This window comes from Actinomadura terrae (assembly GCF_022751215.1).
GTDB lineage: Bacteria > Actinomycetota > Actinomycetes > Streptosporangiales > Streptosporangiaceae > Spirillospora > Spirillospora terrae.
In genome coordinates, this window is the sequence record NZ_JAICDG010000004.1 from 799,908 (window position 1) to 857,578 (window position 57,671).

35 protein-coding genes (1 of these 35 only partly in view) are annotated in these 57,671 nt (G+C 70.3%); 20 read left to right on the top strand and 15 right to left on the bottom strand.

Annotation, left to right across the window (positions count from 1 at the left end):
• Positions 1 to 4,157 precede the first annotated feature (4,157 nt).
• Positions 4,158 to 4,421: a cell division protein SepF gene (gene sepF / locus K2F47_RS28310; protein WP_242908625.1), complete on the bottom strand. Its 264-nt coding sequence runs from the start codon at positions 4,419 to 4,421 to the stop codon at positions 4,158 to 4,160.
• A gap of 593 nt (positions 4,422 to 5,014) precedes the next feature.
• Here sepF and K2F47_RS28315 point away from each other — a divergent pair.
• Positions 5,015 to 6,790 carry an ABC transporter substrate-binding protein gene (locus tag K2F47_RS28315; RefSeq protein ID WP_242908626.1) on the top strand — a complete coding sequence of 592 codons (1,776 nt, stop codon included), beginning with the start codon at positions 5,015 to 5,017 and terminating at the stop codon, positions 6,788 to 6,790.
• A gap of 57 nt (positions 6,791 to 6,847) precedes the next feature.
• On the opposite strand, the gene K2F47_RS28320 is transcribed toward K2F47_RS28315, so the two are convergent.
• Positions 6,848 to 7,246: a hypothetical protein gene (locus tag K2F47_RS28320; RefSeq protein WP_242908627.1), complete on the bottom strand. Its 399-nt coding sequence runs from the start codon at positions 7,244 to 7,246 to the stop codon at positions 6,848 to 6,850.
• Between the two features lie 103 nt (positions 7,247 to 7,349).
• Here K2F47_RS28320 and K2F47_RS28325 point away from each other — a divergent pair, with 103 nt between their 5' ends.
• Positions 7,350 to 8,654, top strand: coding sequence for an MFS transporter (locus K2F47_RS28325; protein ID WP_242908628.1), 1,305 nt, complete (start codon positions 7,350 to 7,352; stop codon positions 8,652 to 8,654).
• A 4-nt stretch (positions 8,655 to 8,658) separates the two neighbouring features.
• Here K2F47_RS28325 and bioA read toward each other — a convergent pair whose 3' ends face one another.
• The gene (bioA, locus tag K2F47_RS28330; protein WP_242908629.1) at positions 8,659 to 9,972 is read right to left on the bottom strand and encodes an adenosylmethionine--8-amino-7-oxononanoate transaminase; all 1,314 of its coding nucleotides are present in this window, start codon (positions 9,970 to 9,972) and stop codon (positions 8,659 to 8,661) included.
• A complete protein-coding gene (locus tag K2F47_RS28335) occupies positions 9,969 to 11,435 on the bottom strand; it encodes a CCA tRNA nucleotidyltransferase (protein WP_242908630.1) in 1,467 nt (488 codons plus the stop codon). Before K2F47_RS28335 ends, bioA begins: the two co-directional genes overlap by 4 nt.
• A 417-nt stretch (positions 11,436 to 11,852) precedes the next feature.
• Here K2F47_RS28335 and K2F47_RS28340 point away from each other — a divergent pair, with 417 nt between their 5' ends.
• The 7 genes from K2F47_RS28340 to K2F47_RS28370 all read left to right on the top strand — a co-directional run bounded on the left by K2F47_RS28340 (position 11,853) and on the right by K2F47_RS28370 (position 22,994).
• Entirely contained in the window at positions 11,853 to 12,710 is an 858-nt protein-coding gene (locus K2F47_RS28340; RefSeq protein WP_242908631.1) for an aminoacyl-tRNA deacylase, read from the top strand.
• Positions 12,711 to 12,809: 99 nt separating this feature from the next.
• A complete protein-coding gene (locus K2F47_RS28345; protein WP_242908632.1) occupies positions 12,810 to 16,067 on the top strand; it encodes a DUF6049 family protein in 3,258 nt (1,085 codons plus the stop codon).
• A gap of 7 nt (positions 16,068 to 16,074) precedes the next feature.
• Positions 16,075 to 17,763 (top strand): murein biosynthesis integral membrane protein MurJ, encoded by a 1,689-nt coding sequence (gene murJ, locus K2F47_RS28350; protein ID WP_242908633.1) that lies wholly within the window; start codon positions 16,075 to 16,077, stop codon positions 17,761 to 17,763.
• 1,132 nt (positions 17,764 to 18,895) lie between these two features.
• The gene (locus tag K2F47_RS28355) at positions 18,896 to 19,045 is read left to right on the top strand and encodes a hypothetical protein (protein ID WP_242908634.1); all 150 of its coding nucleotides are present in this window, start codon (positions 18,896 to 18,898) and stop codon (positions 19,043 to 19,045) included.
• A gap of 451 nt (positions 19,046 to 19,496) precedes the next feature.
• Positions 19,497 to 21,095 carry a protein kinase family protein gene (locus K2F47_RS28360; RefSeq protein ID WP_242908635.1) on the top strand — a complete coding sequence of 533 codons (1,599 nt, stop codon included), beginning with the start codon at positions 19,497 to 19,499 and terminating at the stop codon, positions 21,093 to 21,095.
• 508 nt (positions 21,096 to 21,603) lie between these two features.
• Positions 21,604 to 22,212 (top strand): RNA polymerase sigma factor SigM, encoded by a 609-nt coding sequence (sigM, locus tag K2F47_RS28365; RefSeq protein ID WP_242883905.1) that lies wholly within the window; start codon positions 21,604 to 21,606, stop codon positions 22,210 to 22,212.
• Complete coding sequence (locus tag K2F47_RS28370) at positions 22,209 to 22,994, top strand: anti-sigma factor family protein (protein ID WP_242908636.1); 786 nt, start codon at positions 22,209 to 22,211, stop codon at positions 22,992 to 22,994. Before sigM ends, K2F47_RS28370 begins: the two co-directional genes overlap by 4 nt.
• Before the next feature lie 248 nt (positions 22,995 to 23,242).
• Here K2F47_RS28370 and K2F47_RS28375 read toward each other — a convergent pair whose 3' ends face one another.
• Positions 23,243 to 23,815: a dienelactone hydrolase family protein gene (locus tag K2F47_RS28375; RefSeq protein ID WP_242908637.1), complete on the bottom strand. Its 573-nt coding sequence runs from the start codon at positions 23,813 to 23,815 to the stop codon at positions 23,243 to 23,245.
• Positions 23,816 to 24,185: 370 nt separating this feature from the next.
• Between K2F47_RS28375 and trxB the strand changes: the two genes are divergently transcribed.
• The gene (gene trxB, locus K2F47_RS28380) at positions 24,186 to 25,139 is read left to right on the top strand and encodes a thioredoxin-disulfide reductase (protein WP_242908638.1); all 954 of its coding nucleotides are present in this window, start codon (positions 24,186 to 24,188) and stop codon (positions 25,137 to 25,139) included.
• 1,636 nt (positions 25,140 to 26,775) lie between these two features.
• On the opposite strand, the gene pafA is transcribed toward trxB, so the two are convergent.
• Together pafA and K2F47_RS28390 are read right to left on the bottom strand one after the other, a co-directional pair.
• Positions 26,776 to 28,134, bottom strand: a complete 1,359-nt coding sequence (gene pafA, locus K2F47_RS28385) for a Pup--protein ligase (protein ID WP_242908639.1) — start codon at positions 28,132 to 28,134, stop codon at positions 26,776 to 26,778.
• Positions 28,135 to 28,850: 716 nt separating this feature from the next.
• Positions 28,851 to 29,393: a GNAT family N-acetyltransferase gene (locus K2F47_RS28390; protein WP_242908640.1), complete on the bottom strand. Its 543-nt coding sequence runs from the start codon at positions 29,391 to 29,393 to the stop codon at positions 28,851 to 28,853.
• A gap of 586 nt (positions 29,394 to 29,979) precedes the next feature.
• Between K2F47_RS28390 and K2F47_RS28395 the strand changes: the two genes are divergently transcribed.
• Together K2F47_RS28395 and K2F47_RS28400 are read left to right on the top strand one after the other, a co-directional pair.
• Entirely contained in the window at positions 29,980 to 31,212 is a 1,233-nt protein-coding gene (locus K2F47_RS28395; protein ID WP_242908820.1) for an aminotransferase-like domain-containing protein, read from the top strand.
• Positions 31,213 to 31,282: 70 nt separating this feature from the next.
• Positions 31,283 to 32,221 carry a D-alanine--D-alanine ligase family protein gene (locus tag K2F47_RS28400; RefSeq protein ID WP_242908641.1) on the top strand — a complete coding sequence of 313 codons (939 nt, stop codon included), beginning with the start codon at positions 31,283 to 31,285 and terminating at the stop codon, positions 32,219 to 32,221.
• Positions 32,222 to 34,521: 2,300 nt separating this feature from the next.
• Here K2F47_RS28400 and K2F47_RS28405 read toward each other — a convergent pair.
• The 3 genes from K2F47_RS28405 to rsmG form a co-directional block, all read right to left on the bottom strand.
• Positions 34,522 to 35,526, bottom strand: coding sequence for a ParB/RepB/Spo0J family partition protein (locus K2F47_RS28405; RefSeq protein ID WP_242908642.1), 1,005 nt, complete (start codon positions 35,524 to 35,526; stop codon positions 34,522 to 34,524).
• Positions 35,523 to 36,338 (bottom strand): ParA family protein, encoded by an 816-nt coding sequence (locus tag K2F47_RS28410; protein WP_242908643.1) that lies wholly within the window; start codon positions 36,336 to 36,338, stop codon positions 35,523 to 35,525. The genes K2F47_RS28405 and K2F47_RS28410 overlap by 4 nt, the downstream gene beginning before the upstream one ends.
• A 503-nt stretch (positions 36,339 to 36,841) precedes the next feature.
• Positions 36,842 to 37,534 carry a 16S rRNA (guanine(527)-N(7))-methyltransferase RsmG gene (gene rsmG, locus K2F47_RS28415; protein ID WP_242908644.1) on the bottom strand — a complete coding sequence of 231 codons (693 nt, stop codon included), beginning with the start codon at positions 37,532 to 37,534 and terminating at the stop codon, positions 36,842 to 36,844.
• Positions 37,535 to 37,704: 170 nt separating this feature from the next.
• Here rsmG and K2F47_RS28420 point away from each other — a divergent pair, with 170 nt between their 5' ends.
• Positions 37,705 to 38,163, top strand: coding sequence for a DUF6458 family protein (locus K2F47_RS28420; RefSeq protein WP_242908645.1), 459 nt, complete (start codon positions 37,705 to 37,707; stop codon positions 38,161 to 38,163).
• A 1,927-nt stretch (positions 38,164 to 40,090) separates the two neighbouring features.
• Here the strand turns inward: K2F47_RS28420 and K2F47_RS28425 are convergent.
• Genes K2F47_RS28425 through rpmH form a run of 5 tightly spaced genes read right to left on the bottom strand, consistent with a single transcriptional unit; the run spans position 40,091 to position 42,551 of the window.
• The gene (locus tag K2F47_RS28425; RefSeq protein ID WP_242908646.1) at positions 40,091 to 40,576 is read right to left on the bottom strand and encodes a Jag family protein; all 486 of its coding nucleotides are present in this window, start codon (positions 40,574 to 40,576) and stop codon (positions 40,091 to 40,093) included.
• Between the two features lie 37 nt (positions 40,577 to 40,613).
• Positions 40,614 to 41,636, bottom strand: a complete 1,023-nt coding sequence (gene yidC, locus K2F47_RS28430) for a membrane protein insertase YidC (protein WP_242908647.1) — start codon at positions 41,634 to 41,636, stop codon at positions 40,614 to 40,616.
• Entirely contained in the window at positions 41,629 to 42,039 is a 411-nt protein-coding gene (gene yidD, locus K2F47_RS28435; RefSeq protein ID WP_242908648.1) for a membrane protein insertion efficiency factor YidD, read from the bottom strand. The genes yidC and yidD overlap by 8 nt, the downstream gene beginning before the upstream one ends.
• Positions 42,036 to 42,401, bottom strand: a complete 366-nt coding sequence (gene rnpA, locus K2F47_RS28440; protein WP_242908649.1) for a ribonuclease P protein component — start codon at positions 42,399 to 42,401, stop codon at positions 42,036 to 42,038. Before rnpA ends, yidD begins: the two co-directional genes overlap by 4 nt.
• Before the next feature lie 12 nt (positions 42,402 to 42,413).
• Complete coding sequence (rpmH, locus tag K2F47_RS28445; RefSeq protein WP_067450744.1) at positions 42,414 to 42,551, bottom strand: 50S ribosomal protein L34; 138 nt, start codon at positions 42,549 to 42,551, stop codon at positions 42,414 to 42,416.
• 2,920 nt (positions 42,552 to 45,471) lie between these two features.
• Here rpmH and dnaA point away from each other — a divergent pair.
• From dnaA to gyrA, 7 genes are all read left to right on the top strand, one after another.
• Entirely contained in the window at positions 45,472 to 47,685 is a 2,214-nt protein-coding gene (gene dnaA / locus K2F47_RS28450; protein WP_242908650.1) for a chromosomal replication initiator protein DnaA, read from the top strand.
• 743 nt (positions 47,686 to 48,428) lie between these two features.
• Entirely contained in the window at positions 48,429 to 49,571 is a 1,143-nt protein-coding gene (dnaN, locus tag K2F47_RS28455; RefSeq protein ID WP_242908651.1) for a DNA polymerase III subunit beta, read from the top strand.
• Between the two features lie 17 nt (positions 49,572 to 49,588).
• Entirely contained in the window at positions 49,589 to 50,587 is a 999-nt protein-coding gene (gene gnd / locus K2F47_RS28460; RefSeq protein WP_372490936.1) for a phosphogluconate dehydrogenase (NAD(+)-dependent, decarboxylating), read from the top strand.
• Positions 50,588 to 51,116: 529 nt separating this feature from the next.
• Positions 51,117 to 52,241 (top strand): DNA replication/repair protein RecF, encoded by a 1,125-nt coding sequence (gene recF, locus K2F47_RS28465; RefSeq protein ID WP_242908653.1) that lies wholly within the window; start codon positions 51,117 to 51,119, stop codon positions 52,239 to 52,241.
• Between the two features lie 307 nt (positions 52,242 to 52,548).
• On the top strand, positions 52,549 to 53,055 hold the full coding sequence (locus tag K2F47_RS28470; RefSeq protein ID WP_242908654.1) for a DciA family protein: 507 nt from the start codon (positions 52,549 to 52,551) through the stop codon (positions 53,053 to 53,055).
• Positions 53,056 to 54,079: 1,024 nt separating this feature from the next.
• Positions 54,080 to 56,029 carry a DNA topoisomerase (ATP-hydrolyzing) subunit B gene (gene gyrB, locus K2F47_RS28475; protein WP_242908655.1) on the top strand — a complete coding sequence of 650 codons (1,950 nt, stop codon included), beginning with the start codon at positions 54,080 to 54,082 and terminating at the stop codon, positions 56,027 to 56,029.
• Between the two features lie 333 nt (positions 56,030 to 56,362).
• Positions 56,363 to 57,671 carry the 5' portion of a DNA gyrase subunit A gene (gyrA, locus tag K2F47_RS28480; RefSeq protein ID WP_308198472.1) on the top strand. The gene runs 1,202 nt beyond the window's last position, so only the first 1,309 of its 2,511 coding nucleotides appear in the window; its start codon is at positions 56,363 to 56,365; the stop codon falls past the right edge of the window.

Genomic DNA, 57,671 nt, shown 5'->3' on the forward strand with positions numbered 1-57,671 from the left:
CACCAGGGCGCACCGGGGGGCGGTCCAAGCCCCCGCTCGGGGACGCCCCAGGCCTCGGCATCGGGCGCGTCCAGTGCTCGACCCTGGGGCGTTCGGGTCCCTCGCCTAGGGGCGCCCCAGCCCTCGGCACCCGAGAGCACTTAGGCCTCTCCCTCGGCGGGGCCCCCAGGCCTTGGCACCCGAGAGCGCCCATGCTCCGCAGCCCCGGGACGTCCAGAGCCTGCAACCGGTGACATCCACGCCTCGCCCGCAGGAACGTCCAGCCCTCTCACTCGGGGACGCTCCAGGGCCTCGGCACCCGGGCACCTCCACGCCCCGCACCCCGGCGCGTCCAGACCCCGCACCCGGGGAGCGTCCACGCCTTGCACCCTGGGGCGTTCAGACCCCTCACTCAGGGGCACCCCAGCCCTCGGCGCCCAAGGGCGTCCAGGCCCCTCGCTCGGGGATGCCCAGGCCTCGGCACCCGGGCACGTCCAAGGGTCGCACTGCGGGGACGTCTACGGCCCCGCACCCCGAGGCATCCAGGGATCGCGCTCGGAAACACCCACGCCTCGCACCTCGGGGGCGTCCAAGCCTCTCTCTTGGCGGAGCTCCAAGCCGCGGCACCCGAGGGCCTCCAAGCCCCCGCACCCCGAGGCGTGCAGGCCCCTCCCACGGGTACATCCACGCTGGACCTCGGAGACGTCCAGCCCTCCCCTGGGCGGAGCCCCAGCCCCCCGAAGGCCTCCACGTCTCTCACCCGAGGACGCTCCAGGCCTCGGCACTCGAGCACGTCCAGGGCTCACTCCGGGGCCTCCAGGCCCCTCACTCAGGAGCGTCCACGCCTGGTCGCCCGGAGGCGTCCAGGCCCTCGCTCCCAGACGCCCGTGCCTCGGCACCCGGGCGCGCGTCCAGGGCTTTCCCTCGGCGGAGCCCCAGGCCTCGCCACCCGAAGGCGCTCCGAGCCTCGGCACCCGAGGACGGACACGCCCCGCCTTCCGAGGCGTCCAGAGATCGCAGCCGGAGGTGCCCACGCCTCTCACTCCGGCGCGTCCAGACCTCGCACTCGGCGGAGCCTCGCACCCCGGCACCCTGGGCACGTCCACGTTTCGCACCCCGGCGCCCAGGCCCCACACCCGGGGGGCGCCTCAGGCTCTCGCTCGGGGACGCCCGGGCCACGGCACCAGGCGCGTCCAGGCCCTCACTCGGGAAATTTACGCCTCGCATCTCGGGGACGTTCACCCGTTTCCCTCGGCTTCCCCTCGGCGGAGCCCCAGGCCTTGGCACCCGAAGGCCTCCACGGCCCAGACCCCGGCGCGTCCGCGCCCACACCTCGGGGGTCCAGGCCCCTCACTCGAGGCGTCCAGGCCTCTCCCTCGGCGGAGCCCACTTGACACCAAGGGCTCGACGCCCCGCGCCCTGGGGCATCCGCGCCCCGCGCCTCAGGACGTCCAGGCCCCTCGCTCGGGGACGCCCCAGGCCTTCGGCACCTGGGCACCTTTAAGGCTCGACCCCGGGGACATCCACGGCCCCCCACCTCGGGGACGTGCAGCCCTCTCACTCGGCGGCCCCACACCCCGGCACCCGGGTACGTCCACACCCTGCACCCCGGCGCGTCCAGGTCCGCACTCGGCGGCGTCCAAGCCCGCGCTCGGGGGCGTCCCGAGCCCCGGCACCGGGGCGCGTCCAGGGCTCGCACCCCGGGGCGTTCAGGCCTCTCACCCAGGGGCGCCGCAGCCCTCGGCCGCCAAGGGCGCTTAGGCCTCTCCCTCGGCGGAACTCCAGGGCTTGGCACCCAAGGGCCTCCCGTTCCGCCACCCCGGCACGTCCAGGCCCCGCACCGAGGGTCCACGCGTCTCAATCAGGTACACCCAGGGCCTTGGCACCCGAGGGCGCCCATGCCCGGCCCCGGGGCATCCGCGCCCCGCGCCTCAGGGCGTCCAGGCCCCTCGCTCGGGGACGCCCCAGGCCGCGGCACCCGGGCACGTCCACGCCCCGCAACCCGGCGCGTCCAGGTCCCGCAACCGGGGACGTCCCAAGCCCCGGCACCGGGGCGCGTCCAGGGCTCACACCCCGGACATTCAGGCCTCTCACCCAGGGGCGCCCCAGCCTTCGGCACCCGAGGGCGTCCCAGGCCTTGCCACCCGAAAGCCTCCATGCCCTGCCGCCCCGGCGCGTCCAAACCCCGGACCGGCGGTCCACGCCTCTCACTCGGGACGCCCCAGGGCCTTGGCACCCAAGGGCGCCCATGCCCCGCGCCCGAGGCGTCCATAGACCGCACCCGGAGACATCCACGCCTCGCTCGCGGGGACGTCCAGCCCTCCCCCTCGGCAGAGCCCCAGGCCTTGACACCCGAAGGGCCTCCACCCCCCGCACCCCGACGCGCCCACACTCCACACCTCGGGGGCGTCCAGGCCCCTACTCGGGGACGCCCCGAGCCTCGGCACCCGGGCACGTCCAGGGCTCTCCCTCGGCAGAGCCCCTAGCCGCGGCACCCGAAGGCCTTCACTCCCCGTACCCCTGGGACGTCCAGACCCTGCACCACGGGGCGGCCAGGCCTCTCCCCGAAGATGCCCCGAGCCTCGGCCCCCCGAGGACGCCCACGCCTCGCAACCCCGGCGCATCCAGGTCCCCGTTCCCCGGAGGCGCCCAGGCCCTCGCTCGGGGACGCCCCAGGCCTCGGCAGCGGGCGGGTCCAGGGCTCGCACCCCGAGGCGTCCAGTCCCCTCACTCGGGAACATCGACGCCTCGCACCTCGGGGACGTCCAGCCCTCCCCCTCGGCAGAGCCCCAAGCCGCGGCACCCGAAGGCCTCCACGCCCCGCGCCCCGGCGCGTCCGCGCCCCAACCTCAAGGGCGTCCATGCCCCTCACTCGAGGACACCCCCAGGCCTGACACCCGGGCGTGCCCAGGCTCGCACCGCGGGGACGGCCACGGGCCCGCATCCCGAGGCGTCCAGAGATCGCACCCGGGGATATCCACGCCTCGCACCTCGGGGACGTCCAGGCCTCTCACTTGGCGGAGCCCCAAGCCGCGGCACCCGAGGGCCTCCACTCCGCGCACTCCGGAGGCGTCCACGCCCCTCACTCGGCGGACCTCAGGCCTCGGGCGACCTGGGCGCCTCCACGCCCCGCGCCCCGGGGCGTCCCAGGGATCGCACCGGAGGACATCCACGCCTCGCGCCCGGGGGGCGGCCAGCCCTCTCACTCGGCAACGCCCCAGGCCTCGGCACCCGAGCGCCTCCACGCCCCGCGCCGCGAGGCATGCAGGGAACGCACCCGGGGACGCCCCAGGCCTCGCACCCCGGGGGACGTCCAGGCCTCTGATCGGTGGAGCCCCAAGGCTCGGCGCCCGGGCCGTCCGGGGTTCGCACCCCGGGCCCGGCAGGGACCGCGCTCGGGCGTCCAAACACGCCGGTCATCGGGTTGAAGCAGCAGACTCCCGAAAGACTGCTGCGCCTGACGGCCTGCGGTCAGGCGAGCAAGGGGGCGTCACCGCCACAAGAGAATGCGGACGGTCATCAACCGGCGCAAATATAAGTGGCGCCTTCATCGACTCCACCCGCGCCTGGGGCATGTCCCGGAGACATGGCGCGGAGCGTCTCCGAGGAACCTCTTGCTTCTCACCTGACTGATTCGGGCACGTTCCTCGTCTTTGTGGCTTACACAGCGCCACTCGACGAGGTCGTTCCCTTGCGTTCAGCCCATGGCGCTTGGCTGAAGAACCTCATTTCGCGGCGGGTATAGCTCGTGGCGGGACGCCAGGTCCCGCTGATCGGCGGCGTCTGTCTCGCCGACGACATGGCGGTCGAGAGCTCGACCGCGTCTTGGCCGCAGATCCATGCGTCCTCAACGGGGTCGCCGGCCACAGCGTTACGGAGTTCGCGCCTTTGCTGGTCGCAAGCGGTCTGAAAGCCTCTAGGGCGAGGCCGTGTCGTAGATCCGGCTCCTGATCTCGGGTGGCGGAGTCGTCACGTGCTCTGAACGAGGAGTTGCTGAGGCGGCACGATCTGACCTATGCGGAGTGGGCACAGCCACGGTTGTGCTCGGCCGTACTGCGGCGGGGCGGGGCGGTCGATCGGTGATCACCAGGGTCTTCTTCCGGATGCGCACCATCGCGCCGTCGCGTGATCTGCCTCGGTGTGGTCGTTGGGCGGACTGCGGGCGGGCCTGGTTCGTGTCAACCGGCCAGGTGGGCCAGGTCAGGGATGTGCGCGGCGGCGATCCGGGGCTTGGCCGGGGGCTGGAGGAGGAAGAGCTGCTTGTCCAGTCGCTCCATCTCGCCGCCTCGGCCGCAGATCAGCCCGGCGCAGAAGTCCACCACCTGCCTGGCGACGTCGTCGCTCAACTGGGTGAGGTCCATGATCACGGGGTCACCCTTGCGGAAGAAGTGCCCGATGTGGAGCACCTCGTTGTAGTCCTTGGGACTGAGCGTTCTGATCACGGGTCAAGTCTGCCCACGCCGCCGTGGAGTGCAAGGCCCCATCCGTGGCGGGCGGCCGGCCTCAGGACGATGTGGTGTAGCCGCGAGCTTTCGCCTATCCCCGTGCTGCCGTAGCGGCGCGGCGCGGGCTTCGTTCGCTGCCCGCTACTGGGGGTGTGAAGAGGGCACCTGGCGTGGGACGTGGCGGTGGAGTGGCTTGCGGACGCCTTTGCCGGATGCGGGGTTCGCAGGGCTTGAGCTGGGTGGTGTGTTTGGGGGCGGACGGCGCTCAAGGGTGGTCCTGGGCATTTCGGGGCGCGTGTCTCGATCGGTGGCGGACGTTTCCTTCCGGGCGGGACGAATCACAGGCGTTTTCGGGGGCCGGGTCGGCGCTGCCGCAGGTCAGCGTGCCTGAGTGGGGGCGTTCCTTCGGGTCTGATCACAATGTGTCAAAAGGGCGTGCTGGCAGTGGACATCACCCTGTCAGGACGTCCTTACTTCTGTAGAGCTCGTAGAGGAAAACGGCGATGTAGCGGCTCTTTGTCACGCTCTGGCCCTACTGTGACACCGCCGGTGATTGCGCGCCCGCTTCCGAGGACCGAGTGGAGGACGTTATGGCACGCGAGGTGATCAAGGTGACGGCCGGGCTCGCCGGGCTCGCGGTCGGGTTAACGGCCTGTGGCGGAGGGGAGAGCGCTTCGGGGGCGGACGGGCCGCCCCGGCAGGGCGGGACGTTGCGCGTCGTCGGGTCGTCCGACGTCGAGCATCTCGACACGGCGTCGGTGGCCAGCGTGGGCGCGTACGGGCTCGCGCGGATCTACGCGCGGACGCTGTTCGGGAGCCGCGCGTCCAACGACTTCGCCGAGACCGTGCCCGTGCGGCCCGATGTCGCGGCGCGTGTTCCGACGCGGGAGAACGGCGACGTCAGCGAGGACGGACGTACCTACACGGTGCGGCTGCGCGGCGACGTCCTGTGGAACACGCGTCCGGCGCGGGCCGTGACGGCGGGGGACTTCGTGCGCGGGTTCAAGCGGCTGTGCAACCCCGCGTCGCCTTCCGTCGGCAAGAGCTACTACATCTCGACGATCAAGGGCATGGACGGCTTCTGCCGGGGGTTCGGGGGCGTCGACGGCAGGGACGCCAGAGCCATCGCCGCATATCAGAACCAGCACGACATCGAGGGCGTACAGCCCAAGGACGACCGGACGCTGGTGTTCGAGCTGAAGAGCCCGGCCAGCGACTTCCTGAACCTGCTCGGCCTGCCGTTCACCGCGGCCGCGCCACGGGAGTACGACGGGTACCTACCGGACGGGCAGGAGCTCCGGCAGCACACGATCTCCGACGGGCCCTACCAGATCACCGAGTACCGACCGGGCGCGTCGTACCTGCTCAGCCGGAACCCGGTGTGGCGGCAGAACACCGATCCGCTGCGCGAGCGGCATGTGGACAAGATCCAGATCACGCTCGGGCAGGACTCCCCCGAGACCGTCCAGCAGCAGATCGAGCAGGGGGCGGCCGACCTCGCGTGGGACCAGCCCGTCCCGACGCAGGCGATCCCGCGGCTGCGCGACGATCCGAGGTTCGCGGTTCGGGACACGCCGAACAACAGCCCCTACCTGGTGTTCAACACGCGCAGCCCGAACAACGGCGGCGCGCTCGGCAACCGGGAGGTCAGGCGCGCGCTGGAGTACGCCGTCGACCGCAGCGCGCTCATCAAGATCGTTGGCGGGCCGTCGATCGCGCAGCCGCTGCACACCGTGATCCCGCCGGGGAACGCCGGGTACGCCCCGTCCGACCCCTATCCGACGCCGGGCGGATCGGGTGATCCGGCACGATGTCGCGACTTGATCGGAAAGGCCGGACATTCGGGGCTCACCCTGAAGTTTCCGTATCGCACCAACAGCGTCCACAAGCTGATCGCGCAGTCGCTCCAGCAGAACCTCGCGGCCTGCGGCGTCCGGGCCGACCTCGTCGCCGACACCGGCGGATCGTTCTACTCCAGCACGATCGCCACGCCCGCGAAGGCCCGCGAAGGGCAGTGGGACATCGCCGCTCCCGGCTGGACGCCCGACTGGTACGGCAACAACGGCCGCTCGATCATCCAGCCGCTGTTTGACGGCCGCACCTACGGCCCGAACTCCACCAACTACGGCGGCTACGACAATCCACAGGTCAGCAAGTTGATCGACGCGGCGCTCACCGCGCCCGACCCGGCCCGCGCGGACGGGTTCTGGCGGCTCGCCGACCAGCAGATCATGGCGGACGCCGCGATCGTCCCGCTGCTCAACCGGGCGCACACGATCTTCCGTTCGGCGCGTGTCCGCGGTGCGAGGTTCCTCCCGACGGCCGCCGGTTACGACTACACCCGGCTCTGGCTCGCCGAGGATTGATCGACGGCGGGCACCGTCTGCGGCGGAGGACGGTCGCACGTCCGTGGCGAAGAGTGGTCAGTCGTCTGCGCTGGAGAAGCGCTTGGCGAGTTCGCGGTGTTTGTCCGCGGCCAGTTTCGCCTGTTCCGAGGTGATGGTCGAGCCCGGCATGCGGCCCAGGTGTTCGACCTCGTCCGCGAAACGCAGGTGCTCGGCCTGGGCGTGCTCGCGGCAGGCGAGGCAGGTGACGCTGTCGGGACGCGGGGAGGTCATCGCATACGGCACCCGCAGGCCGCAGCCGGTTCTGACCAAACTCGGCAGGTCTGCGGCCAGGCCGAACGCGGAGGCCATCAGGTCGCGGACGGCGGCGCTGCGGCGGACCACCGCGGACTCCACATGGATGTGCGGATCGTCCCCGGCCATCTGCCCTCCCTCGCCCCGGCGCGGGGCGTAGGACGAGTCTGCCACGTGCGCCATGCGGCTCACAGAGCTTGAACTCCTCGCGGAACGGTCCGAAACGTCCAGCGTGGTAGGTCGCGCAGGCGGGGGGCACGGGCCCGAGGACGAATAGGGTGATCGCGTGAGGGCTGGGGAGTTGCGGCGGATCCTGCGGGGTCGGAACTTCCGGCGCCTGTACGCGACGCGGCTGACCTCGCAGCTCACCGACGGGTTGTTCCAGGTCGCGCTGGCCGGTTACGTGTTCTTCTCGCCGGAGCGGCAGGCCACGGCGGGGGAGGCCGCGGCGGCGTTCGCGGTGACGCTGCTGCCGTACTCGGCGCTCGGCCCGTTCGCGGGGGTGTTCATCGACCGGTGGCAGCGGCGGCAGATCCTGCTGTGGACGCCGATCCTGCGCGCCGTCCTGGTGCTGCTGGTCGGGGGGCTGGTCGCGGCGGGCCAGGACGGTCTGGTGTTCTTCCTCGTGGTGCTCGTCGTGCTCGGCGTCAACCGGTTCTTCCTCGCGGCGCTGTCGGCGGCGCTCCCGCACGTGGTGCGGCGCGACCAACTGGTCACGGCGAATGCCTTCGCGGTCACGTCCGGGACGGTGATCGCGTTCACCGGCGCCGGCCTCGGCTACCTGCTCCGGCGCGTGCTCGGCGGCGGGACGCAGGGGACGGCGCTGATCCTCGCGTGCGCCGCCGTGCTGTTCCTCGCCGCCGGGGCGACCGCGACGACGCTGCCCCGGCTGCTGCTCGGCCCGCACCCGTCCGACGAGGCCGTTCCCGGGAAGGCGACGGTGCGGGTCGGGGAGGCGCTGGGCGGGGTGATCGGCGGCCTGGCGGACGGCGCGCGGCACATCGCGGGGCGGCGGCAGGCGGCGCTCGCGCTCGCGGCGATCTCGTTCCACCGGCTGCTCTACGGCGTCATCCTGATCATGACGTTGCTGCTGTGCCGCAACCACTTCACCGAGAGCGCGGACGCGGGGCTCACGTCGTTCGCGGTCATGCTCGGGGTCTCGGGCGCCGGATACTTCGCCGCAGCCGTGATCACACCGGCGGTGGTGCGGCGGATCAGCAAACCGGCGTGGGTCACGTTGCTGCTGGTGGCGGCGGGGGCGAGCCTGCTGGCCTTCGGGCCGGCGTTCGCGGAACCGGCGTGGGCGGCCGGCTCGTTCGCGCTCGGGGTCGTGTCGCAGGGGGTCAAGCTGTGCGTCGACACGACGCTCCAGGAGTCCATCGACGACGCGTACCGCGGCCGGGTCTTCGCCGTCTACGACATGCTCTTCAACGCGACGTTCGCCGCGTCGGCGGCGGCGGCCGCGTCCTGGCTGCCCTCCGACGGCCGCGCCCGGCTCACGCTCATCATCGTGATCATCGCGTACGCGGCCGGGGCGGGCGCCTACTGGGCGGGCGCCTCCCGCGTCCGCGGCCCCGTCACCGTCCCGTAAGGGGTCAGAGGGACTCGGCGATCGCGGTCATCGCCGCTGCGATGTGGGTCGTCTCGTCCTCGGTGCAGACGTAGGGGGGCATGGCGTAGATCAGCTTGCCGAAGGGGCGGAGCCAGACGCCGTGGTCCATCGCGACGTCCTGGACGGCCTGGACGTCGACCGGTTCGCGTGCCTCGATGACGCCGATCGCGCCGAGCACGCGGACGTCCGCGACGCCCGGCAGGTCGGCCGCGGGGGAGAGTTCGCTGGTGAGGATCGCCTCGATCGTGTCGACCTCGTCCCGCCAGTCGCGGGAGAGCAGGAGCTCGATCGACGCCGACGCCACGGCCGCGGCCAGCGGGTTCGCCATGTACGTCGGCCCGTGCATGAGGACGCCCGCCTCACCGGAGGTGATGACGTGGGCGACGCGGTCGGTGCACAGGGTCGCGGCCATCGTCATGTATCCGCCGGTCAGGGCCTTGCCGAGGCACATGATGTCGGGCGCGACCTCGGCGTGGTCGCAGCCCCACAGCTCCCCCGTCCGGCCGAAACCGGTGGCGATCTCGTCCAGGACGAGGAGCAGGCCGTGCTCGTCGGCGATCTCGCGCAGCGCCCGCAGGTACTCGGGGGCGTAGAAGCGCATGCCGCCCGCGCCCTGCACGATCGGCTCGACGATGATCCCGGCGAGTTCGTGCGCGTGCGCGGCGGCGAGGGCGGACAGTTCGTCCAGGTACGCCTGGTCGGGGGCGGCGGAGTAGCCGAGCGGGGGCGACGGCGCGAAGACGTGCCGGGCGAGGACGTCGTTGAAGATGTGGTGCATGCCGTTGACCGGGTCGCAGACGGCCATGTCGCCGAACGTGTCGCCGTGGTAGCCGCCCCTGATCGTGAGCAGCCGGTGCCGTTCGGGGCGTCCCTGCGAGCGCCAGTACTGCAACGTCATCTTGATCGCGACCTCGACCGCGACCGAGCCGGAGTCGGCGAAGAAGATCTTGGTGAGCGGCTCGGGGGTGAGCCCGACCAGCGTCTCGGCGAGCCGGACGGCGGCCGGGTGCGTGATCCCGCCGAACATGACGTGGGCCATCTTGCCGAGCTGCGCGGTGACGGCGGCGTTCAGGCGCGGGTGGTTGTAGCCGTGGACGGCGGCCCACCAGGACGACATGCCGTCGATCAACTCGGTGCCGTCGGCGAGCGTCAGCCGCACGCCGTCCGCCGACACGACCGGGTAGACGGGGACGGTCGCCGGGATCGGCGCGTAGGGGTGCCAGATGTGCTCGCGGTCGAACGCCAGCATCCGTTCGGTCTCCGTCGGGCTCATCCGCCCGAGCTGCAACGGGATCACGCCTCACCCTCCCCGAGCACGCCCTCGGCGGCGGCCCATCGGCGCAGTTCGGCGGCGGCGGCGTCCTTGCCGATCATGCCCTGGTCGAGGCGCAGCTCCAGCAGGAACTTGTAGGCGCGGCCGACCAGGGGCCCCGGGGCGATGCCGAGGATCTCCTGGATCTCGTTGCCGTCGATCTCCGGACGTATCGCCGCCAGCTCCTCCTCCTGCGCGAGCCGGTCGATCCGGACCTCAAGATCATCATAGGTGCGGCGGAGCCGGTCGGCCTTGCGCTTGTTGCGCGTGGTGCAGTCGGCGCGGGTGAGCTTGTGCAGGCGGGCGAGCAGCGGACCGGCGTCGCGCACGTACCGGCGGACGGCGGAGTCCGTCCACTCGCCGGTGCCGTAGCCGTGGAACCGCAGATGCAGCTCCACCAGGCGCGACACGTCCGAGATGGTGTCCTTGGGGTAGCGCAGCGCGGTCAGCCGCTTGCGGGTCATCTTCGCGCCGACGACCTCGTGGTGGTGGAAGGAGACGCGACCGCCCGGCTCGAAGCGGCGCGTGCGCGGCTTGCCGACGTCGTGCAGCAGCGCCGCGAGCCGCAGGACGAGGTCGGGGCCGTCCTCCTCCTGCGCGATCGCCTGCTCCAGGACGATCAGCGAGTGCTCGTAGACGTCCTTGTGCCGGTGGTGCTCGTCGATCTCCAGCCGGAGTTTCGGCAGCTCGGGCAGGACGTGCTCGGCGAGCCCGGTGTCGACGAGCAGCGCCAGGCCCTGCCTCGGGTGGAGGCCGCAGAGCAGCTTGGACAGCTCGTCCCTGACCCGCTCGGCGGAGACGATCTCGATGCGTCCCGACATGTCGGTCATCGCCGCGATGACGTCGGGCGCGACCGTGAAGCCGAGCTGGGACGCGAACCGGGCCGCGCGCATCATCCGCAGCGGATCGTCGCTGAAGGAGTCCTCGGGGCGGCCGGGCGTCCGCAGCACCTTGCGCTGGAGATCGGTCAGGCCGCCGAAGGGGTCGACGAACTCGTAGCCGGGGAGCCGCGCGGCCATGGCGTTCACGGCGAAGTCGCGCCGGCGCAGGTCCTCGACGAGGGACGTGCCGTAGGAGACGCTCGGCTTGCGCGACTTCGGGTCGTAGGACTCGCTGCGGTAGGTCGTGATCTCCAGCTCGACGCCGTCCTTGCGGAGGCCGACGGTGCCGAACTCGATGCCGATCGTCCAGACCGCGTCCGCCCAGCCGTCGATGATCTCCAGAATCCGCTCGGGCGGCGCGTCGGTGGTGAGGTCGACGTCCTTGGTCGGACGGCGCAGCAGCGCGTCCCGGACGGGCCCGCCGACCAGTGCCAGCTCGTACCCGGCCGCCGCGAACCGGCCGCCGAGCTCGTCGGCGACGGGCGCGATCTTGCGGAGCAGCTCGGCGATCGCGGCGCGGCGCGGCGGCGAGGGCTCGGGGGAGACGTTCTGGTTGGGCACGGCCATCGAGCGTATTTCCTTGGTAAGCGAGCTGACAAAGGACTTTCGGGCGGTTCCAGGGGTGCGCGCCGGAGCCCTTCCGGTGGCCCCGGCCAGGGCGCCGCACGGCTCGTGCGGGTCGTCGCCCGGTCGTCGCCCCGGTGATCGCGCGGTCCGGAGACCGTCCGAAGGAGGACGCGGGCTCTTCACATGGCGCGAACCCCGAGTTACGTTCTGGACACCCCGATGACGCCGGCGCGATCGCCGTGAGCCTCCCCCACGACAACGGTAGCGGGATCCGGTGGTCCACGGTCCGCCGCGGGTGCGGCACAGAGCATTCCAGGGGTCAGCGGGTCGTTCTATGACAGGTGGGGCGATTTCCCCATCATCGGAAAGGTCAGGTCGGGGGGTCGGCGGGGGAGTCCCCGCGGTACGGAGCCGGTCATGAAGGACGCCCTCGCCATCCACCGCGCGCTGCTCGAACGGGAGATCGCGCACGAGATCGTGCGCCTGCCCGTCGCGATCGCGCGCGCGGACGAGCTGCCCGGGGCGCTCGGCCTCCCGGCGGACCGGTGCCTGGCGACCCGCGTCTACGCCTGCGTCCACTCCTCTGACGGCGCCTTCCGGGGGCGCCGCTTCCTGACCGGGGTGATCGTCGCGGCGGGCCGCCGTCCGGCCGCCGAGGCGGTGCGGGTCGCCGCGGGTGCCCGGCTGATCCGGCCGGCCCGCGCCGACCTGATCAACTCCGTCACCGAGTACGCGGCGGGGCTCGTCTGCCCGCTGCTCCTACCGGGCTCGATGCCGCTGCTGATCGACCGGCGCCTGGTGGACGATCTTCCCGGCGACGAGGTCGTGTACACGGCGACCGGCGAACCGTCCACCGCGCTCGGGATTCGGGGACGGTCGCTCTACAGGCTCTGCCAAGCCAAACCAGTCGACCTCTTCCCCTCCGCGCGGGACGGCTCGGAACCCGGTTCCGCTACGTCGGATGCGCCGGAGGCCTCACCACGAGACGGCCCGGGCTTCTCGACGCGGGACGAGCGAGGCTTCTCGACGTCGAAGGACGGAGCCGAGCCGGGCTGGGCGCGGGCCGTCCGGTCGGCTGTTTTGTGGGGACGTGGGGGTGTCAGAGTGGATTGTCCGAAACACCCATTGGCGGGTCGTCCGCCGAGCCGTCGGACGCGGTCGGCGACGGGTATCGCCAGGTTTCCCTCATCCCGGGAGCCACTTCTGGAAATCTGGCGTGGCGGTTTGGCATCCGGACGACCAGAATCCTTGCCACAGGTGGGCGGGAAGGTCTGATGGGCCCTATGTCGGGACTACCATCGGGGCCGTGGTGCGGGAAAACGACCCCCGCCGTCCCGAGGCGGCCCCGGCGGGCGGCCCTTGGGCGGACGTGGCGTGAGAACGGTCAAACGCGCGGTCGCGCTGGCCGCTCTCCTGCCCTGCATCATGACGGCGCCGACGATCACGGCCCCCGCCGGAGCGTCCCACCTCCAGGCGCCCCAGACCACGACGTCCCAACCGGAGGCCTCCCAGCCGGAGGCGCTCGCGCAGCCGGATCACCAACTCCCCCCGGACCAGGGACGGGCGCGCGCGCAGGTCGGCCTGGGGTTGACGAAGGTGAGCCCGAAGACCGTCCGGGAGAACTCGCGGATCGAACTCGCCGGCGTGGCCCAGAACCGTTCGGGGCACGAACTCTCGGGGCTGACGATCCGGATGCGGTACCGGCAGCAGCCGATCACGAGCCGCGGCGAGCTGGACCAGATCGCGGCCGGGCAGCCGTCGGCCCTGCCCGGGTACGGCCGCGCGGTCCCGCTTCCCCAGGCCGCCGCGTCCGGGGGCAGGCAGAACTGGGCGTTTCGGACCACGACGAAGTCCCTCGGGCTGCGGGCCCCGGGCGGCGCGCCGGGCGTCTACCCGGTGGGCGTCGAGGTGCTGAACTCCGCCCAGCAGGTCGTGGGCGGCATGACGACATTCCTGACCTTCGCCCCGAAGACCGCGAACTACAAGAAGGTCGCGGTCGGCTGGGTCTGGCCGCTGATCGATCGGCAGCACCGCGCGAACGACCGGACGTTCCTGGACGACCAGCTCCGCAAGGACGTCGCGGCCGGCGGCCGGCTGAACGGGCTCGTCAGCGCCGCCGCGACGACCGACACCCCGATCACCTGGGGAATCGACCCCGCGCTGCTGGACGACGTCCGGCAGATGTCCGAGCACGACTACGCGGTGAAGGCGCCGGGGGCGAAGCCGGGCGGCGACAAGCGCAAGAGCGCCGAGGCGGCCGCCTGGCTGAGCACGCTGAAGCAGGCGACGAAGGGCGACCCCTACTTCACCGTCCCGTATGCGGACCCGGACGTCCTGGCGCTGGTCCGGCACAAGATGACGCGCGACGTCCAGATCGGCTACGACCCGAGGAACACCGGTCTCGTGTCGCGGGAGCTCGGACGTCCGGCCGACGCCCACATCGCGTGGCCCGCGCTGGGCCTCGCCGGTCCGGACACCCTCGACCTGCTCGCGAAGCTCGCCCTGAAACAGGGCGGGTCCTTCCTGATGAGCAGCCAGCACTTCCAGCCGCCGCCGACGGGCGGGCCGTCGAACGCGGTCACGACGATCCCGACGTCCACCCAGGGCACCAAGAAGGCCCTGCTCTACGACGACAAGCTCAACGAGATCGTCAGCAGCCCGTCGCGGTCGTCCTACAGCGCGCTGCTGACCGAGCAGCGCTTCCTCGCCGAGACCGCGATGATCGCCGGGGAGACGCCGAACGTCCAGCGCGCCGTGATCGTCGCTCCGGACCGGAACTGGAACCCCGCCCCCGGACTCGCCCGGAACCTGCTGTACCTCAGCGGCCACTCGCCGTGGCTGAGCCCGACGGCGCTCGGCAAGTTCGAAACGGCGCAACCGCAGACCCGGACGTTCAACGGCGTCGGACAGAAGTACGAGCGGTACGAGCTCGGCCTCCCCTACCTCAGCCAGGTCCGGAACATCGCCCGGCGCGCCGCGTCCTTCCAGGCCGTGCTGGTCCCCCCGGTCACCATCTCCTACGAGCGCGCCCTGCTCCGCGCGGAGTCGACGTCCTGGCGCTCCCACGGCGAACGCGCGAAACGCGCCAGAGACGAGCTTTCGGACGAACTCGCCCGGGAGATGGACAAGGTCCGGATCGTCACCACCAAGAACAGACGCGCGAACATGGCGGGCAGCTCCGGACGGCTGCCCGTGACCGTCGAGAACAAGCTGCGCGGGCAGCGGGTCAAGGTGCGGCTCAGCGCCACCTCGGCCAACAGCGCCAAGCTCCGGCTCGGACGGCTCGGCCCGGACGAGGAGATCATCGAACTCCGGCCGGGCGAGGTCGTCCAGCGCTGGATCCCGGCCCAGGCGGCAGGAAACGGCAACTTCCCCGTTCACCTGCAACTGGAGATCCCCGAATCGAACGGCAGAAGGTTCGGCAAGGGCGTGGACATCACCGTCCGCACCACCGGGTATGGGCGTCTCGCCCTCCTCATCACGAGCGGCGGACTTGCCGTACTCTTCGTGGGCGTCGGAGTGCGGGCCATCAGAGCAAGGCGCCGCCGGAAATCGGAGGCAGCCGGTGTCGGGTCGACCGGAATGGGACCAGCAACACCCGGAGGACCAGGGAGCGGATTCCCCGGCCCCGACTTCCCCGGGCCAGCAGGCCCAGCCGGACCCATGGGCCCCGCAGACCCCTCCGGCCCCGGCCCCTCCGGCTCAGGCCCCGGCCCCGCAGGCCCCTCCGGACCCTCGGGCCCCTCGCAACCCTCGAACCCCTCCGGGCCCGCCGCGGCGTCCGGCCCCCGCGCCGAACCCTGGCCAGGCCCCCTACCAGGGATATCCGACCCCGCCTTCCCAGAATCAGCCGGGCGGACAGGGCACGCCCATGGGCCGTCCTCCGGCCTACCCGGCGACGCCGCCCCAGGCTCCGGGCCGTCCGCAACCCCCGCGCCGAACGGAACAGAACCCGGGCTGGACGCCTCCGCCGGCCCAGGGGCGTCCGCAGAATCCTGGACGTCCTCCTGGTCAGAACCGGCCGAACCAGCCCCAGGGACGCCCAGGACAGGGTCCGCCCCAAGGACGCCCGGGTCAGGGCCCGCCCGCCGGGCCCCCGCAGGGCCCGCAGGCTCCTCGGACCCCAGGGCCACGACCCCAGAACCCATCGAGGCCGGGTCCGGGCGGGAACCAGCAGAACTGGATACCTCCTTCAACACCGGAGCCTGGTGGACGAGCGACACCACCGGGTCGTCCGGGGCAGGCGCCTCCCCCGAACCAGGGCTACCCGGGACAGATGGGTGGCCAAGCGCCGAACCAGGGCCACCCGGGGCGAGTAGCTGGCCAAGCTCCGAACCAAGCGCACCGTGGGCCGAGGGGTGGCCAAGCTCCGAACCAAGGCCGTCCGGGGCAGATGGGCGGCCAAGCTCCGAATCAAAACTATCCGGGACAGAGGCCTGGACAAGCTCCGAACCAGGGCCGTCCAGGACAGATGGGTGGACAAGGCCCGAACCAGGGCTTCCCGGGCCCACAGGCCCCGGGACGGCAGACCCCGGGCCCGCGATCGACGAATTCCCCCGGACACCGGAACCCGGTCCACCCCCCTCCGGCGGGCGGCCCACCGGCAAACATCGCGGCGAGGACCGCGACTGACTTCCCGGTGCCGGGCCGTCCGTCGTCGGAGACCGTCGTGGACGTCCCGCCCGGGGGAGACGACGAAAAGGGCGGCGCGTCCGGCATCCTGAAGTCGGGCGCGGTGATGGCCATAGGCACGCTCGCGTCCCGCGTCACCGGCTTCCTGCGCACCGCCATGCTCGTCGCCGCCCTCGGCGTCGGCGCGCTGGCGGACGCCTACAACACCGCGAACACCGTCCCGTTCATCGTCTACGACCTGCTGCTCGGCGGCGTCCTGACCGCCGTGGTCGTACCGCTGATCGTCCGCGCGCGCGAACGCGACCCCGCCTACGGCGACCGCTACGAGCAGCGCCTGTTCACCCTGGCCGTCCTAGGCCTCGCGCTGATCACCGTCGTCGCGGTGCTGCTCGGCCCCGTCTTCATCTCGATCTACGGCGGCGCGATGGAGGGCGAGCAGCGCGACCTCGCCGTCCTGTTCGCGCGCCTCTTCGCCGTGCAGATCTTCTTCCTCGGCGTCAGCGCGTTCTCCGGAGCGATCCTCAACACCCGCAAGCGGTTCGGCGCCCCGATGTGGGCGCCGGTGCTCAACAACATCGTGATCTGCGGGACGGCCGGCGCGTTCCTGCTGGTCAGCACCGGAACGGTCACGCCCGGCTCGATCACGGGCGCCGAGGTGACCCTCCTCGCGGGCGGCACCATCGGCGGCATGGCGCTCCAGACCCTGGCGCTCTGGCCGTCCCTGCGCGGCTCCGGCTTCCGCTGGCGTCCCCGCCTCGACTTCCGCAAGGGCGAACTCGGCCAGATGGGCCGCATGGCCGTCTGGACGCTCAGCTACGTCATCATCACCCAGGTCGGATTCGCGGTCACGACGTCCCTCGGCAACGCGGCCGGCGTCCTCGGCCGCAAGGAGCACCTCGGCGACGTCGGATACACCCCCTACTTCAACGCCTACCAGCTCTTCCAGCTCCCCTACGCGATCATCGGCGTCTCGGTGATCACCGCCCTGCTGCCCCGGATGAGCGAGCACGCCGCCGCGAACCGGATGGGCGAGGTCCGCGACGACTTCTCCAGCGGCCTCCGCCTCTGCTCAGTGATCATCCTGCCCGCCGCCGCCCTGATGGCGACGCTCGCCGGCGAGATCACCACCGTCCTGTTCGCACACGGCCAGACCACCGCCTCCAACGCCCAGGTCATCGCGAACGTCCTGGAGATGTTCTCGATCGCCCTCGTCCCGTTCGCCGCGTACCAGCTCATGCTGCGCGTCTTCTACGCCATGCAGGACACCCGCACCCCCGCCTTCGTCAGCATCGCCGTCGTCATCACCAACATCACCATGGCCTTCGCCGCCTACAAGACCCTGCCCACCGACAAGATCATCGTGGGCATCGCCGCCGGTTTCGCCCTGGCCCAGACGGTGGGCGCCTTCGTCGGCTGGGCCATCCTCCGCCGCCGCCTGGGCGGCATGGACGGCCGCCGCATCGCCCTCACCTACCTCAAGCTGGCCGTGGCCATCTGGCCCCTGGTCGGCTTCGCCTACGCCATCCACGCCGTGGTGGACGCGGCCCTGGGCGAAGGCCTCCTCCCCGGCCTGGCAACCCTGGTAGTAGGCAGCGCCGGAGGCGGCATCCTCTACCTGCTCTTCGCCAAACTCCTCCGGGTCGGCGAAGTCCAGACAATGCTCACCACCATCTCCTCCCGAATCCCAGGCCGCTAACCACCCCGCAAACCGCAAAAGCACCAAGCACCAGCACGCCAGGCCGCCCGACCAGAACAGCAACCACACGACCAAGCAGCCCAGCGAGCCAACGCATCACCAAGGCCCACCTACCGACTGATTCAGCAGGGCAGTAAGCCGATCGAGCAGTACGGCGGGCCGAGGAATCTGGGCGATCGAGCAGCGCAGCGCGCCAACGGAGCAGAACGGCGGCCGCCAAACAGAGCCGCAGGACGAAAAGCGGGATCTACTGAGCGGGACACCCGCCGACCAGGCGCGCCGCGCGTGGGACCCGCAAGCGTGGGCGAAGCCGGAGGCGCTGGGGGTGGACGAGGTCCGCGAGCGGGTGCCCGGCCGGTGAACGCGAACGCCGAACCCTCCCCGTTTGCGCGTCGATCACCGAGCGGTCCCCGCTGTGGCACGACGGCCGATAGACCAAGTCAGCAGAATGGCGAGGGGCCGCAAAATCGGGCCGTTGGTCGCTTGGGCAGGGCAGCGGGACAACCGACAGCGACGGTTGCCGACAGCGCGAGCGCCGGGACGCCAGAACCGGGGCCACGGAGCCGAGGCTGCGAGTAGGGCGGTGAGCCGGGCGACGGGCCGGCGGGTGATAGTGCGGTGAGCGACAGGGCGACAGGGCGACAGGGCGACTGAGCGACAGGGCGGCGGATGGCGGGACGGCGGATGGCGGGACGGCGGGCCGCGAAGCGGCAGCCGACGGGGCCTTGAGCGACGGGGGCGGTGAGCGACCGGGCGGCGGGCGATGGAGCGGGGCGGCAGATCACGGAGCAGCGGGCGACAAGGCGCGCGGCGAGCGGCGGATGGGGGACGGCGGGCGGCGGAGCGGCACACGTCGGGGCCGGTGAGCGACAGGGCGGGCGGCGCGCGGCAGATGACGGGACGGTGAGCGACAGGGCGGCGGGCGATGGTGCGGGGCAACTGATGACGGGGCGGCGGGCGACAGCGCGAGCGGCGCGCGGCGGATGGCGGGACGGCGGGCTGCACGCGTCGGGGCGGCGAATGAGGAGGCGGCGGGCGACGGGCGGCGGATGGCGGGACGGGCGGGACGGCGGAGTAGCGGACGGCGGGGCGGCGGATGACGGACCGGGGGTGACAAGGCGATCGGCGAGCGGTGCGCGGCGGATGGCGGGAGGACGGACGGTGGGGCGGCGGGGCAGCGCGCGTCGGGCTGGCGGGCAACAGGACGGCGGACGACAGGACGGGCCGCGCGCGGCGGATGGCGGGAGGGCGGGCGGCGCAGCGGCACGCGGCGGGGCAGTGAGCGGCGGGGCGGCGTGCGGCGGGGCGGCGAATGATGGGACGGCGGGCTGCGGGGACGGCGGGCGGGGCGAGGGCGGGCGGGGCGACGGCGGATGGCGGTGGGGGGCGGTGGGCCGCGGTTGGGTGGGCGGCGGGGTGGTGGGGGTGGGGGAGGGACCGGTGGGGTTTGGGTGGGTGGTTGGTTGGGGCGTGTTCGTTGGGGGTGGGGTGGGTCAGGTGATCAAATGTGCTGGAAGGGTGGCTGGTCGGTTACCGGGTCCGGGCTGGTTGGTAAAGCGAGGCAAAGTACACAGGACGCGCGGCGATAAGGAGGCCACTCGTGCGAGTAGCCACTACCATGTGGGGGACTACGGCTTGCGGGGCGACACCCTGGGGAACGCAAAGAGGAGGGTCGGAGGCGTAAGCTGCCACGCCACGAACATGGGATCTGACCACCTGTGCAGGACGCTGCCTTGAGCACGTCAGTCATCGAGCCCGGCACACGTCTCGCCGGCCGCTACCGGCTTGAAAAGCGCATCAACGATTCGGGCGGATCGGCGCTTTGGAAGGCCATCGACGAGATCCTTGCCCGGGCCGTCGCCGTCCGCACGTTCGATCCCGAGTTCCCCCGCGTCGGCGAGGTCGTCACCTCGGCGCGCGCCGCCAGCCGGCTCACCGATCCGCGTCTGACCCAGGTGTTCGACGCCGACGACAGTGGTGAGAGCGCCTATGTCGTGAGCGAGTGGGTCGTCGGCGAGACGCTGGAGCAGATGCTCGGCAAGGCGCCGCTGGAGCCTGGACGCGCCGCGACGTTGCTGTACGAGGCGGCCGAGGCGATGGCCGCCGCGCACGCCGCCGGGTTGGCCCACCTGTGCCTCACCCCCCGTGACCTCGTCTGGACGACCGGCGGCACCGTCAAGCTCCTCGGTGTCGCCACCGACGCCGTGCTCGGCGACCGCTACGCCGACGACCCGGCGGCCGAGGACGTTCGCGGGCTCGGCCGCATGCTGTACGCGGCGCTCACCGCCCACTGGCCGGGCGACGAGGGTTCCGACCTGCCGCCCGCTCCCCAGGTCGGCGGCGTGCCCCAGGCTCCCCGGCAGGTACAGGCCGGGATCTCGCACGCGGTCGACGCGATCGTCTGCCGTTGCCTCGGCCTCGGCGAGGCCGAGCCGCTCACCACCCCCGCCGACCTGGCCAAGGCGTTGCGCGGTGTGCCGCGCACGCCGTTGCCGCTGTTCGCGGGCCTCGGCAACTCCCCGCCGCCGCCTCCGCGTCCCGCCCCGGTGGCCCCGCCGGCGCACAAGCACGCGGCGCCTCCGCCAGCCGGCCCGGCTCCCGCACGCCAGCGCCAGCATGCTGCCACCCGACCGGCCGCGCAGATCCCGGAACCGCGGGCCCGGGCCGAGCACGGCAACACCATGCCGCCCGCGCCCACCGCCCCGGCCGACGCCACGACGGGCATGCCGCGGCGTCCCGCCAACCGCGCGCTCCTCGGCGTCGCCGCCGCCGCGCTGACGGTCATCGTCGGCCTCGGCGCCTGGGCGCTCACCGACAAGGACTCGGGCCACGAGCCCAAGGGCGCCGGCGTCACCGATCCGAACAAGACGTCCGCGCCCCCCAAGCCGAGCGTGAGCAAGCTGGCCGTCCAGAACGTGACCGGTTTCGAGAAGCCGGTCGGCGGCCACCACGACCAGGCGTTCCAGCGGAACACCGATCTGGTCGTCGACGGGAAGCCGGGCACGACCTGGGAGACCCAGAGCTACGCCGACACCGAGTTCGGCAACTACTCCAGGGGCATCGGCGTCGTGCTCAACATGGGACGACCGGTCAAGATCTCCGGCATCAAGGTCCACACGCCCGAGGTCGGCGGCGTCCTACAGGTCAAGATCGGCAATTCGCCGTCCGGCGACCTGCGTCCCGTCGGCCGACAAGCGGGGACCGGCGGCGAACTGACGTTCTCCGTGAGCCCGCAGGTCTCCGGACAGTACATCCTCGTGTGGTTCACCAAGCTTCCCTCCTCGCTCAAGGGCAAGATCGGCGAAATCGCCGTCTACGGCACGGCGAGCTGACCGCCTCCGGCCCCTGATGGCCCAGCTCATAACCCGGCTCCCCCACTGACTCGGCACGCTTCTCTAACTCCGCTCCCACCTCCTCATTTCCGATCACTCCCGCTCTTCATGGGTTCGCCCCGCTCACCTACCCTGTGGCCTCCTCGAAGTCGGAGGGATGGATCTCGGGCCGGCAGGGTGCCCAGGCCCGCCCGAACCCGCTACGTTCATGGTCGAATATCTGCGTCGGCAAGAAAAGTGGAACGTCGTTCTGTGGATAAGCCGGGGCCGGGGGGCGTCATCCGGTGGAACAGGGCGTTCCCAGGACTGGGCAAGGGAACGGACGGGGGTCGCGAGCTGTGACGTGGAGTGGCGCTTGTCGGTATCGTGCCTGTAAACGGAACATCCCCTCCCCCCAGGAATCTGTGGTGTCTACCCCAGCAGCCGCGGCCGGTCGCGTAAGCCCGGCAACGACCGGGCAGCCCGGGCGTCCAGGACGAGAAAGCGGTCGCTCATGGCGTCGGTGAGCATGCGTCGTGTGGACGAGATGCCTGACAAGGAGCTCCTGGCCAGGCACGCCGAGGGGGACCCGCATGCGTTCGCCGAGCTGGTGCACCGGCACCGCGACCGCATGTGGGCGGTCGCGCTGCGGACGCTCGGCGACCCGGAGGAGGCGGCGGACGCCCTACAGGACGCGTGCCTTTCGGCGTTCCGCGCCGCCGCGCGCTTCCGTGGCGACGCGGCCGTCACCACGTGGCTGCACCGGATCGTCGTCAACGCGTGCCTCGACCGGATCAGGCGGAAGTCCGTCCGGCCCGCGACGCCGATGGGCGATGACGCGACGTTCGACGCCATCGCGCCGAAGATGCCCGACCCGACGGACGCGCACGGCGTGTCCCTTGACGTCCACAAGGCCCTCCTGCACCTGCCGTACGAGCAGCGTGCGGCGCTCGTCCTCGTGGACATGATGGGGTATTCGGTCGACGACGCGGCGAAGGTCCTGGAGGTGCCGCCCGGGACGATCAAGAGCCGTTGCGCGCGCGGACGGGCGAGGCTCGCCCCACTTCTCGTCCACCATCGGAACCGACGGGAGCCCAGGAACGTCGGAGGTGTGGAAGGAGGTGGCATGCCCAAATGAACCCCGCGCACCTTGACTACGACGTCCTGGCCGACCTGGCCGAAGGACTACTCGAAGACGACCAGGCCGCCTCCGTCAACGCGCACCTCGACACCTGCGCCGAATGCCGTGACCTGTCCGCCGACCTTGCGGACGTCTCCCGGATACTGGCGGAGGCACCCGTCCCGTCCATGCCCGCGGAGCTGGCCGAACGCATCGACTCCGCCATCGCGGCGGAGTCGCTGAACAACGCCACCGTCGTGAGCATGGAGCAGCGGCGCGGAAGGCGGCATTGGCGGATACTGTCGGCGGCGGCCGCTACGGTGGTCGTGCTCGGCGGCGGAGCGGTGGTTAGCAAGATCGCCCTGGACGAGTCGGACGGCGGCAGCCATCAGAGCGTCGCGCGGAGTCCCGTCCAGGACCCGGGCAAGAATCGGACGGCCTCCGGCGCGGCTCCGCAGTCGCCCTCCGGCCAGACCATGCTGAACGCCCCGTCCTATGTCGTCGCGCGTAGCGGCACCGACTACAACACCGATGACCTGGGACGCCAGGTCGACCGGCTGATAGGCGACCAGGAGCGGACGAAGCTCTACGGCGACCCGCCCGACCAGCGGCTCGCGGGCTGCGTCAACGGCGTCACCCGCGGAAGGGCACCCGCGCTCGTGGACCGGGCCACCTTCGAGGGCGAGCAGGCCACGGTGATCGCGATCCGTGGCGCCAAGCCGGGCAGCTGGAACGTCTGGGTCGTGGGGCCCGACTGCACCGCCCAGAATCCGCACATTCTCAAGCACGAACCGGCCTGATCGTCGTTCTGCGGCCGGCGGCTTCGCCCCTTGCCCGGGGCTCTTGATCACCTTTTGACGACCGGAAGGTCAGCACGGCCGTGGACGGCATGCTTTGGCATGCCGTCCACGGCCTTTCGCCGTGAGGTCAGCGGCTGCGGCTTGGGACGCGGGGCTCTCGTCCTTCGCCTGCCCGTCGCGGTTCGTGGGGCTGACCGCTGCGACTCCTGGGGCGGCTCGTGATCGCGCTCAAAACGGCGCTCTTCAGGTCAGAGCGGGGCCAGGAAGTCGAGGGCGACCGCCCAGGCGCGCTCGGCGGCCTCGGCGTCGTAGTCCGGCAGTTCGGGGTCGGTGAACAGGTGGCCGGCGCCGCGATACCGGAAGACCTCGACGTCCGCGCCCGCCTTGATCATCCGCAGGTACCAGGCGTTCACCCAGTCGACGGGCTCGTAGGTGTCCGGGTCGGCGACATGGAACTGCACCGGAATGTCGGTGGACGCGTCGTCCGCCAGGTCGGACGTACCGTGCATCAGCAGCAGACCGCGCGCTTTCTCGTCCGCCAGCGCCAGGTTCTGCGCGAGGGCGGCGCCGAGCGAGAACCCCGCGTACACCACGCCGCCCTCGACGGTCAGGGGCGCCGCAGCGGCGACCGCGCGACGCAGCAACTCGTCCCGGCCGATCTCCTCCTTGATCGCGATGCCCTCCTCGGCGGTGTCCACGGTGCGTCCGTCATAAAGATCCGGGACGTGGACCTCGTGCCCGGCGTCGCGCAGCAGATCCGCCGCCTGGTGGACGGCGGGACGGAGTCCGTACATCGAGTGGATAAGCAAGATACGAGCCATGCGCACAGCCTATGGGCAGATCAGCGGCTTCGCCGGGCTGCGGAAACGGGTGTCGGACGGGCCGCGCCGGCGTCCCATGCGTCTGCCGCGCGACATGACCTGAGCGGCGGTCGCATGCGTCGGAGGCCGTCCGGCGGGTGGCGCGAAGGGCGGCGGATGGCGGGCGGGCAGGGTTATCCACAGGGCTCGGTCGCTCGGGCAATGGGAATCCTTGGGGCTTAGGATCGGTTGTGGCGACTGGCAGGCCTGGTCGGGCCGGGACGAGCACCATCCGTGGGCGACAGAACGGGATGGAGCACGGGAGGCGGACACCGTGGCGGCCAACGAGAGATCGTCCGGCACCAAGGCCAACGAGGAGAGGCACAGAACAGTGAGCGACGTCCGTAACGTCATCGTCATCGGCTCGGGCCCCGCGGGCTACACCGCCGCGATCTACGCGGCCCGCGGTGACCTGAAGCCGCTGGTGTTCGAGGGGTCTGTGACCGCCGGTGGTGCGCTGATGAACACCACCGACGTGGAGAACTTCCCCGGGTTCCCCGATGGCGTCATGGGCCCCGACCTCATGGACAACCTGCGCAAGCAGGCCGAGCGGTTCGGCGCCGAGCTGATCACCGACGATGTCACCGAGGTCGACCTGACCGCCGACCCGAAGGTCGTGAAAGTCGGCGACGAGACCTACCTCGCGCGGGCCGTGATCGTCGCCACCGGCTCCGGCTACCGTGAGCTGGGCCTGGAGAACGAGAAGCGCCTGTCCGGACGGGGCGTCTCGTGGTGCGCGACCTGTGACGGCTTCTTCTTCCGCGAGCAGGACATCGCCGTCGTCGGCGGTGGCGACACCGCGATGGAAGAAGCGATCTTCCTGACCAAGTTCGCCCGCTCGGTCACGGTGATCCACCGTCGGAACGAGCTGCGCGCGTCCAAGATCATGCAGGAGCGCGCGTTCGCCAACGAGAAGATCAAATTCCTGTGGGACAGCGAGGTCGTCGAGGTCCACGGCGACGACCGCATCACCGGTGTCCAGACGCGCAACGTCAAGACCGGCGAGGAGAGCCGGCTGGACGTCACCGGACTGTTCATCGCGATCGGCCACGACCCGCGCAGCGAACTGTTCGCCGGGCAGCTCGAAACCGACACCGACGGCTACCTGCTCGTGGACGCGCCCACGACGAAGACGAAGATCCCCGGGGTGTTCGCCTGCGGCGACGTGGTCGACCACATCTACCGCCAGGCGATCACCGCCGCCGGCAGCGGGTGCGCGGCCGCGATCGACGCCGAGCACTGGCTCCAGGACCAGGACGCCGCCGAGACCGTCCCCCAGCTCTGACCAAGACTCGGCACCCCGGACGCACGGCGCACAACCGCGTAACACGAGCGCGACGCACGCCACGACGGTCGCGCGCGGTGCCGGGCGGCGACGCATGAACGCCCCGGACGTCCGCAGGAGCCGTCGCGTCCGGCGACGTCGCGTCCGGACCTCGGCACAGGCACGACGCCCGGCCGAGTCGTCGCCGGACCAGACGACGACACGGCCGGCGCGTCGTCTCCCCGACGTCGCGCCCGGGGTAGCCGGACGGACATGAGCCAGACCCGACCAACCCCGGCAGTCGGTCGCCAGGCACCGCAACGACCCACCGACAAAGCGACACGACCGAGCAGGCAGACGGGCGTCCTCGCCTTAGCCCGGACTAGCTGCACAGGCTCAGGCCAGAGCCGACGCAACCCAGACAGCCCGTCGCCGTCTATCGCCAGGCACCGCAACTGCCGATCGGCCACGCGGCGAAGCGACACGGCCATGCTGGTCGACGACAACAGCCGAGACGTCCTCGCCCCTTGCCCGCTCCGCCCTGCAACAGGCACATGTGCGACGCCCCGTACCGAAACCGGCCAGGCGACGCTTGGGCCTGCGCAAGAAGAATCCGTAGCCCAACCACCACACAGCCGCCGCGTCGCCCGTCACTCCCTGCGCACTCCCGCCCGCGACATCACGTCCGGACCCGCCCAGCGAACAAGAAGATGACGTGGCCGAACCTTCGTACGCCCAGGCGACAACACAGCCACGCGCCGTCGCCCGTCGCGCGTCACGTCCGCCACGCAACCTCACCCCGGCGACAGCACATCCGGACCGGCCGGGCGAGATGGCCGAGTAGGCAGACGACCACGGCCGGATCTGCGAAGGCGAAGCCCGTGCAGCCCAGGCGACAGCAGGGACCGGAGCAACGGGACACGACCGTCCGAGCGCGGGGTCACTGGCGAGGGCACGCAGGTCGTCGACACCGAATTTCCGTGATCGCCACGGCAGGCCGGTGCGGCAGCGGCTCCATCCGTCCACTGCCGAAGGGCCGAGACGCGCCGCCGCAGCGCCTTCTTGCCAGCAAGGCCCCCCAGGAACCCTGGGGCAGACGAGCGACCGCCGCCTAGACAGCGCCGTCGCGCAGCCGATCAGCTGTCGCCTGGGGATGCGAGACGTCGCTCCCGCGCCGCCGCCCGTCGTTCCGTCGCCCCCTCGCGCCGTCGTCCTGGCGTCCTGGCGTCCTGGCGTCCAGCCTCCCCGCGCCCCGTCGTCCGACATCCGTCGGCCCGGCGTTGGGGTCCGGTGACCGAGGTCAGGTCTCGGGCGTCCGGTGACCGAGGTCCGGCGTCCGGGGTCCGGCGTCCGGGGGTCCGGGGGTCCGGAGACCGGACAGTGCCGCCCGCGCGGAGGGGCGACACCTCATCGGCGCCAAGGTTGAGCCGATCACGGTCGTCGCCCGCGTCGGCGCACTTGTCCGGCTCGGCGGCCCCCACCACGAGGGGTCGCCACCTGGGAGGGGAAGTAGATCACCCCGAGGCCGTTGAGATCCTCAGGCGCTGCACCGTGTGGCATCTGGCCGTAGTTGGTGGCGCGCTGCGTCCTCTAGCGGAGACCTCCGACCTCGGCCGGAGGGTCGGTCGGTCGTGGGGGCTTGGAGGAACCTGGTCTGTCACATGTCGGCGATGAGTTTGTCGACGCGTTCGTCGATGGAGCGGAAGGGGTCCTTGCACAGGACGGTGCGCTGGGTCTGGTCGTTGAGCTTCAGATGCACCCAGTCGACGGTGTAGTCGCGGCGCTTCTCCTGCGCCGCGCGGATGAACTCGCCGCGCAACCGGGCGCGGGTGGTCTGCGGCGGTACCGACTGGGCCTGGACGATGTCCGCCTCCCGCGCCACGCGCTCTACCGAGCCGCGCTTGTCCAGGAGGTAGTACAAACCGCGATCGCGGCGCACGTCGTGGTAGGCCAGATCGAGCTGCGCCACCCGCGGCGAGGACAGCGCCAGGTCGTACTTGCGACGGTACCGCTCGATGAGCTGGTACTTGGTCACCCAGTCGATCTCTCGGGCCACCAGGTCGAGGTCGCCGGTCTCCACCGCACGCAGGGTCCGCTCCCACAGCTCCAGCACGCGCAGCGCCACCGCGTCGCCGCCGCGTCGGTCGATGAAGTCCTTGGCTTTGCCGAGGTACTCCTTCTGAATCTCCAGTGGGCTTACCTCGCGGCCGTTGGCCAGCCGGAGCTTGCGGCGTCCGGTGGTGTCGTGGCTGACCTCGCGGATCGCCCGGATCGGGTTCTCCAGCGTCAGGTCGCGTATCACCACCCCGGCCTCGATCATCCGCAGCACCAGGTCGGTCGCGCCGACCTTCAGCAGCATCGTCGTCTCGCTCATGTTCGAGTCGCCGACGATCACGTGCAGCCGACGGAACCGCTCGGCATCACCGTGCGGCTCGTCGCGGGTGTTGATGATCGGTCGCGACCGCGTCGTCGCCGACGACACGCCCTCCCAGATGTGCTCGGCCCGCTGCGACACGCAGTAAACCGCGCCCCGCGGGGTCTGGAGCACCTTCCCGGCGCCGGCGATGAGCTGTCGGGTCACCAGATAGGGGAGCAGAGCATCCACCAAGCGCCCGAACTCGCCCTGGCGGCCGATGCAGTAGTTCTCGTGGCAGCCGTAGGAGTTGCCGGCCGAGTCGGTGTTGTTCTTGAACACATAGATCTCCCCGGCGATGCCCTCCTCACCCAGTCGCCGCTCGGCATCGACCTGAAGCTCCTCCAAGATCCGCTCGCCCGCCTTGTCGTGGGTCACCAGTTCGGCGACGCTGTCGCACTCGGGCGTGGAGTACTCGGGGTGGCTGCCTACATCGAGGTAGAGCCGCGCGCCGTTGCGGAGGAACACATTGCTGCTGCGGCCCCACGACACCACCCGCCGGAACAGGTAACGCGCCACCTCATCGGGTGACAACCGCCGCTGACCGCGGAAGGTACAGGTGACGCCGTACTCGTTCTCAAGCCCGAAGATGCGCCTGTCCACACACGCGAGCGTATGCGCCCCAAGGCCCAGATGGCAGTCCCCCCAGCGCCTGCTCCACCACCGCACAACCAATGCTCCGTGGTCCACCCGGGCGTCACGGGCTTCATCTCTGGACGGCGACCACGTCCTCGACCAGCATGGAACGCGGCACAGCCGTCAACGACAGCGCCGCGCCCGGCGATCCCGCGGCGCCGGAATCCAACGACCCAAGAACCACACGTCCGAACCTTCATCCCCGCTGCCCACCGATCAGCCCCGCGACCCGTCCGCCAGCCAGTACTTAGGCGACCGCTCCCAAGGACAAGCCCCGCCACCAGCGCTTCCGGGCGCCTGCCAGCACCGCCGACAACACAAGCACCACACAGCCCGACCACCCACACAAGCGCCCGGGTCACCCCACGCCCCAGGGCGAACCGCCCAACTCGCTGATGCGAACAACCACGAGCCATGCGACGCCACGAAGATCCGTCCCACGCGCCGGCCCAAGTGCGCGTCCCGGACGGCCACTCCCCGCGACGCCGCCCGGTTATGAGGTCAGCCCGCCGAAGACGATCAGCCTTTCGGCTCGGGCTGCCTCAACGATGCGCTCGGCACTCACAGCGTGCCCAGTCGGTTTCCAGTCCCTGCCGTCCTGCACGGCAATTCCGCGAAAGCACATCGGCATCGCCGGCCGCTGCCCTCGCCCCACGCCATCGAACAAAACGGCTCAGACTGTCTCAGACGGGTCGGAGCGCACCTTCCGGAGTCATGGAGCCTAGGAGCCTCTCCAGAGCCACCTCGACGTCCTCACGCCATGAGAGGGCGGACTTCAGCTCCAACCGCAGCCGCGGATAGCGGTGATGCGGACGGATGGTCTTGAACCCGACCGAGAGGAGATAGTCGGCGGGCACCATGCATCCACCGATCTCCTCGCCGCCCTTGAGATCGCCGAACGCCTCGATGGCCTTGACCGCGCGCCGGGTGAGGTCCTTCGCGACGCCCTGGACGAGCATCCGGCCGAGCCCGCCGCCCGAGAACTCGGGCAGGATGTGCGCGGTCATCAGCAGCACCGCGTCCGCGCTCACGGGACTTGTCGGGAACGCCACCGATCGCGGGACATACAGCGGCGGCGCGTACAGCACGAACCCGGCCGGGACGTTGTCGACATAGACGAGCTTGCCGCAACTGCCCCACTCCAGCAGCGTGGACGAGATCCACGCCTCCTTCTCAAGGCCGGAGTCGCCGCTCTCCAACGCCCGATCGCGGCTGACGGGGTCCAATTCCCAGAAGACACAGCCGCGACAGCGATGCGGCAGATCGTCCAGGTTGTCCAACGTGATGTTGACGAGTCGACGCGACACCGGGTCGGCACCCCCCTGTTGCGAGCCTCGCCCGCCTGGACGAGGCCTCCGAGGTGCCGCGCGAACGCGGTCCTTTCCGTGGGCCTTTCAGGCGGAACGCCACTCCGCGGAAATCCCCGGCAACCCTCCGGGACCCTCCGGCATCGTATCGGACGAGGATCTCCCTGCCCCCGCTCAGCACACCCCGCCGGGGCACGGCTTCGTAAAGCCGGGCAAAGCGAGCAACCACTCCGAAAGACATGGCAACCAGAGCCACCAGGCGGCACCATCCGGGCCCGCCCTGGCACGTCCCGGAAGGCAGCCGGCACGGACCACAGAACCCCAGAACACCTCGTCCAGCGAGTACGCACCCACCCCAAACAGGATCTCCAGTGCGGGTTCGCCGGAAGATCCCGAGGCCGATGCCGTAGTTTGCAGGGAAGTCAGCCCACTTCGGAGGTGCCTCGTGGAACAGCACTCGCGGACAGATGCCTACAGCGATCGCTACGCCGCCCGTGCCGCCGGCATGGTCCCGTCGGAGATCCGGGCTCTGTTCGCGATGGTCGCCCGCCCGGAGGTCGTCTCCCTCGCGGGCGGCGCGCCCTATGTCTCGGCGCTCCCCCTCGACGCGGTCGGCGCGATGATCGGCGAGCTCGTCGCGGGCAAGGGCGCGGAGGTGTTGCAGTACGGCTCGGCGCAGGGGGACGAGACGCTGCGCGAGCACATCTGCGAGGTGATGTCCCTCGAAGGCGTCCGGGCGTCCGCGGACGATGTGGTCGTGACGGTCGGCGCGCAACAGGCGCTCGACCTCATCACGAAGATCTTCGTGGACCCGGGCGATGTGATCCTCGCCGAGGCGCCGTCCTATGTCGGAGCACTCGGCACATTCGCCGCGTACCAGGCGGACGTCGTCCACGTCCCGCTGGACGAGGGCGGCCTCATCCCGTCCGCGCTCCGCGAGACCCTCGCCCGCCTCCGCAAGGAAGGTCGCAGGGTCAAGTTCCTCTACACCGTCCCGACCTTCCAGAACCCGGCGGGCGTCACGCTCACCCCGGCCCGCCGCGCCCAGATCCTCGAGATCTGCGCCGAGCACGACGTACTGATCGTCGAGGACAACCCGTACGGCCTCCTCGGGTTCGACGGCGAACCGATGCGCGCCCTCCGCGCGGACGAGGCCGAGCGCGTCATCTACCTCGGATCGTTCTCCAAGACGATCGCCTCCGGCCTCCGCGTCGGCTGGGTGCTGGCGCCGCACGCCGTCCGCGCCAAACTGGTCCTGGCCGCCGAGTCCGCGATCCTGTGCCCGTCGAACTTCTCGCAGCTCGCCGTCCGTGAGTACCTCGCCACCCAGCCGTGGCGCGAGCAGATCAAGGACTTCCGGGAGCTGTACCGGGCGCGGCGTGACGCGATGCTGGACTCTCTTGACCAACTCATGCCGGACGGCTGCTCCTGGACGCGCCCCGCCGGCGGCTTCTTCGTCTGGCTGACGCTCCCCGAGGGGCTCGACTCCAAGGCGATGGCACCGCGCGCGATCGCCGATCGCGTCGCCTACGTCCCCGGCACCGGCTTCTACGCCGACGGCGCCGGACACCGTCACATGCGGCTGTCCTACTGCTTCCCCGAACCGCACCGCATCCGCGAGGGCGTCCGGCGCCTGGCGGCGGTGGTGGAACAGGAGATCAGGCTGCGAGACACTTTTGGTGGGGCGGCTCAGCGCGGCTCCACCGGTGTTCACACCCCGGGGCCGGACGTCGTCTGAACCCTATGTTTCACGTGAAACGCGTCGGGGCTGCCCCGGCGCGTTTTCATACGTCTGAAGGGCAACTGCATTGGAACTCGGGCATGTCGTCGTACTCGCCGGGGGGCTGTCCTATGAGCGCGAGGTCTCGCTTCGTTCTGGACGTCGCGTCGCGGAGGCCCTGCGCACCCTCGACATCCCCGTCGAGCTTCGCGACGCCGACGCCACCCTCCTCGACTCGCTGACCGACGATCCGCCGGACGCCGTCTTCCCCGTCCTGCACGGCGCCGCGGGGGAGGACGGCTCGATTCGCGACGTCCTCGAACTCCTCGACATCCGCTATGTCGGCGCCCGCCCCGACGCGTGCCGGATCGCCTGGGACAAGCCCACCGCCAAGTCCGTTGTGCGCCGCGCTGGCCTACGGACCCCCGAGTCGGTCGCGCTGCCGAAGGAGGTCTTCCACGATCTCGGCGCCGCCTCCGTGCTCGACCAGATCGTCCGGAGCCTCGGGCTGCCCCTCTTCGTCAAGCCGACCCGCGGCGGCTCCGCGCTCGGCGCGTCCATCGTCAACGAGGCGTCCGACCTGTCGGCCGCCATGGTCGGCTGCTTCGCCTACGGCGACGCCGCACTCGTCGAGCGCTGCATCTCCGGCACGGAAGTCTCGGTCAGTGTCATCGAACGCCACGGCCAACCGACCGCCCTCCCCGCCGTCGAGATCGTCGCCCCCGGCGGCAAGTACGACTACACCGCCCGCTACGACGCCGGCGACACCGAGTTCATCACCCCCGCCCGCCTCACCCCCGACGCTGCCAAACGCGCGACCGCCGCCGCCGTGACCGCCCACCGCGCGCTCGGCCTACGCGACCTCTCCCGGACGGACCTCATCGTCGACGAGGACGGCGAGGTCCACTTCCTCGAAGTCAACGTCGCCCCCGGCATGACGGAGACGAGCCTCCTCCCCCGCGCCGTCAGCGTCGCCGGCCTCGACCTCGGCGAGGTCTGCCGCGATCTGATCCTCGCCCACTTCTAGGTGACCCCGCCACGCCGCCCCGATGTTTCCCGTGAAACATCGGGGCGCTCCGTCCGCTGGACGACCGCCCGCCTCCTGCGCCCGGTCGGTGGCAGCGCCCGAGTACAGCCCTGAAGCCTCACCCTCTGGAACAGCGAAACGCGTGCGGAGCGACAGGAGGTGCGGGCACGTGACGCCGCCACCTCCCCCCATCGCGCGGCCTCCGCGTCGTGGGTATCGCCCAGTCTTCTCGCGCGAAAGTCGGACAGCCGCAACACGGCTGACCCGCCCCCCGCTGCCCTGGCTCACCACATCCGCATCAGTCCGGTTCGTGTCGGGCATCCAGTCTCCGGAGTCGCATCTGGAGGCGCTGTTGGAGCGGTGGCAGCGGCACGGTCGGCGATTATGGGACGGCGGCTTCAAGCGTATGCAGGGACTTCGGCGCTGGAGGCGAGCGGGTCGGCGCCGATCACCGCCTCGCCTTTCCTCGGGGGCGCCTGGCCAGGTAGGCAGGCGGTACCTCCATGCAGCGGCCCCGCGAGCGTGTCGGCCTGGTCGCCATTCGCCGTCCGCCCCACGACACGACGCCGTCACCGAGGCCCCCGTGGACGAAGGCCCCGCGCGACCAATCGCCGGAGCCGTGGTTAGCACCCCTCACCTCGGAGAGACGCGGGACGCGAGGCCGCTCGCGGGCTGATCGCCTTTATGGCAACTCTGGCGACCCACCCGCAGGAGGGTCGGGTGAAGGGGACGCTGGCAGCAACGGCACCAGATCTGCTCACGGGGCGCGTGCGAGTCGGTCGGTTGCCATTCGCCGTCCGCCCCGCACCCGCGCAGATCACCCCCTCGCCCACGACACGAAGCCGTCACCGCCCCTCCGTGGACGTAGACCTCCATGCGACCAAGCGCCGAAACCGTGGTTCGGCCCCGTCGTCTCGGAGACGCGGGGATGTGAGGCCGCTCGCGGTTAATCACTCAATGCCGCACCCACACCAGGCGGCCAACCCGCGGGGGAGTTGTCCGAGTGAAGGTGATGCTCGCGCAACGGCCACCAGATCTGCTTACCGAGGACCTGCGAGTCGGCCTCCTTGAGGAAGTAGACCGACCGCGGGGCCGCGTGCTCCAGCGCGCACCGGCGCCGACTCGCCCGCGGGACTGCTGGGCAAGTCCTACGCGCATCTCCATCGCTCCACACCAAACATCCACGCCCCCCGTCGTTCTCCACTCACGTCCAGCAGAGGCACCCGCTGGACGCGACCGCGCATGGCGGCCTTCATCGGGGGCCAGTGCCAGCTTCGACCACGACGCGCTCCAGCACCCCACCCCGCGAACACATCGCGCTCGCCGAGTACAGCGCCGTCCTATCGACGCGCACCCGGTCGGGAGTGTGTGCCTCCACCACCGCTCGCGGGGGTGAGCATCCAGCCAGGGACGACGACGACGGCGCGCTCGGCGAACAGCGGCACCGCGTCGCCGAGCCGGTCGGGGTCGTAGCGGCAGGGTTCGGGGCGAGCGAGGTGGTGATCGACGCCGACCCGCTCGACTCCAGCGCCGAAGTCCCTGCATACGCTTGCAACTGCCGTCCCGTCATCGCTGACCGTGCCGCTGCCACCGCTCCAATAGCGCCTCCAGACGGGGCTCCGGAGACTGGATGACCGACGCAAACCGCACCGGCATGCCTGGAGCCTTCACCACCAGCCATATCTACCGGCGCCCTCCACTACGGCTACTTCTTGCCAGATACACATCCGCGTATGGCTCACCCCGGCGCCTGCCCAAGATTCACCCATGGCAGCTTCCCGAGCAGCCCAAGCCGTCCGCGAGAAGGCTGTGCCGCCCAGCGCGCCATGCCGCTCTTAAACAGACGACGTTTCCCTAACCAGCGGCACTCAGCCACCCCCGGCGCGCCTCGCGCTCGGGATCATCCCGGCCGTCCCACCCAACGCTGCCGGCTGCCATCCCTCGTCGCGGCCAGGCTGCGTGCACCCAGCTTCGACCTCGATCACCGACAGGTCTAGCGCCGTCTTGCCCAGGTTCGTCCACGACTCAGCCGCGTCGCCGCAGCCCGCCGACACGCGCCACCCATCCACAGCGACCGCCACCGACTACCCCCATCAGAGCCACCGCCCCACGGCCGGCTCATCATCCGAATGCGCTCGACGATGGCCACACGTCCAGCGCCCAGCTAGCCAGGCGCCCCGAGGAAGGGTCGCAAAGCCCCGCGTCCTGCCGGAAATCCACCGCGACCAGCACGCAGCTAAAGAAGAGCGCCCCGGAGGTGTAGTCACCTCGGGACACTCATGCAGCGCAGACGCGCCGCGTCACACCGATCCGTTCAGCCCCCCGCCATCGGACTCGTCGTCCGGCGCCATCGACTTGATGATGCGGTCCAGGTCCTCCAGCGTGGCGAACTCGACCACGATCTTCCCCTTGTTGCGCCCCATGTCCACCCGGACGCGCGTGTCGTAGCGGTCGGAGAGCCGATCGGCGAGTTCCTTCAGCGCCGGCGCCACGGGCTGCCTGCGACGCCCCTGCCGCGGCGCCTTCGGCTCCTCGTCCACCTCGCGCAGGGCGATGAGCTCTTCCAGCGCCCGGACGGACAGCCCCTCCTGGACGATCCGCTGCGCCAGATGCTCCTGCGCCTCGACGCTGTCGAGGGACAGCAGCGCACGAGCGTGCCCGGCGGACAGAACACCCGCGGCGACGCGACGCTGCACGGCCGGGGGCAGGTTCAGCAGCCGCAGCGTGTTCGTGATGTGCGGACGGGAGCGTCCGATCCGGCTGGCGAGTTGCTCGTGCGTGGCACCGAAGTCCTGGAGGAGTTGCTGGTAGGCGGCCGCCTCTTCCAGCGGGTTGAGCTGCTGCCGGTGGAGGTTCTCCATGAGCGCGTCACGGAGCAGGTCGTTGTCGCCCGTGTTGCGGACGATGGCCGGGATGACGTCCAGCCCGGCCATCTCGGACGCGCGCAGGCGGCGCTCGCCCATGATCAGCTCGTAGTCGTGCTCGGCCAGATCGGCCTTGCGGACCACGATCGGCTGTAGGAGCCCGACGATGCCGATCGACTCGGCCAGTTCCTCCATGGCCTGATCGTCGAAGTGCTCACGGGGCTGTCGTGGGTTGGCCGTGATCGACCGGATCGGCAGCTCGGCGAAGTACGCTCCGGCGACCGCCTTCATCTCCGGACCGGTGTCCGAACCCGTGCTGTGCGGGCCGCCAGGAAGTCCCGGTTCGCCCGCGACACCCGGTTCTTCCAAAACGGGGGGAGGCGGGGCCGCGGGAATGAGGGCTCCAAGGCCCTTGCCCAGACCGCGTCGCTGCTGGCTCACTTGGCCGCCCCTTGGTGCGCCATCTCCGACGCGGCCTCACTGTAGGCGAGCGCGCCGCTCGATCCGGGATCGTAGGTCATGACCGACTGTCCGTAGCTCGGTGCCTCGGAAACCCGCACGCTGCGGGGGATCACGGTGTTGAGGACGACGTCACCGAAGTGGTTCCGGACGTCCTCGGCGACCTGGGCGGCGAGGCGCGTCCGGGCGTCGTACATCGTGAGCAGGATCGTCGAGACACTCAGCCTCGGGTTCAGGTGCGCCTTGACGAGGTCGACGGTGCGGACCAGCTGGCCGAGACCCTCCAGCGCGTAGTACTCGCACTGGATCGGGATGAGCAGTTCGTCCCCACCCACGAGAGCGTTCACCGTGAGCAGACCGAGCGACGGGGGACAGTCGATCAGCACATAGTGGAACTTCTCGGTCTCGTACGCCTCCAAGGCGCGGCGCAGCCGGGACTCGCGAGCGACCTTGGAGACGAGCTCGATCTCCGCACCGGCGAGGTTGAGCGTCGCCGGAGCGCAGAAGAGATTGGGGATCTCGGGGGCCGGGACGACGATGTCGGCCAGCGCCGCGTCCTCGATCAGCACGTCGTAGATGGACGGGATCTCGGCATGGTGCTCGACGCCGAGGGCAGTGGAGGCGTTCCCCTGCGGGTCGAGGTCGACCACGAGCACCTGGGCGCCGTGCATCGCGAGGGAGGCGGCGAGATTCACCGAACTGGTGGTCTTGCCCACCCCGCCCTTCTGGTTGGCGATCGTGATGATCCGGCAGTGGTCCGGCCGGGGCCACTCCTTCTCTCTGCGGCCCGACATCACCTTGAGCGTGCCGGCCGGTGTTTCACGTGAAACCTTGGCGTCCTTGAGCGCCTCGCGCACGAGTTCTGACTCCCCCTGAGATGGTCCCTTGCGCGGACCCGACGGCGGCTGCGCGCCGGCATGTGTCGGTACATAACCGACGTTCTCCGCGGTCCCGGACGTCGTATTGCCCCACATCGCGTGCCCGGACGGAGCGGTGCCCGGCCCCGCCGCGTCCTCCTGGACGGCCTGCTCCGGAACACTCGGCTCCTGACCATTCGATCCCTGGCTGCCCGAAGCCTGAACGCCGAGGGCCTCGTCCTCGGCACCCTCGGCCGCACCGGAACCAGCCGGGCCGGTCTGACCAGAAGGCCCGGCTTGTCCAGCCGTCCCAGCGGTCTGCCCTGCGAGCCCGCCAAGACCGGTGGGCTCAGTCTGACCGGGCCCGGCGGCCTGGGCGGGTGCCTGATCGTCGGGGGATTCGTCGGCGCGGTCAGGCCAGCCCCGTCCTGGTCCCGTGCTCATGAAGACCTCTTCCTCGACGCTTTAGCGCGCCGGGGCGCGCGTTGTTGTCGCCCGACCGCCCCGTCCCGGACGACCTCCCGGTCGGCGACCACGCGGACGAGCGTTGTCGGCGGGTCGACCATACCGCGCCCGACTTGGAGCAGTTCGGTGGTCTGCACACCGAACCGCTTCAGCACAGGACGCGCCTCCTCCAGCTCCGCCGCGGCGCGTTCTCCCTTGAGCGCCAGCAGTTCCCCGCCCGGACGCAGCAGCGGAAGCGCCCATTTCGCCAACCTGTCGAGGGGGGCGACGGCCCGGGCGGTGGCAACGTCCACCGAGAACTCCTTGGCCACCTCCTCGGCCCGCGCCCGCCGGACCTCCACATTCGGCAACCCGAGCAGCTCAACGCACTCGTTCAGGAAGTTCGTGCGGCGCAGCAGGGGTTCCAGCAGCGTGACCCGCAGGTCAGGTCGGACGATCGCGAGGACGATCCCCGGCAGCCCGGCGCCCGATCCGACGTCCACGACCTGCGCCCCGTCCGGGATCGCCTCGGCCACCACCGCGCAGTTGATCAGGTGCCGTTCCCAGAGCCGGTCGACCTCGCGCGGCCCGATCAGGCCGCGCTCGACGCCGGCGTCGGCCAGGAACGCCGCGTAGCGCTCCGCGACCGGCAGCGCGTCACCGAATACCTCCCGTGCAGTCCCCACCATACGAATCGTTCCACAAAAACCCGCGCCGACGTACACACGAAACGTCCCAGCCCAGCGAGCGGGTGCCCCTCCCGTATGGCCGGAACCACATGCTCGTCGGAATATTCGACGTCCTGCGGGTACAGGGAGTGTCAGTGTCACCGCGCCTGCCCCCGGAAGGAGCTGGGCACATGGGAATCGGAGTCAGTCTCGCGTTCATCGCGCTCGGCGCGATCCTCGCTTTCGCCCTTCGCGTCGATCTCAGCGGACTCGATATTCACCTGGTTGGCTGGATCCTGATCATGGTCGGACTGATCAGCATGGCTTTCACCCTGGCGTACACCCGTCCACGGCGGCGCGCCGGTCGGGTCGTCGGAACGGACCCGGCATATGGGGACGAGCCAGGCACGATCATCCGCGAAGAGCACATCGTCCAGGACCCGCCCCTCGCGGGTCAGCCCGTCGAGCGGGTCGAGCGGGTGATCGAGCACCCACCAGGCGAGCAAATCCCGCACGGCCACATGGAACAAGATCCGTCCGTTGCGCAGGATCCCGCACGCGCACAGGACCCGGCGCGCGCGCAGAATCCGGCGGAAGGAATTCGCCCGTCCCTCATGTCCGACGATCGCACGCCGCGCGAACGGCGGTAGTACTAGCGCTCGCTCGGTGTGTCGTCCTCGGACGGCGACACACCGAGCGCTGGCAATGATCGTGTCCTCTCAGGGCCGCGCAGCCTGGCGCCGTCACAAGACGATCGACCACCACTCTGCCGAAGCGCCCCAACATCCGCCCTTAAGCCAGCCGGACGGCACGCGACCGGCATCGGTTTCGCCCCACGCGCAGAGACGCACCAAGCGCGCTCCCACAAGCAACAACCACACAGCGCGCACGCGAGACGCGACCCAAGTTGAACGGGACGCAGGTCGAACGCATCCAAGGCACAACGCGGCGTAGGCGGGACCAGCGAAGGCGAGGCGGTCCCAGTCGTGCGGCTCGTCCCAATCTGTCCGAGTAGGGCGCAAGCTCGACGCGGGACACGGCGGGTTCGAGGGACGGCGGCCCGGATGGGAGAACGCGTCGAGGTCGGCGGTCTCCGGAAGGCGCCCTGGGGAGACACGGATGGCGAGGACCCCCCGGGGAGGACGCGGCCAGGTCAAGCAACGTGCGTTCGACCATCTCACCGTACGGGCCGAGGAACTGGGAACGTTCCCTTCTTCATCCAGTCGTGTGATCGCTGCGCCTCTCCCGGAGCCAGCAGGGCGTACGTGCTAAGCAGGTGCGGGTCGGCGGGAACGAAGAAGCTCGTATGCGGGAACGTAGCGGCCGCGCCTCCCGGGCGGTATCGCGATTGCCTTCCCGTCCCGGCCGACGGCGATCCCTCCGCCGAGCAGTTCTGGCGGATCCGGCCGCTCATCGAAGGTGACAACGTCACCGGTCACGACCAGAGCCGCGGCGCCGAGCGAGTAGAGCGTCAGCGAGGGCCCAATTGGCGAGGACGCGGGGTGGCGAGGACGCGGGGGCCTCGGATGGGGACCCAACGGCGAGGACGTCCGGCGAAGAAGGCCGCCACCTCGCGGGCGCCGCGGACCTCCACCGCCACGGCGTCCGGATCGAGCAGGTCGAGCAGGGCGGCGAAGTCTCCGCCGCGGGACGCGGCGAGGAAGGCCTCGACGATCTCCCGCTTCGGCGATCGCGCGGCATCGGACGCGTCCGCGGACAGCGAGAGCCCGGATCACAAGGGCGCGAAGGGAGGGCACGGACGGCGAGGGGCGGGGTTGCGAAGGCCGGGGTTGCGAGGGGCCGGGTTGCGAGGGGCCGGGTTCCAAGGGGCCGGGTTCCAAGGACGCCGGATTCCAAGGGGCCGGATTCCAAGGGACTGGATTGCGAGGGCGCGGACGCGGGCGGGTGCGGTGCGGGGGTGGTGAGGAAGCGCAGGAGGCGGCGTCGCAGGTAGTCGGAGGTGGTGTCGCCGTCGGCGATGCGGCGGGCGCAGCCGCGGGCGGTGGCGGTGCCGAGGGCGTGTTCGAAGCAGTCGAGCAGCGCGGGGCGGCGGGCGGCGATGAGGGCGGCGGCGGGGTGCTCCAGGACGAACCGGACCGCGGTGCGGCTGGTGTGCTTATGCGAGGACGCGGACGGTGAGGGGCCCGGATGGGGAGAGCCCGGGGGCGAGGGACGCATGGCGAGGGCGCGTCGGGAAGGGCCCGGACGGCGGGGGCGCTTGCGTCTACGAGCCCACAAGCCCCCAACAGGGGGTCGAACCGGCCTCTACGGCGCTCCAACGCCCCGAAGAGCAAACCGTGTCCTAGCTGGAAGAACGACCCTGCCCCGGAAGTGACGACACTGGACCTAGGCCCCACATGAGTTATCCACAGAACGCCGTTCCACTTCTCCCCGGCATCCCGCTACGGAAGCATGAAATGCGAACGGCCCCGGCAGGTGGTGCCGGGGCCGTGAGGGGAGCTGCGACTATGGGCCAGAACCTGAGACCTTCACCGGGCCGATCGGTCGAGAACCGACTCCGGCCGAGAGACCGTGAGCCCGCCCGCCGTCATGAACCGACGAACGGGCGACGTCACGTCAGGCGGGGTAAACGACCACGTAGCGGTCGGGCTCCTCCCCGTCGGACTCGCTGCGGAGCCCGGCGGCGGCGACCGCGTCGTGAACGATCTTGCGTTCGAACGGGGTCATCGGGGCGAGCGGCTTGGGCTCGCCGGCCTGCTTGACCTCGTCGGCGACGTCCGTGCCCAGCTTGGTCAGCTCGGCGCGGCGGCGTTCCCGGTAGCCGCCGATGTCGAGCATGAGGCGGGTCCGGTTGCCCGTCTGGCGGTGGACGGCGAGCCGGGTCAGCTCTTGCAGTGCCTCCAGGACCTCGCCGCGCTTGCCGACCAGCTCGTCCAGGGAGGCGCCGACGACCGCGACGAGCGCGCGCTCGCCCTCGACGTCCATGTCGATGTCGCCGTCATAGTCACCGATGTCCAGCAGGCCCTCGATGTAGTCGGCGGCGATCTCGCCTTCCTGTTCGAGCGCCTGGACGTCGACCTCGGTGGTGTCGGTCTGGCTCAACGGGATCTCCTTCTCGGGCACGGGCTCGGGGTTCAAACTAGCGCTTCTGGCTACCGCTGCGCTTGCTACGCGACTTGCGGGTCGGCTGGTTGCGGACGACCTTGGGCGTGGTGTCCTCGGGCTCGGGTTCCGGCGCCGTCTCCTTCTTGAGCCTCGCCTTGACTCCGGAGGCGGCGGGAGCACCCTTCGACCCGGCGGTCTTGGTACCCGCGACCTTGCCCTTCGCCGGACCGCCCTTGGCCGCGCCACCCTTCGCGGGGCCGCCCTTGGCCGGGGTGCCGTTCGTGTCGCCCGTCGTGCTGAGCGGTGGGTACCGCTTGTAGATGTAGTGCTGCTGGGCGAGCGTCCAGCTGTTGGACGTCACCCAGTACATGAGGACACCGAGGGGGAAGCCGAGGCCGAAGAGACCGAACAGGGGCGCGAGGAAGACCATCATCTTCTGCGCCTGCATCATCGGGTTGGCGTCGTCGGTGACGGGCTGGCGCTTCATGCTGGCCCGGACGGTGAAGAACGTGGTGCAGGAGCTGATCACCACGGCGATGGCCGTGACGATGATCGCCGTCCAGCTCTTGGGGTCGGCGCCCCAGGCGTTGAGGAAGGTGTCCGGGATGTGGGCGCCGAAGATGTTCGCGTTCTGCGCGCTCTGGACCAGATCCCACTTGAGCGCGAAGACGTCGTGGCCTTCCTTCGCGTCCGAGATCCGCTTGAGCGTCTGGAACAGACCGATGAACACCGGCATCTGCACCAGCAGCGGAAGACACCCGGAGAGCGGGTTGGCGCCGTTCTCCTGGTAGAGCTTCATGACCTCCTGGTTGAGGCGCTGCTTGTCGTTCTTGTACTTCTTGCGCAGCGCCTGGACCTTGGGGTTGAGCTCCTGCATCTTCCGCGAGGCATGGATCTGCTTCACGAAGAGGGGGACCATCGCCAGCCGCAGCAGGACGGTCAGGAGGATGATCGAGCCGCCCCAGGCCCAACCACTGTCCTTGGGGACGACGGTGCTCAGCGCCGTGTGAATCCACACGATGAGCTGAGCGACGATCTCGTACAGCCAATCAAGCACCGGGCAGCTCCTTGGGCTCTGCTAGGGCGGGGCCGCTCTCCTCGCGGCCGGAGTTCGAAGAAGCCGCCGCGGACAGCGACTGGGAGACCGACCCTCCGGACTCCCCGGAGAAACGCGCGCCGGTCGCCTTCTTCGGCGGCACCGGGTCATACCCTCCCGAATGGAAGGGGTGGCACCGGCCGATCCGGCGGATGATCAGCCACGTTCCGCGCGGCGCGCCGTGCGTCTGGAGCGCCTCCAGGCCGTACGCGCTGCATGTGGGCTGGAATCGGCACTGCTGCCCGAGCAGGGGACTCAAGAAGCGGCGGTAGGCGCGGACGAGAAGGATCAGCACCCTGGCTACGGGGCCTAGTGCCCCCGCCGGGTGCTGCGAGGGGAACGGGCCCCCCTGCCGACTCCTCATCTTCGCCCCTTGGACGCGGGCCGCAGCAGCCGATCGAGCGCCGACTCCAGATCCGCGGCCAGTTCGTCAGGACGCGCCTTCCCCGCTGCGGGGTTGGCGCGCACTACGAGCAGGCTACCCGCTGGGAGTCGGTCCAGGTGCAGCCGCACCAGGTGCCGCAGCCTCCGCCTCACCGAGTTGCGGACCACGGCGTTCCCGACCGTCCGCGACACGATGAACCCGACAAGCGGCGGCGCCGCTTCGATGCCCTCGTCCGGTGGAAGCAGGTGAGCGACGACATTGGGCCGTCCGGCGCGGCGACCGCGCCGAACGGCCAACGTGAAGTCGTCCCGCCGCCGCATCCGGTTCCCGGACGGCAGCATGGGAGAGGTCGATCAGACCGCGATGCGGGCGCGGCCCTTGCTACGCCGCCCGGAGAGGATGGCGCGCCCGGCGCGGGTGCGCATGCGCAGCCGGAAGCCGTGCTTCTTGTGGCGACGACGGTTGTTCGGCTGGAAAGTACGCTTGCTCACTCGAGGCTCCAGTGCTGCGGTCGGTTCGTCTTCAAGGGCTCGATAACTCGCACCGAGGTTTCGCGTCTGGTCCCCCGCAGCGGGGGCCCACCCGTGCTTCCCAGGAGGGGCGGCCGGCGGGCACGCGTCAGCTCCGTCGATGCGACTCGACCTCAGAACGTTACGGGCTACTCGGCCATGCGGTCAAACGGAGCGAACCCCGCCCGCCACGTCGGTCTCCCAACACCACCCCCACCACCAATCCCAAAACACCCCACCGCCCCCACACCGAGCCCCACCCCGCCCCAGACAGGCCGCACCCCATAGGCAGGCCGCCCCCACCCCGCCGCTCCCCGAATCCGGCCACCCGCGCACGAACCGTGCCGTTCACCTCCACGCACCCCCGTGGCCGTTCACCCCCCGCACCAACTCCCCGCCAGCGCCGCGCTGGAAGGCGCACGCCCGTCACGCCTGACGTACTGGGTCAACACAGCCAGCGGCGTCATCGAGGACGCCTGCGACGCCCTAACCCACGTCGGTTCACCGACGGCCGTGCCCCGGCGGCCCGGCCCCTAGGCGTGGAGTCGCAACACCCGCTCCCGCCCCACCCACTGGGCCTCCACGCCGTCCTCCGCCAGTCGTCGAGCCCGTCCACCAATGTCCCGCCGCCCACCACAGCCGACCGCTACCGATCACTCATCGCCCCGGCGCCGTTCACCCCCCGTCCGCCACCGGTGTCCGGCCCACAGCGACCCCATCCACCAACGCCCCCCACGGGGCACCTGTCATGCCACTCGACGCCCCCGACAGCCCACGAGCACGCAACCTCCCTGTCCAAACCGGGGCCCACCCCACCATCTCCTCGGGGCGCCCGGACGCTCCCCGCATGCCAACGCGCAACCTGGCTGTCCACCCGGGGCCCACCGCCATCTCCTCAGCGCGCCCAGCGACCGTTGCGAGCTGCCATCGCCTCCCATTGCGCCTACGCCACCACGCATCGCGCCACCGACAGTCGCCCCATCAATGCCATCCCAGCCCCGGGCCCGTCACCCATAGCTGTTAGTCCTCGCCGTCCTTCCCCGCCAGCCTCCGTCTCGTACCGTCGTTTCCGCCCCTTCCCGGCCCCGTCTCGTGCCATCGCATCTCACCGCTTTTCCCCGGCCCGCCCGTCACCACTGCTGCCCATGGCTGGCATTGCTCGCAGCCCTTCCCGGCCTGCCCCTCCCGCTTGTACGCCGCCTGCGGCCCTTCCTCGGTAGGCCTTTCTCTCGTGCTGTCCTCGCCTGCCGCTACCGTTCGCCGGTCGCGGCGGTGGTCCCGCTCTTGCCTGTGGGCCGTCGCCGCTGGCATCGGCCGCTTCTCACCTCCATGGTCCGCTCGTCCGACAGCTCCGCCCCGCCGTCGTCCTGAGGTACCGAAACCCATCACCGAAGCTCGCCCACATCTGCTGCTTGCCCCTGCGACCGGACCGCCACCTGTCGCCCGCCTTTGTCCGTCGCGACGGCGCCGCCCGCCCTACCCGCCGTTGCGCCGCCCTGCGCTACCGACTATTGCGATTACCCCGCCAGCTCATCAGAGAGTTGCGCGCCGTAATTGCCCGTCTCCGCCGAGCGCGCCACCGCCCGCTACGGGCCCCGTCCACTACCCGTCACAGCTCCTCGCCACGGGACGTCCCACAGGCCTCGGCATATGCCGTCGTCGCGGGCCGTCGTCGCGGGCCGTCGTCGCCTACCGCGCTCGCTGCTGTTGTCCTGTACTTGCTTTCCACGCCGCCGTCAGTGCGCGGCGGACGGGGTGTCTGCTGTCTGTCGCTTTGGCCTGTCGGCGCGAGTTGTCTGGCCGCGTCAGGGCGCGCTCTTGTCGCCCCCTTGTCGCCTTGGCGTCGCTCGGCGGCTGTCACGAGTCGCTTTCGGCTCGCTGGCCGGTGCGCCATGCTCGGTCGGTGTCGCGTCGTGTGCTGCTGCGCGCTGGCGTCGTCATGTCGTCCTGGGCAGCCACGCTGGATTTTGGTGCGTCGCCCACTGCGGTCATGGCCGCTGCTGGGTTGTCGGACGTCGTCGGCCGTTGCGGCTCGTCTTCGCTGACGGTCCTCCGGTGCTCCCTTCGCCGCTGGGTCGCTTCCCCGGCGTCTGTTACGAACCCGCAGCGGCGCCGACGTGCCTCTGGTGGGGGCTGGTGTCTGGTTTGGGTGTACGTGGGGCGGAGGAGCGTCTGGCGTCTGCTGCGGATGTTCGTCGCTCAGTGGCAGGAACTCCGCGCGGGCATGAGGGGCGGGCGGGGCGTTCTCGCGATGTCTGCCGTCGCTGTATGTCGTCCTTGATCGCCGTCCGCGCATTTTCGCTGCGCTGGTCCTACGGTCTTCGCTGCCATCCCTCGACGCCATCTCCCTCCTTGCCAGCTGGCGGTTTCTGCGGCGACAGCGTCGTATGGCGTTGGGGTGCTACCTGGTTGTGCCACCCCCCGGCGCATCGACACGGTGTGCGCCTGGTCACCCTGCTGGGGAGTGCTGGTCGGCGGCGGTCCGAGGGTTGGTTGGGGCTCGGACGCGGCGGTGGGGCCCAGGAGGCTCTGGGCGGTCGTGTTGCGGACGGCGGCGGGCAGCGTTAGGGTCTCCCGGGCGAGCCGACGTCCCTGATGAAGGAATCTGAAGGTCGGCGTTCGTCCACCACTCCGCTCCAGACACCCCCCAGCATCGCTCCTCTTCATTGACCGCCGAGGCGGCCGGGGAGCCACCCGATCTCATCTGTCCGGGTCCGCGTCGCGGGCTTTTACACAGGGCGCTCCATGTTCATGCACAGCATGTGGACAACTCTGTGGACAACTCGTGAGAGAGTAAGTCTTCCGCGTCGCGGCCGTGCCCAACGAGACGGGTCGCATCCCGTGGGAGAGCTGGGCAGTCAGGTACTCCGTTCGGCGGAGTTGTGGGGAGGGGACCTTGCGCATGGACGGTCAGGATCTCGGATCGGTCTGGGCCCGCACCCTCACCGCACTGGCTGAGAGCGACCTGTCTCCCAGCTACCGCGCATGGCTGCCGATGGTCCGGCCTCTGGCGCTTGTGGAAGGCACTGCGCTCCTCGCGGCCCCCAACGAATTCGCCAAGGACGCGCTGGAAACACGGCTGCGCAACCTGATCACACAGGCGCTTTCGCATGAGCTCGGCAGGGAGATCCGTGTCGCGGTGACCGTCCAGCCGGAACCTCCAGGCGGAGGCGGTCCGAGCGAGCCTCTGGCGGCGCCGGTACACGAGTCCGCATACGGCGAACGCCCCCATGAAGAGCACGACGGGGACCGCTCCTATACAGATCCCTCCTACGGGGAGCAGCGTCCGTACCCGGAACAGCCTTACAGGCCTCAGTCAGGAGTTACCCACAGCCCGGGGTCCCTCGGTGGATATCCACAGGGGGACGAGGACCGTGGATGGCCGCAACGGGATTCCGAGCATGGCGGGGCCTATCCGCCTGCGCCTCGTCCACCCGCGTACGGCGGGCGAGGCGCCCCCTACGACACACGCGAGGGACGCGGCGCCCCGGGCTACCCCGGTGGCCGTGGGCGGCCCCCTGGCGGTTCGGAGGGGTACGGCCCGGAGAACTACGGACCCGGGCCGGAGTCGTATGGCGGCGAGCTCCCAGGACGGCCGCCGCACGCGCCGTCCCACCTGAACGATCGGACACTCGGTCCGCTCCGTCCTGGCAGAGGTGAACCGCAGGGGCCCGAGAATCAGCTCGGCAGCGGCGAACCCCTCCCGGGGCACCCGGAGGACCCCTACCAGAGCAAGGGGCCCTCAGACCAGTACAGGACCGAGAAGCCGTACCGCCCAGAGGACCAGTACCGGGACGACCAATACAGAGCGGAAGAGCCCTACCGCTCGGAGGAGCCCTACCGCGGCGAGCCCGGTTTCCGGGACGAAGAGGTCGCTGAGACGCGCGGCCCCGGTAGCGGCCCAGGTTCAAGCCCAGGTGGCGGTGTTCCTAAGGGCAACCCCGGCAACCCCGGCGCCGCTCCAAGCGGCCCAAGCGGCCCAGGCGGCCCGAGCGGTCCCGGTGCCCCCGCCAGCCCCGGTGGGTCGAGCGCTCCGGGAGACGCCGGCTCCTCCGGGCAGGGTTCCGGCGCGTCCGAGCATGCGCGGCTCAACCCGAAGTACACCTTCGAGACGTTCGTCATCGGCTCCTCGAACCGGTTCGCGCATGCGGCGGCCGTCGCGGTCGCCGAGCAGCCCGCCAAGGCGTACAACCCGCTGTTCATCTACGGTGACTCCGGCCTGGGCAAGACGCACCTCCTCCACGCGATCGGGCATTACGCGCAGAGCCTTTTCAATGGGGCGCGTGTCCGTTATGTGAGCTCCGAGGAGTTCACGAACGACTTCATCAACTCGATCCGCGACGGCAAAGCGGACGGTTTCCGGCGCCGCTATCGTGATGTGGACATCCTTCTCGTCGACGACATCCAGTTCCTTGAAGGCAAGGAACAGACGCAGGAGGAGTTCTTCCACACCTTCAACACGCTGCACAACGCGAGCAAGCAGATCGTGATCTCCAGTGACCGGCCGCCCAAGGAGCTGGTGACGTTGGAGGACCGGCTCCGCAACCGGTTCGAGTGGGGGCTGACGACCGACGTGCAACCGCCCGAGTTGGAGACGCGGATCGCCATCCTTCAGAAGAAGGCCCGCCAGGAGGGCCTGGCCGCGCCGCCCGACGTGCTGGAGTTCATCGCCTCGCAGATCGCGACGAACATCCGCGAGCTGGAGGGCGCGCTGATCCGGGTGACGGCGTTCGCGAGCCTGAACCGGCAGTCGGTGGACATGAAGTTGGCGGAGATCGTCCTGAAGGACCTCATCCCCAACGACTCCGGGCCGGAGATCACGGCCGCGATGATCATGGCGCAGACGGTCGAGTACTTCGGCACGACGATCGAGGACCTGTGCGGGCCGTCGCGTTCGCGGATGCTGGTGACCGCACGGCAGATCGCGATGTACCTGTGCCGGGAGCTGACGGAGCTGTCGCTCCCCAAGATCGGCCAGCAGTTCGGCGGCCGCGACCACACCACGGTCATGCACGCCGAGCGCAAGATCCGGTCGCTGATGGCCGAGCGCCGCGCCATCTACAACCAGGTCACCGAGCTCACAGGGCGGATCAAGCACCAGGCTCGCAAGCGCTGATCAACAGCCCTGTGGACAACGCTCCGGGACGGCGCCGGAGATCATCGGATGCTTGTGGACGGCGCGCGTACGCCCGCCCGGCGGTTGTGGAAAGCTCGCAGGGGCAGGCGGCGGCCGCGATGTGGCCGGTAGAGCCCGGTAGGGGCCGCGTCCGCCCGTCCCGAAGCAGGAGGAAATACCGGAAAACGCGACAGAACACGGAGCTCGCAATTCACAGCCTGGGGAAAACTCTGGGGATCTCCGTGGATAAGCCAGGGGAAAACCTGCGGACAACCTGAGGACGACTCGTGGACGGATTGTGGACCGGCTGGGACGGCCGCCCGGCATCATGGGGACGAACTCGTGGACAGGCTGGGGACTTCCTGGGGACGGCCTGGGGACGGCCTCGGCGATCACCCGTCATTGTCACCGGAGGCCGCGTCGCGCCGGGAGAACCTGCGGAGAACTCGTGGACAACCGGGGGAAGACATGGGGATGACGTGTGGGGACGGATCCGTCGTCCTCAGGCGCCGTCGCGTCGTCCACGGGTCATGCACAGCCCCGGTGGACGAAGATTCGCGTCCTCACCTGGGACGATGCGTGATATCCACACTATCCACGGCCCCTATGACTAGTACTGCACTACTTCTCTACTCAAGAAAAGATCCATCTCAAGTCAGGGCCTGGGGACAACGTGCCCCGCGTGCGCCGACCGAGATCTCTCCACCTCACCCTTGTCCGAAACCTGAAGGAGGCGGGTCCACTTGAAGTTCCGCATCGACAGAGACGCCCTCGCCGACGCCGTCGCCTGGACCGCGCGCACGCTCCCGGTCCGTCCCCCCGTCCCGGTGCTGGCGGGCATGCACATCGTGGCCGGGGGCGAAGGCAACAGCGACCGGTTGAAGCTCTCCGCGTTCGACTACGAGGTCTCCGCACAGGTCTCCACGGACATCGACGTGGAGGAGGCCGGTACCGCCCTGGTGTCCGGACGCCTGCTCGCCGAGATCTCCCGCAGCCTTCCTCCACACCCTGTGGAGGTGACGACGGACGGCGCGAAGGTGATGCTCCGCTGCGGCAGTGCGAAGTTCACACTTCTCACCATGCCTGTGGAGGACTACCCGACCCTGCCGGAGATGCCGCCGGCGGCGGGCGCCGTGGGCAGTGACGAGTTCGCGGCCGCCGTGGCCCAGGTCGCCATCGCTGCGGGCAAGGACGACACCATCCCCATGCTCACCGGCGTTCGTGTGGAAATCGAGGGGGAGACCGTCACCCTCGCCTCTACCGACCGCTACCGCCTGGCCGTCCGCGAACTGCACTGGAAGCCGGAGCGCCCGGACTTCTCCGCCGTCGCGCTCGTCCCGGCCAAGACCCTCGCCGACACCGCGAAGTCGCTGACTGCCGGTGCGGAGGTCTCGATCGCGCTCGCCGGGACGGGCGGCAGCGGCGAGGGCATGATCGGCTTCGAGGGCGGCGGCCGCCGCACGACCTCGCGGCTGCTGGACGGCGACTTCGTCAAGTACCGGTCGCTGCTGCCGAGCGAGTACGCGGGCCTCGCCGAGATCCAGACGGGCCCGTTCATCGAGGCCGTCAAGCGCGTGTCCCTCGTCGCCGAGCGGAACACCCCCGTGCGGCTCTCATTCAGCCAGGGAGAGGTCGTCCTGGAAGCCGGGACCGGGGATGAGGCTCAGGCCGTCGAGGCGCTTGAGGCGACGCTGGAGGGCGAGGACATCGACATCGCCTTCAACCCCCAGTTCCTGCTCGACGGGCTCTCAGCGATCGGCTCGGACGTCGCCAGGCTGTCCTTCACCACCCCGACCAAGCCCGCCGTCCTCACCGGCAAGCCGCCGCAGGACGGCGAGAACCCGAACTACCGTTATCTGATCATGCCTGTGCGGTTGTCTGGGTAAGGCCCGATCCTGGGGCAATACCCGGGAACGACCGATCCGCCAGGGGAACCGCCCCTGCGGAGCCCGCGCAGCACCGTACGTACAGGGGAGTGAGCATGGAGCTTGGGATCATCGGCCTGGGCAAGATGGGCGGCAACATGGCAGAACGCCTGCGCCGCGGCGGTCACACCATCGTCGGCTATGACCGCGACCCCGGTGTGAGCGATGTCGGCTCGGTGGAAGAGCTCGTGCAACGCCTCTCGCCCCCGCGCGCCGTCTGGGTGATGGTGCCCGCAGGCAAACCCACCCACGAAACCATCGAAAAGCTGGGGGAGATCCTCCAGCCGGGCGACACCGTCGTGGACGGCGGCAACTCCCACTATGTGGACGACCAGAAGCACGGGGAGGAACTCGCCACCAAGGGCATCGGCTTCGTGGACTGCGGTGTCAGTGGCGGCGTGTGGGGGCTACAGAACGGCTACGCCCTCATGGTCGGCGGCGATGAGGACAACGTGAAGCGGCTCATGCCGATCTTCGAGACCCTCAAGCCCGAGGGGGAGTTCGGGTTCGTCCACTCCGGCAAGATCGGCGCCGGGCACTTCGTCAAGATGGTCCACAACGGCATCGAGTACGCGATGATGCAGGCCTTCGGCGAGGGCTACGAGCTGATCGAGGCCAGCGACATCGTCACCGACGTGCCCGCGACCTTCCACAGCTGGCAGGAGGGCACGGTCATCCGGTCCTGGCTGCTGGACCTGCTGAACCGCGCGCTCGCCGGCGACCCGGAGCTCGACGACATCCGCGGGTACGCCAACGACTCCGGCGAGGGCCGCTGGACGGTCCAGGCAGCCGTCGACCACGCCGTCCCGCTGCCGGCGATCACGGCGTCCCTCTTCGCTCGCTTCGCCTCCCGTCAGGACGACTCGCCCGCCATGCGGGTGGTCGCCGCGCTCCGCAACCAGTTCGGCGGTCACGCGGTCGAATCCGCCAAGGGCGCCGACTCCCCCGGCGCGGACGTGACCCCGCCCCAGGTCTGACCCGCCCTGGTCTGATGGTCCGACCACGGGCCGACCGGTCACCGGTCGGCCCGCCCCGCCCGCCGGTACCCGCATGCCCTCTGGGTGACGCCTCCCGCAGGCGGCGGCCCCACCCGCGACACAGCTTCCCGCCGCAGGCAGCGGCCCCACCGGCGGCACAGTCGCCGAGGCACTCTCCGAAGGCCGGGCGCCTGTCGCGGAGGGGCTGGGCGCCCGTTGCAGAGGGCCGATGTCCGCTGTGGAAGGTCGGGCGTCCGCTACGGAAGGCCGGAGCGTGCCTTCAATGAGGGGCCGACGGCCGTCTAGGCCGTTCTGCGCGCCCCGTCGGTGCTCTGCTCCCCCCGGCCCCCGGCCAGCCCGGCTGGTCTTGCCGGGGGACGACTCGCGGCCGAGTTATCCACAGGCGTGGATTTTTTGGCCGGACGCCGCTCATCCGCCGGACAATGGGTCCCATGGCCGATGAGGCGGCCGGGAGCGGGCGGAGGTGCGGGGGGCATGTGGTGGACGAGAGGCTCTACGCTCGTGTCCCGTGCACGTGGCCCACCTCTCCCTCCAGGACTTCCGCTCGTACGCGACCGCCGAGGTCTCGATCGAGCCGGGAGTCACGGCCTTCGTGGGGCCCAACGGGCAGGGCAAGACGAACCTGGTCGAGGCCATCGGGTACGTCGCCACGCACGGCAGCCACCGGGCGTCCACCGACGCGCCGCTCGTCCGGCAGGGCGCGCCGCGGGCGATCGTCCGCGCCGGCGTGGTGAAGGACGACCGCAAGGCGCTGATCGAGCTGGAGATCAACCCGGGGAAGGCGAACCGGGCCCGGCTCAACCGGTCCCCCATTCCGCGGCCCCGCGAGATCCTGGGGGTGCTGCGGACCGTCCTGTTCGCACCCGAGGACCTGGCGCTGGTCAAGGGCGACCCGGGGGAGCGCCGGCGGTTCATGGACGAACTGCTGACGCTGCGCGCCCCGCGCTTCGCCGGTGTCCGCTCCGACTACGACCGCGTCCTCAAGCAGCGCAACGCCCTGCTGAAGTCGGCGGCCGCCCACCGCCGCTCCCCCGGCCCCGAGGTTCTCGCCACGCTGGACGTATGGGATTCGCATCTCGCGCGGACGGGCTCCGAACTGCTGGCCGCACGGCTGGATCTCGTGGCGGCGCTCCGTCCTCTGGTCGCGCGCGCGTACGAGGCCCTGGCACCGGCCAGCGGCGATGTGGATCTGCGCTACAAGAGTTCGTTGGGAGAGGAGGAGTTGTCCACAGACCGTGGACAGCTTGCCGAGCGGATGCTCGCCGTCGTCGCGGACTACCGCAAACAGGAGCTGGAGCGCGGCGTCAGCCTGGTCGGCCCGCACCGGGACGAACTCGTCCTGCGGCTGGGGGAGCTGCCCGCGCGCGGCTACGCCAGCCACGGCGAGTCGTGGTCGTTCGCCCTCGGCCTCCGGCTGGCCGCGTTCGACCTGCTCCGCGCGGATGGCGACGACCCCGTTCTGATCCTGGACGACGTCTTCGCCGAACTGGACGTGGGACGCCGCAGCCGCCTGGCGGAGATGGTCGCCCCGGCCGAGCAGGTCCTGATCACGGCCGCCGTCCCGGCGGACGTCCCGGCGGAACTGACGGGAGGCTCGTATACCGTCTCGGACGGTCAGGTCATTCGTGAGTGATCCACGCCCGGGTGAGGAGAGTGCCATGCCGGACGATCCACAGGATGTGCATAACTTCACCGGTTCCAGCGCCCCTCCGAGCTCCACAGCCCTTCCAGCCTCCACCACCCCTTCGGCCTCCACCACCCCCCCGGGGTCCACCGCCCCTTCAGGCTCCACTCCCCCTTCGAACTCCGGCGCTCCTCCGGGGACCCCCACCCCCTCGGAGTCCCCTTCCCTTTCGGGCTCCACCGCTCCTCCGGGGCCTACCGCCCTCCCGGGGTCCACGGCCCTACCAGAGTCCACGGTTTCTCCGGGGGCCGGAGGCGTGCCGGGGAGCGCGGATTCGACGGACTCGGCGGCGGCGTCGGGCAAGTCGGGCATCGAGTTGGCCAGGGAGGCGCTCGCGCAGGCGAAGGCGGACGCACTCAAACGCGGCACCCTTCCCGGCCAGGGGAACAAGCGCAAGAACACGAAGCTCATCCGCGTCCGGGAGCCGGGACGTGGAGGCGACCCCAAGCAGTTCGGCACCGCGATCCGTGAGTTGCTGGCGTCTCGCGGGTGGGAACAGCGAGCCGCCGTCGGCGGCGTGTTCGGTAACTGGGCGGGGATCGTCGGCCCTGATCTGGCGGAGCACACCCGGCCAGATCACTTCGAGGACGGCGTCCTCACCATCGCGGCCGATTCCACCACGTGGGCGACGCAGCTGCGCCTGCTGTCCTCCACGCTCGTCCGGCGCCTGAACGAGGAACTCGGCCACGGCACCGTCCGCCGCGTCAAAGTGGTCGGCCCCTCCACAGGCCCCCGCAGAACGGGTGCCTGGCGCGTTCGCTGACCATATGTCCACACGCCCCCGCCGCTCGAAGCCCGAGGCAGTTACACACCAGCCGTATTCACTGAGCGGAAGTGGCCTTAGCCACGATGCGCATGTGCCCGGCTATCCACATCACTGTGGACTAGACGTCCGCGCGGAGGTGTTCAGCCACGAGACGCACGCACTCAGCCGTCCAATCAATGTGGCATGGGTGTCCGTGTGGACGTGGGTCAGGGCGCCCTGCCCGCTTGCGCTGTGCCTCCTCGGCCCGGGCGTCCTCACCCCTGGGCGTCCGAGTGGACGCGAATGTGGACCACGGATGGGGCCGCTGCGCGCGCTGGTCTGAGCCCCAGCACCGGGCGGGCGGAGGTAGGGCGCTCCGTCTGCCTCTGCTGGGCTTCAACCATGGGGTCGCTGCGCGCGCTGGCCAGAGACCAGTACCGGGCGGGCGTGAGCTAGGGCGCTCCGTCTGCCTGTGCTGGGTATCAACTCTGGGTTCCTAGGGCCTCGGATGGGGGCGCCGCGCGCGCTGGCGCTGAGCCTCACCATCGGGGGACGTCGGGTAGGTCCGCTCTGGTCGTCTGCGCTGGGACTCACCTCGGAGCGTCCGGGTGGACGTGGTGGCGGGTGTGTGTGCGGGTGTGGTCAGGGGAGTGGGCTGCCAGGCGGGGTTTCTGGGGCAGGTAGAAATGTAGGTAGCTCCCTGTGATCGGATGTCGGTGGCGGGTGAGAACATCTGTTCGGGACATCCGGCGACGAGTTCCGCAGCGAGCGCGCCGTAGGCCAGAGAACCCCCCTGGGGCTATGGGGGGATGCAGCTCCAGGCCCGCCGAGCCGCCACACGCGCACACAGAGCTCGTGAGTGCCACTTTTCGCCGCGTGACCCGGTAGACTGGGTCCGGGTTCAGGATGCTGCGCCGCCATGGGTCGCCCAGGGCTCTACCGACACGTACAGAGCACACGGGCGCCCCATGTGTGTTACGGGGCACACCGCGCTCCCTCCCGGGCGTGGGGGCGGCCGACATCCCCGTCAGGAGGATCTCCTTTGGCGTACGACGCTAGTTCGATCACTGTCCTTGAGGGCCTTGAGGCGGTTCGCAAACGCCCGGGCATGTACATCGGGTCGACCGGTGAGCGTGGTCTGCACCACCTTGTCTACGAGATCGTGGACAACGCGGTGGACGAGGCCCTGGCCGGTTACGCCGACGACATCGTGGTGACGCTGATGGCGGACGGCGGAGTCAGTGTGCTCGACAACGGGCGCGGCATCCCGGTCGGCGAGCATCCGGTGGAGAAACGCCCGGCCATCGAGCTCGTGCTGACGACGCTGCACGCGGGCGGCAAGTTCGACGGCAAGTCCTATGCCGTCTCCGGCGGCCTGCACGGTGTCGGGTCCGCGGTCGTGAACGCGTTGTCCAGCCGGCTGGAGGCCGAGGTCAAGGTCGACGGCCACGTCTGGCGCCAGTCCTACACCTGGCAGGGGCCCGAGACGGAGCTGCGCAAGGGTGAGGAGACCAGCGAGACCGGTACCCGCATCACCTTCTGGCCCGACCCGGACATCTTCGAGACCACCGAGTGGAACTTCGAGACGCTCTCCCGGCGCATGCAAGAGATGGCGTTCCTGAACCGCGGGCTGAGTATCACGCTGGAGGACGAACGTCCCGAGCACAGCAGCGGCGAAGAAGAAGGCGCCCCGCACGTGGTCAAGTACCACTACGAGGGTGGCATCGAGGACTTCGTCCACTACATCAACGCGCGCAAGGACGCCGCCCACGAGTCGGTGGTCTACTTCAGCGACGACACCGAGGGCATGTCGGTGGAGATCGCGATGCAGTGGAACTCGTCCTACGCCGAGTCCGTCCACACGTTCGCGAACACGATCAACACGGCGGAGGGCGGCACCCACGAGGAGGGGTTCCGCGCGGCGCTGACCACGATCGTCAACCGGTACGCCCGCGACAAGGGGCTGCTGCGCGACAAGGACGACAACCTCACCGGCGAGGACGTCCGCGAGGGCCTCACCGCGATCATCTCGATCAAGCTGGCCGACCCGCAGTTCGAGGGCCAGACCAAGACCAAGCTGGGCAACACCGAGGCCAAGTCGTTCGTGCAGAAGGCGTGCAACGAGCACCTGCGCGACTGGTTCGAGGAGAACCCGGGCGAGGCCAAGGAGATCATCAACAAGGCGTCCCAGGCGGCGCGGGCGCGGGTGGCGGCGCGGCAGGCGCGCGACCTGACCCGGCGCAAGAGCCTGCTGGAGTCGACGTCGCTGCCCGGCAAGCTGTCGGACTGCCAGTCCACCGACCCGTCGCGGTCGGAGCTGTACATCGTCGAGGGCGACTCGGCGGGCGGCTCGGCCAAGGGCGGCCGCGACCCGCACTTTCAGGCCATCCTGCCGATCCGCGGCAAGATCCTGAACGTGGAGAAGGCCAGGATCGACAAGATCCTGAAGAACAACGAGGTGCAGGCGATCATCACCGCCCTCGGCACCGGCGTGCACGACGAGTTCGACATCTCCCGCCTGCGCTACCACAAGATCATTCTGATGTCGGACGCGGACGTCGACGGCCACCACATCAACACGCTGCTGCTGACCCTGCTGTTCAGGTTCATGAAGCCGCTGATCGAGGCCGGGCACGTGTACCTGTCCCAGCCCCCGCTCTACAAGATCAAGTGGGACGCTCGGGGCTCGGACGCCGACTACGCCTACTCCGACGCGGAGCGGGACGCGATCATCGAGGCCGGTGTCGCCGCGGGCAAGCGCGACCCTCGTCCCCGCGACCTCGTCCAGCGATTCAAGGGCCTCGGCGAGATGAACGCCAGCGAGCTGTGGGACACCACCATGGACCCCGACAACCGGGTCCTGCTCCAGGTGCAGCTCGACGACGCCGCGCAGGCGGACGAACTGTTCAGTGTGCTCATGGGCGAGGAGGTCGAGCCCCGGAGGGAGTTCATCCAGCGCAACGCCAAGGACGTGCGCTTCCTCGACATCTGAAGTACGCGGCCCAGGAGCCGGTCCAGGCGGCGCCCCGACCAAGCGACGCGAGGCAAAGCTAAGCGGCACGACGCGAGGCGACGGCCAGGCGACTCCGGCGGCCATCCGGCGCGACCGGTCACGACGCGACCCCGGCCCCAGCGGGCGACGCGACCCGTCCGGCCGACCCGGCTCCCGCCAACGCCACCGCCAACCGCCAACCGCCACGGCCGACGGCCAGACCGCCAACGGCCGACCGCCAACCACCGGCCGAGCGGCCCGAGACCGTGAGCGGCGCCCGGGCCACCGCGCGGCGACGTACTTCCATCCCACCAAGCAGAAGAGGTCTTGAGAGTGACGGACGTGACCACAGAGGGTGGGCACCCAGGCGAGCGGATCGAACCGGTCGACATCCAGGTCGAGATGCAGAAAAGCTATCTCGACTACGCGATGTCGGTCATCGTCGCGCGCGCTCTGCCCGAGGTGCGGGACGGGCTGAAGCCCGTCCACCGCCGCGTCCTGTACGCGATGTACGACGGCGGATACCGGCCCGACCGCGGCTACTTCAAGTGCGCGCGCGTCGTCGGCGACGTCATGGGTAACTATCACCCCCACGGCGACTCCGCCATCTACGACGCCCTGGTCCGCCTGGCGCAGCCGTGGTCGATGCGTTATCCGCTGGTGGACGGCAACGGGAACTTCGGTTCGCGCGGCAACGACCCGGCGGCGGCCATGCGGTACACCGAGTGCCGTATGGCGCCCCTGGCGATGGAGCTGCTGCGCGACATCGACAAGGAGACCGTCGACTTCTCCCCCAACTACGACGGCCGCTCGCAAGAGCCCGACGTCATGCCGTCGCGGTACCCGAACCTGCTGGTGAACGGCTCGGCCGGCATCGCCGTCGGCATGGCCACCAACATCCCGCCGCACAACCTGCGGGAGGTCGCCGAGGGCGTCCAGTGGTTCCTGGCGAACTACGGCGCGTCGGACGAAGAGCTCCTCGAAGCGCTGATCGAGCGCGTCAAGGGCCCCGACTTCCCGACCGCCGGCCTGATCGTCGGACGCAAGGGCATCGAGGAGGCGTACCGGACCGGCCGCGGCTCGATCACGATGCGCGCCGTGGTCGAGGTCGAGGAGATCCAGGGCCGCACCTGCCTCGTCGTCACCGAGCTTCCGTACCAGGTCAACCCCGACAACCTCGCCCTCAAGATCGCCGAGCTGGTCAAGGACGGCAAGCTGGACGGCGTCGCCGACGTCCGCGACGAGACCTCCGGCCGCACCGGGCAGCGGCTCGTGATCGTCCTCAAGCGGGACGCGGTCGCCAAGGTCGTCCTGAACAACCTGTACAAGCACACCCAGCTCCAGGAGACGTTCGGCGCGAACATGCTCGCGCTGGTGGACGGGGTGCCGCGCACGCTGCGCATCGACCAGTTCGTCCGGTACTGGGTCGCGCACCAGATCGAGGTGATCGTCCGCCGCACCCGGTTCCTGCTCCGCAAGGCCGAGGAGCGCGCCCACATCCTGCGCGCCCTGCTCAAGGCGCTGGACCGCATCGACGAGGTCATCGCGCTCATCCGCCGCTCGCCGTCCGCCCAGGAGGCGCAGCGGGGCCTGATCAGCCTGCTGGAGATCGACGAGATCCAGGCGCAGGCCATCCTCGACA

Coding starts and splice junctions, on each gene's coding strand:
- sigM (WP_242883905.1), top strand. CDS start 21,604: ATGCGTCGTGTGGACGAGATGCCTGACAAGGAGCTCCTGGCCAGGCAC.
- K2F47_RS28410 (WP_242908643.1), bottom strand. CDS start 36,338: ATGTCGGGCCGCAGAGAGAAGGAGTGGCCCCGGCCGGACCACTGCCGG.
- rsmG (WP_242908644.1), bottom strand. CDS start 37,534: ATGGTGGGGACTGCACGGGAGGTATTCGGTGACGCGCTGCCGGTCGCG.
- yidD (WP_242908648.1), bottom strand. CDS start 42,039: ATGAGGAGTCGGCAGGGGGGCCCGTTCCCCTCGCAGCACCCGGCGGGG.
- K2F47_RS28375 (WP_242908637.1), bottom strand. CDS start 23,815: ATGGCTCGTATCTTGCTTATCCACTCGATGTACGGACTCCGTCCCGCC.
- K2F47_RS28315 (WP_242908626.1), top strand. CDS start 5,015: ATGGCACGCGAGGTGATCAAGGTGACGGCCGGGCTCGCCGGGCTCGCG.
- K2F47_RS28340 (WP_242908631.1), top strand. CDS start 11,853: ATGAAGGACGCCCTCGCCATCCACCGCGCGCTGCTCGAACGGGAGATC.
- dnaA (WP_242908650.1), top strand. CDS start 45,472: ATGGACGGTCAGGATCTCGGATCGGTCTGGGCCCGCACCCTCACCGCA.
- K2F47_RS28370 (WP_242908636.1), top strand. CDS start 22,209: ATGAACCCCGCGCACCTTGACTACGACGTCCTGGCCGACCTGGCCGAA.
- K2F47_RS28320 (WP_242908627.1), bottom strand. CDS start 7,246: ATGGCGCACGTGGCAGACTCGTCCTACGCCCCGCGCCGGGGCGAGGGA.
- K2F47_RS28420 (WP_242908645.1), top strand. CDS start 37,705: ATGGGAATCGGAGTCAGTCTCGCGTTCATCGCGCTCGGCGCGATCCTC.
- K2F47_RS28395 (WP_242908820.1), top strand. CDS start 29,980: ATGGTCCCGTCGGAGATCCGGGCTCTGTTCGCGATGGTCGCCCGCCCG.
- rnpA (WP_242908649.1), bottom strand. CDS start 42,401: ATGCTGCCGTCCGGGAACCGGATGCGGCGGCGGGACGACTTCACGTTG.
- K2F47_RS28335 (WP_242908630.1), bottom strand. CDS start 11,435: ATGGCCGTGCCCAACCAGAACGTCTCCCCCGAGCCCTCGCCGCCGCGC.